The following is a 54,813-nucleotide window of genomic DNA, read 5'->3' as shown; positions in this document are numbered from 1 at the left end:
GATAGCCGACATGGCCCTGGATGCCGGTGACCGTCAGCTTGCCGGTGAGCGAGCCGCGCCGGCCGATCTTGATCATGTCGCTCATCGTTGCCGGATTGGTCGGCTCGCCGAGCAGGCAATGGTCGAAGCGCTCGCCGCGCGCCCGAGCCCATTCCAGCAGCTTGACCGTGCCGTTGACGGCGGGGCCTTCCTCGTCGCCGGTGATCAGGAAGGCGATCGAGCCCGGCGCCTGCGGGTTCTCGCGCCGGAAGCGCAGCACGGCGGCGATCATCGCGGCGAGCCCGCCCTTCATGTCGCAGGCGCCGCGGCCATGGAGCACGCCGTCGACGATCTCGCCTGCGAAAGGATCATGCGTCCAGGCGGCGAGGTCGCCCGGCGGCACGACGTCGATGTGCCCGGCGATCACAAGAACGGGGCCGTCGCTGCCGATGCGGGCGTAGAGGTTCTCGATTTCCGGCATGCCCGGCTCGGAGAACACCGGGCGCTCGACGGAAAAGCCCGCGGCGCTCAGCGCCGCATCGAGCAGGGCGAGCGTCCCGGCCTCGGCCGGCGTCACCGAGGGGCAGCGCACCAGGGCCTGGGTCAGGGCGACGGGATCGGCGGGGTCGAAGGCGAGGGCGGCTGGCGTGTTCTGGCTCATTGCGCCGGTTTATCAGCCGCCTTGTGCTCTGCAAGCGCTGCATCGGGTTCGGCCGCCGGCATCATGCCGAGATCGACCAGCGCGACCAGCCACGCCATCGTCGAGATCGCCTCCAGCGACGGCCGCCATCCGTAGCCGAGGAAGGGGCGCAACTGCGTCGGCAGGACGATGGCGCAGACCAGCAGGATGCCGAAGAGCGACGAACTGCCCCGGTCGGTGGCGCGCTTTGCCGCCAGCGCCGCCCAGGGAAACAGGGCGAAGGCGTTGGCGAAGGCGACGATGACGGCACCCGTGTGGCTGTCCGTAAGGCGTGGCGAAAGCCACTGGATCGCCAGCAGGCAGAGCGCGATCACGACGCTGCCGAACCAGAACTGGCGCAGGCCGATGCGGCCGTCGAAATCGGTGAACAGGCGGATTGGGGACATGCGTCGGGCTCCGATCCGGCATCGTCGCATGCCTCGGCGCCCGGATGAAGGACATGGTGAATAAAAGGTTAATGGCCCCGAACCGGTTGTATCGCTACAGAAAATGCTTGAACGCGGCGGAACGCACCGCTAGCTGCGGCAGGTTCGTCGGTTTTAGGAGGCCATCCGGTAGTCCGGCGGACGCAGGTATCTGAGCGGCGCGCTGCGCCGCTCGAGTGAGGTTTCCAGCATGACCATCCGTTTGCATCGCGGCGATCTGCCGGCCGACTTCCAGCCCGGGCCGGTCCTGGCGATCGACACCGAGACGCTCGGCCTCAACCCGCAGCGCGACCGGCTCTGCGTGGTGCAGCTCTCGCGCGGCGACGGTTCGGCCGATGTCGTCCAGATCCCGAAGGACGCGCCGGCCCCGGCCAATCTCTGTCGCATCCTGGCCGATCCGGCGGTGCTGAAGCTGTTCCATTTCGCCCGCTTCGACATCGCCGCCCTGCAGAAGGCGTTCGGCGTCGTCACGGCGCCGGTCTACTGCACCAAGATCGCCTCCAGGCTGGTGCGGACCTATACCGACCGGCACGGGCTCAAGGACCTGGTCCGGGAGCTGCTCGGCATCGACTTGTCGAAGCAGCAGCAATCCTCGGACTGGGGCGCCGACGCGCTTTCCGAATCCCAGCTCAGCTATGCTGCCGCCGACGTGCTGCATCTCCATGCATTGAAGGCGCGGCTCGACATGATGCTCGCTCGCGAGGAGCGGACTCATCTGGCCGGCGCCTGCTTCGACTTCCTGCCGATCCGGGCGGAACTCGATCTCGCCGGCTGGCCGGAGACGGACATCTTCGCACATACGTAAAGTTGATGTATTCCAGCTAGGTCATTCGTCGAGCGGTCGACATGGCGGTCGCGCGGTCTTGCCGCAGCGCTTCCGCCGACATCAAAAAGCCGCCGGCGGCTGGCAATGGGCGGGGCATGACCTTGGCGATGACATCTCCTGACATGGCGGGCGCGGCAGAAAAGCAGGTGCGGCTGCGGCAGTCCGCGTTCAACGCGGCGCGCCGCCATTCCGGCCTGGTGCGGCTGCTCCGGCGTGCCATCCCGGTCGGCGCCGTGACGGCGGTGCTGGTGCTCGTCGTCGCGCCCTTCCTCAATCCGCTGCGCGATGTCGGCAATTTCTCGCTCGGTTCGGTCGGCCTGTCCGGCGGCAAGGTCGTGATGGAAGCACCGAAGCTCGCCGGCTACCGCAAGGACAACAGCCCCTACGAGGTCACGGCCGATTCCGCGCTGCAGGACATCCGCAACCCGACGCAGATCGAGCTGGTGAAGATGACCGCGCGGATCCAGATGAACTCCGAGGAGGGCTGGGTCACGGTCAATGCCCGCAGCGGTCTCTTCGACCAGCAGAAGGAGCGGCTGAAGCTGGTCGACGATGTCAAGATCCGTACGGAATCGGGCTATGATGCGCGGATGCGGACGGCGGATGTCGATTTCAAGGCTGGCACGGTCGTGTCGCGCGAGCCGGTCACGGTCAATCTCGGCACCACCACGGTCAACGCCGATACACTCGATGTTAAGGACAACGGGGCCCTGATCGTGTTCGAAGGCCGGGTGCGTGTGGTCATCGAGAATGCGCCGGCCAACAGCCTGGCGGGGCCTGAGCGCCAGGGCAGTACGCCCAATCCCGATCTGCTGCGGCCCGCCGCGACGGCTGGCACCCCGGCCCCGCAGCGCTGACGAAACCGGCTCGAAACAGTGAAGCTCAAGCGAACGACAGGTCGGCGATGAAACCCACAACCCTCCTCTTCGCAATCGTGTCCGCAATCTTCTGCCTGCCTGCGGCGGTGGTGCTCGCCCAGCAGCCGCCGGCGAGGTCCGGTGCGGCGCCCGCCCAGCCGGCCAAGCCGGCCGCTGCGCCCGCGAAGGCGCGTGGCGGCGCTCCCGGCTCGCCCTTCGGCGGCATGGGCGGCGACAGCAAGGAGCCGATCAAGATCGACGCCGACAAGCTCGACGTGCTCGACAAGGACAACAAGGCGATCTTCTCCGGCAACGTCGTCGCCGTGCAGGGCGAGACGACCGTGCGCTGCTCGACCATGACCGTCTTCTATGAAGGGCGCGGCCAGAACGGCGCGGCCGGGGCTGCCAGGCGCCCTGCCGCCGCTACGGCGGCTGCGCCCGGCGCGCCTGCTCCGGCGCAATCGAGCGATGGCGCGATCAAGCGCATCGAATGCGCCGGGCCGGTGACCGTCGTCTCGAAGACGCAGGCCGCGACCTCCGACAACGCCGTCTTCGACCGCGCCAACAACAAGGTGATCATGACCGGCAATGTCGCGCTGAACGACGGCCCCAACATCACGCGGGGCGAGCGCCTCGTCTATGACACGCAGACCGGCATCGCCAATATCGACACCAAGCCCGGTGGCCGCGTGCAGGGCTTCTTCGTGCCGGACACGGCCGAGGCCGGCAAGGAGAAGCCGGGTGCCGCGCCCAAGCCCGCCGCGCCGACGAACTGACTTCATCCCGCAGCGGCTCTGGATGACGAAGGCGTTGCCAGGTTGGAGCGCCTCGAATACCAGAACGCACGCCATGCCGAACCCCAGCAGGTTGCGCCCTTTCCCGTGACGATTTCCCAGCCATCGCCAGCCGAAGCCGCCGAAAGGGCGCAGCGCCAGCCGTCTGCGGCCGCGCCAGGGGCGCCCGCCGCCGGGGGCGGGGCGCTGTCGCGCCTGGGCCGGCTCTTCGGCGGCAAGGCCCGGCGGGCGGCGGCGGAGCCGTCGGCGCAGGCGGAGCCGATCGCTGCCTCGGTGGGCGGTTCCGGCATCCTGGCCGTCAGCGGCCTGCGCAAGAGCTATGGCGGCCGCAATGTCGTCAGCGAAGCCTCGCTCTATGTCCGCAATGGCGAGGCGGTCGGTCTGCTCGGCCCCAACGGCGCCGGCAAGACCACGATCTTCTACATGATCACCGGGCTGGTGGCTGCCGATCTCGGCGTCATCACGCTCGAGGGTCATGACATCACCAATCTGCCGATGTACCAGCGCGCCCGGCTCGGCATCGGCTACCTGCCGCAGGAGGCCTCGATCTTCCGCGGCCTCTCGGTCGAGGACAATATCCGGGCGGTGCTCGAGGTCGTCGAGCCGAACCGCAGGACGCGCGAGCGCGAGCTCGACAAGCTGCTCGAGGAATTCAACATCGCGCGGCTGCGCAAGGCGCCTTCGATCGCGCTCTCGGGCGGCGAGCGGCGGCGCTGCGAGATCGCCCGCGCGCTCGCCGGCCGGCCGTCCTTCATCCTGCTCGACGAGCCCTTCGCCGGTATCGATCCGATCGCGGTCGGCGACATTCAGGAGCTCGTCCGGCAATTGACCGATCGCGGCATCGGCGTTCTGATCACCGATCACAATGTCCGCGAGACGCTGGGCCTGGTCGATCGCGCCTATATCATCCATACCGGCCGGGTGCTGACCGAGGGCTCGCCGGCCGAGATCATCGCCAATGCCGACGTCCGGCGCGTCTATCTCGGCGAGGATTTCCGCCTCTGACCCGGCGCGGCGGCCGGTTGCGGCGGCCGATATTGCGGTGCGTCAATTTCTTCCCTCGCGCGCCCGCAAAGAGCTTTGACGCGACCGCGGCCCAAGGCTAGGCTCCGCCCACAGGCAAGAAGCGTGCCGAGGTGGCGCGGAGGAAAGGAGCCGGATCGCGATGGCGATGATGCCGCGCATGGAGCTGCGCCAGGGGCAGTCCCTGGTGATGACGCCGCAACTTCTGCAGGCGATCAAGCTCCTCCAGCTCTCCCATCTCGAACTGCAGGATTTCGTCGAGGGCGAGCTCGAGCGCAACCCGCTGCTGGAACGCACCGACGACGCCGGCGAGCCGGCGCTGCCCAATGGCGGCGGCGAGGCGGCGATGGCGGCCGATCAGGCGAGCTATGAGCGCGCCGAGCGCCTGAATACCCAGGAGGGCATGGAAGGCCGGCTCGGGACCGGGCTGGAGAACGTCTTCCAGAACGAGCAGCCGCAGGTCGCCAGGCTCGACACGCAGGGCGCCGATAGCCTGCCGATCACCGGCGGGGCCTATGGCGGCGCCGGCGGCTCCTTCGAGGAAGGGCCCGAGGGCTTCGAGAGCAGCCTGACCGTCGAGGCCTCGCTGCACGAGCATCTTTCCGCCCAGCTCGACCTCGCCGTCGCCTCGCCCGCCGAGCGGCTGATCGGGCGGCACATCATCGACGGCGTCGACGATGCCGGCTACCTCGCCGAGCCGCTCGCCGACATCGCCGCGCGGCTCGGCGTCGACGAGGCCAGGGTCGAAGCGGTCCTGCGCATCGTCCAGAGCTTCGATCCCAGTGGCGTCGCGGCGCGCGATGTCGGCGAGTGCCTCGCCATCCAGCTCCGCGACCGCGACCGCTGCGACCCGGCCATGCTGGCCCTGCTCGCCAATCTGCCGCTGCTCGCCAAGCGCGACTACGCCGCGCTGAAGCGCATCTGCGGGGTCGATGACGAGGATATCGCCGACATGGTCGCCGAGATCCGGCGCCTCGACCCCAAGCCCGGCCGCGCCTTCGGCGGCTCGGCGGCCGAGACGGTGGTGCCCGATGTCTTCATCCGCGCCGCGCCGGACGGCTCCTGGCTGGTCGACCTCAACCCCGACACCTTGCCGCGCGTGCTGGTCAACCAGACCTATCACGCCCGCGTCTCGCGGGCGGCGCGCAATGACGAGGAGAAGGCCTTCATCGCCGAATGCCTGCAGACGGCGAACTGGCTGACCCGTTCCCTCGAGCAGCGCGCCCGCACCATCCTCAAGGTCGCGAGCGAGATCGTGCGCCAGCAGGACGGCTTCTTCGCCCATGGCGTCGAGCATTTGCGGCCCCTGAACCTGAAGACCGTCGCCGATGCGATCGGCATGCACGAATCGACGGTTTCGCGCGTGACCTCCAACAAATACCTGACCTGCCCGCGCGGCGTCTTCGAGATGAAGTACTTCTTCTCCGCCGCCATCGCGGCGACCGGCTATGGCGAGGCCCATTCCGCCGAGGCGGTGCGCTACAAGATCAAGCAGATGATCGACGATGAGACGCCGGCCGAGGTGCTGTCGGATGATGCGATCGTCACCAGGCTGAAGGCGAGCGGCATCGACATTGCCCGGCGGACCGTGGCGAAATACCGGGAATCGCTGCGCATTCCGTCCTCGATGGAGCGTCGGCGCGAGAAGCTCGCCATGGCCAATGGCGGGCGCTGAGCCCGCCCGCGCCGCCTGGAGCGCTCCCCTGCGGGCAAGGCCGGCGCAAGCGTCGCCGGAAACTGCCCGGCCGATTCGGTTGCCCTTGCGGCATGCGCCCCGTTCGGGGCAACTCCTTCGGAGCAGCGGCTTCCGGGCTCATTGACAAGCCGGTGACCCCGTCCTTACCTCCAGTAGATGGTCGGCTACTGGCCATGGCGACAAGAAGGGGAAGCACTCCATGAGCTTGCGAATCTCCGGCAAGAATCTCGATGTCGGCGAGGCCCTGCGCGGCCAGGCCGAAGCGCGTGTCGCGGCGGCCCTGGGCAAGTATTACGAGGGCGGCTATCAGGGCCATGTCACCGTCGGCAAGGACGGTACCGCCTTCAAGACCGACGGTGTCCTGCACCTGTCCTCCGGCATCACGCTCGAAGCCTCGGCGGTCGCGCATGATCCCTATGCCAGCCTCGACAAGATGGCCGAGCGTATCGAGAAGCGGCTGCGCCGCTACAAGCGCCGGTTGAAGGATCGCTCCGCCGCGATGAACGGACGCGAGGCGGGACTCGAAATCCCCAGCTATGTGATTGCGGCTCCCGACCACGAGATCGAGGAGCATGACGCCGATCAGCCCGGCGAAAACCCGGTCATCGTGGCCGAATCGACCAAATCCCTGCACCGGATGACGGTTGGCGACGCGGTTGCCGAACTCGATATGACCGGCGCGCCTGTCGTCATCTTCCACCACGCTGGCAATGGCCGCATGAACGTCGTATACCGCCGCCGCGACGGCAATATCGGCTGGATCGATCCGCCGGCTTCTCTTTCTTGAAGTTCCGCCGCTGACGAATCTGGGCGCCCTGTCGGACTTGCCGGCTCGGTCCGGATTCCAGGCACGGGACATGCATGGATTGGCCTATGACGCTGACCGATCTTCTCCGGCCCGATGCGGTGATTTCGCCGCTACGCGCCAACAGCAAGAAGCAGGCGCTTCAGGAACTGGCACAGCACGCGGCTCTGCTCACCGGCCTGCCCGAGCGTGAATTGTTCGAGGCGCTGCTGCAGCGCGAGCGCCTCGGCTCGACCGGCATCGGGGACGGCATCGCCATCCCCCATGGCCGCATGGCTGGCATCGACAAGCTCGTCGGCCTGTTCGCGCGGACCGAGAAGGCGCTCGATTTCGAGGCGCTGGACGGGCAGCCGGTGGACATCATCTTCGTGCTGATCGCGCCCGAAGGGGCAGGCGCCGACCATCTCAAGGCGCTCGCCCGCGTCGCCCGCGTGCTGCGCAACCAGGCGGTGCTGGAGCAGGTGCGCCATGCGCATGATCCGGCGGCGATCTATGCCATCCTGGCCGAAACGGCGGCCAAGGCTGCCTGACCGGCAAGGCCGCCTGACTGGCAAGGCGGCTTGGCAAGGCCGCCTGACTGGAAAGCTTTCAGTCTGGGCTTGGAGGCCTCGGGCCGAGGGGCTATGACGCGGCGCAACGCCAAGGCGCCGCGCTCTTTCGCGCAGGGCGCCGCCGAATCGCCGGAGTGCCGCCCGATGGCCTACACCCATGTCGATCTTTTCCCGCTCGGCGAGGACAAGACCCCCTACCGTTCGCTCGGCAAGGAGGGCGTCGCGGTCGAGAAGCTCGGCGATCGCGAGATCCTGACGGTTTCGCGCGAGGCGATCCGCCGGCTCTCGGAGCAGGCCTTCATCGACATCAACCACCTGCTGCGGCCGGGCCATCTCGCCCAGCTTCAGAAGATCCTCGACGATCCCGAGGCGACCTCGAACGACAAGTTCGTCGCCTATGACCTGCTCAAGAACGCCAATATCGCCGCCGGCGGCGTGCTGCCGATGTGCCAGGACACCGGCACCGCGATCATCATGGGCAAGCGCGGCCGCAAGGTCTGGACCGATGGCGACGACGAGGCCGCGCTCGGCGAGGGCGTCGCCGATGCCTATTTCAAGCGCAATCTGCGCTATTCGCAGGTCGCGGCCCTGTCGATGTTCGAGGAGAAGAACACCGCGACCAACCTGCCGGCGCAGATCGACATCTATGCCGAGGGGCAAGGTCCTAACGACTCCGCCTATAAATTCCTGTTCGTCGCCAAGGGCGGCGGCTCGGCCAACAAGACCTTCCTGTTCCAGGCGACGCCCTCGCTGCTGACCAGGGAGCGGATGCTCGCCTTCCTGAAGGAGAAGATCCTGACGCTGGGCACGGCCGCCTGCCCGCCCTACCACCTCGCCATCGTCATCGGCGGCACCTCGGCCGAGCAGAACCTGAAGACCGTCAAGCTCGCCTCGACCAAATATCTCGACGCGCTGCCCACCAGGGGCTCGGCCAGCGGCCACGCCTTCCGCGATCTCGAGATGGAGGAGGAAATCCACAAGCTGACGCAGTCGCTCGGCGTCGGCGCCCAGTTCGGCGGCAAGTATTTCTGCCATGACGTGCGCGTCGTCCGCCTGCCGCGCCATGGCGCCTCGCTGCCGATCGGGCTCGGCGTCTCCTGCTCGGCCGACCGTCAGGCCAAGGGCAAGATCACCAGGGACGGCATCTTCCTCGAGGCGCTGGAGACCGATCCGTCGAAATACCTGCCCGAGGTCGACGAGGGCAAGCTCGGAGGCGATGTCGTCCGGATCGACCTCGACCGGCCGATGAGCGAGATTCTCGCGACATTGAGCAAATACCCGGTCAAGACCCGGCTCTCGCTGACCGGGACGATCATCGTGGCGCGCGATTCGGCCCATGCCAAGATCCGCGAGCGGCTGGAGAACGGCCAGGGCATGCCGGATTATCTGAAGAACCACCCGGTCTACTATGCCGGCCCGGCCAAGACGCCGGATGGCATGGCCTCGGGCTCCTTCGGCCCGACCACCGCCGGACGCATGGATTCCTTCGTCGATCAGTTCCAGTCCTTCGGCGGCTCGATGGTGATGCTGGCCAAGGGCAACCGCTCCTCGGCGGTGCGCGAGGCCTGCGCCCGCCATGGCGGCTTCTATCTCGGCTCGATCGGCGGCCCGGCGGCGCGCCTGGCGCAGGACTGCATCAGGAAGGTCGAGGTGCTGGAATATCCGGAGCTCGGCATGGAGGCGGTCTGGCGGATCGAGGTCGAGGATTTCCCCGCCTTCATCGTCATCGACGACAAGGGCAACGACTTCTTCAAGGAGCTGAACCTCGGATGATCGGCCGTGCCATCCTCACCCTGACGCTCGTGCTCCTGCCGACGCTGGTGCAGGCGCAACCGCGTTCGGCTCCGGCGAGTTGCTCGCGCGACCTCTTCCAGAACGAGGCGGCAATGCGCCAGCGCCAGTACCGCATGCAGCAGGTCGCCAATGCGGACCAAGGCACGCAATGCCAGGCCTGGCGCGAGCATGTCGTATTCATGCAGAAGGCCCGCGCCGTCTTCGCTACCTGTCAGAGCGGGCGCCAGCGCGAGCAGAATGTCGGCCAGATGGACCAGTCCCTCGCCGAATATCGCGTGCTGCTCGCCAATCGCTGCGGCAAACGCTAGAGCATCGGACCGAAAAGTGGAATCCGGTTTTCGGTTGAATCCGATGCTACAACAAAGAGCTAGACCGCCATGTCTGCGTCCGAATGGACGCACGGCGATCTAGCCGCGCCGGTTCGAAACAGATCAGAAAGCTCCGCGCATTTCAGCGAAAGGCCCCCGCATGACCGACCAACCGCAGGCCCCGCTCAGCATCGCCGTGGTGCCGGTGACGCCGTTCCAGCAGAACTGCTCGCTCGTCTGGTGCACGCTGACCAAGGAGGCGGCGATCGTCGATCCGGGCGGCGATGCCGTGCGTATCCAGGAGGCGCTCAAGGAGACGGGGGTCAAGCCGGTGGCGATCTGGCTGACGCATGGCCATATCGACCATGCCGGCGGCGCGGCCGAGCTTGCTGAGGTGCTGGCGCTGCCGATCATAGGCCCGCACGAGGCCGACAAGTTCCTGCTCGACGCCCTTCCCGAGCAGGGTTTGCGCTTTGAGATGCACGGCATCAAGGCGGTGGTGCCGACGCGCTGGCTCAGCGAAGGCGACAGCGTTTCGGTCGGCGAGGTCAGCTTCTCCGTGCAGCATGTGCCGGGCCATACGCCGGGCCACGTCACCTTCTTCCAGAAGGAGCTGCGCCTCCTGCTCGCGGGCGACACGGTCTTCGCCGGCTCGATCGGCCGCACGGACTTTCCCTATGGCAGCCATGCGACGCTGATCGCCGGCATCAAGGGCAAGCTGCTGCCGCTCGGCGACGATGTGCAGTTCCTCCCCGGGCACGGTCCGGCGAGCACGCTCGGCGAGGAGCGCCGCAACAACCCGTTCCTGCAGGGCTGACATGAAAATACCCGCCGCGAAGGGTCGCGACGGGTCTTTGAAATGGCCAACGGCCATGTCCGGAACGGGCGCGCGTACATCCGGCGTCACACGTTCGGCTCATGGCCGTCTTCAACGGCGCTGGAGGACAGTGGAACGCCCTCGACATCGCCGTGAACCCTAGATGGGGATGCAATCGCGGATTGCAAGCCCTCGCGGCTCAGGCGTCGAACACGCCCTTCAGGAAATCCTGCTTGCCGATCGAGAAGCAGTTCTCGCGCAGGATCGCGTAGGCCGTGGTGGCGTGGAAATAGAAGTTCGGCACGGCAAAGCGGGTGAGGTAGTCCGCGCCCTTCATGGTCACGGTCGCCGACTGGCCGCGCGGGAAGGTGACGTCCTTCTCGAGCCCGGCATCGAGCGCGCTCTGGTCGACGGCGGCGAGGAAGTCGAGCGTCCTGGCGATGCGCGCCTTGAGCTCCGCAAAGCTCTTCTCCTCGTCGGGGAAGCGCGGGTTCTCGCCGCCGGCGACGCGCGCCGCCGCGTTCTTGGCGAAGTCCGACATCAGCTGGATCTGCCGGGTGAAGGGCAGCATGTCGGGCGCGAGCCGGCTCGCCAGCAGCACCTCGGGCTGGATCTTGCGGGTTTCCGCCTCGGCCAGCGCCTTGTCGAGGATGGCGTCGAGCGCATTCAGGGTCTGGATGAAGCCGGCGAAGGCGGCGGCATGGGCGGAAAGCGGCATGGTCTGGCTCCAGAAATGGAAACGGGCCCGGAAGGGCCCGCTACCTCAATCTATAGCGCACGACCTGCGGGCAGGTCGCCCGGTCGGATCAATCTTTCGCGCGCTCGACATAGGAGCCGTCGGCGGTCATCACCACGATGCGGGTGCCGACGCCGATATGCGGCGGCACGGCGGAGCGCACGCCATTGGCGAGGATCGCCGGCTTGTAGGAGGAGGAGGCGGTCTGGCCCTTGGTCACCGGCTCGGTCTCGACCACCTCGAGCGTCACGCGCTGCGGCAGTTCGATCGCCACCGCCCTGTCCTCGAACACCGAGAGCGAGACCTTCATGCCTTCCTGGAGATAGGGCGCGAGATCGCCGACCACGTCGCTGTCGACATGGATCTGGTCATAGGTCTCGGGGTTCATGAAGACGTATTGCTCGCCGTCCTGGTAGAGATAGGTGAAGTCGCGATCCTCGACATAGGCGCGCTCGACCTGCTCGGTCGTCTTGTAGCGCTGCGTCATCTTCACGCCGTCGGCGATGCGGCGCATGTCGATCTGGGTGGTCGGGGTGCCCTTGCCCGGGAAGAAGCTCTCGGCCGAAATGACCGTGCAGAGATGCCCGTCGAGCTCGAGGACGTTGCCCTTGCGGACTGAGGAGGCGATGACCTTGACCACGTGAACTTCCTTGCTGGTGCGCGGCGGAGGGGCGCGCTATGCCGGTTTCGTCGCCGCGCAACTACCGCATTTGCGCGCAAAACGGAAGCTGGCTGACGGTTTTGCCAGAGGATCCATGAACGAAAACCACCCGCCCTTCTGGCGGCCGGGCATCCATGCCGACCGGCGCCCCGCGCTCATGGCGCGCGGCCGGGTCAAGGCGGCGCTGCGGCGCTGGTTCGAGGCGCGCGACTTCGTCGAGGTCGAGGCGGCGATCCTGCAGCACTCGCCCGGCAACGAGACGCATCTGCACGGCTTTGCGACGACGCTGATCGACGATGCCGGCGCCGGCCATCCCTATTACCTGCACACCTCGCCGGAATTCGCCGCCAAGAAGCTGCTGGCTGCCGGCGAGCGGCGCATCTTCGATTTCGCCCGCGTCTTCCGCAATCGCGAACGCACGGCGCTGCACCATCCCGAGTTCACCATGCTGGAATGGTATCGAGTGGGCGAGCCCTACGAGGCGCTGATGGCCGATTGCGCCGCCTTGCTCGCGGAAGCGGCCCAGGCGGCCGGCGCGACCAGCCTGCGCTGGCGCGGCGTCGAGGTCGATCCCCTGGCCGAGCCTGAGCGGCTGACGCTGGCCGAGGCCTTCGACCGCCATGCCGGCATCGACCTGCTGGCGACGCTCGCGGCCGATGGCGCGGCCGACCGCGAGGCGTTGGCAGTGCAGGCGACGGAGGCAGGCATCCGCCTGGCCGGCGACGACAGCTGGTCCGACATCTTCAGCCGCGTCCTCGCCGAGAAGATCGAGCCGCATCTCGGCCGCGGCCGCGCCACCATCCTGTGCGAATATCCGATCTCGGAGGCGGCATTGGCGCGGCCGAAGCCGGGCGATCCGCGCGTCGCAGAGCGCTTCGAGCTTTTTGCCTGCGGCGTCGAGCTTGCCAATGCCTTCGGAGAGCTGACCGATCCGGACGAGCAGCGCCGGCGTTTCGAGGCGGACATGGACGAGAAGCAGCGCATCTATGGCGAGCGCTATCCGATCGACGAGGATTTCCTCGCCGCGCTCGGCGCGATGCCGCAAGCTTCCGGCGTCGCGCTCGGCTTCGACCGGCTGGTGATGCTCTGCACGGATGCGCGCCGGATCGAGGATGTGCTCTGGACGCCGGTGGCCCGACCGGGCAGGGGAGAGGCATGACGATCCACCAGCCCCCCGGCGGCCAGCCCTTGCGCAATATCGAGGCGCTGATCGAGCGCGGCCTCGTCGCGCCGGAGCGGCGCGAGGCGCTGCAGGCCGTCGCCGCGCGCTACGCCGTCTCGGTGACGCCGGCGATCGCGGAACTGATCGACCCCACCGACGCTGCCGATCCGATCGCGCGCCAGTTCGTGCCGGACGCTGCCGAGCTTGAGACCTTGCCGGAGGAACTGGCCGACCCGATCGGCGACGCGGCGCATTCGCCGGTCGAGGGCGTGGTCCACCGCTATCCCGACCGCGCCTTGCTCAAGCTCGTCCATGCCTGCCCGGTCTATTGCCGCTTCTGCTTCCGCCGCGAGATGGTCGGCCCTGGCGGCGATGCGCTGACCGGGGCGAAGCTCGACGCGGCGCTCGCCTATCTCGCCGCCCGGCCGGAGATCTGGGAAGTGATCATGACCGGCGGCGACCCGCTGATCCTCTCGGGCCGGCGCCTGCGCGAGGTCGGCAGGCGGCTCGCTGCGATCCCGCATATCAAGGTCGCGCGCTGGCATACGCGCGTGCCGATGGTGCAGCCCGAGCGGGTCACGCAGGACTATGCGAGGGCGCTGCGCGTCCCCGGCAAGGCGAGCTATGTCGCCGTCCACGCCAACCATCCGCGCGAGTTCACCCCGGCGGCGCGCGAGGCGCTCGCCCGCCTCGCCGACGCCGGTCATGTCCTGGTCAGCCAGAGCGTGCTGCTCAAGGGCGTCAATGCCGATCTCGCGACGCTGTCGGCGCTGATGCGCGCCTTCGTCGAGAACCGGGTCAAGCCCTATTACCTGCACCACCCCGATCTTGCGCCGGGCACCAGCCATTTCCGGCTCTCGCTGGCGGAGGGCCAGGCGCTGGTCAAAAGCCTGCGCGGAACACTTTCCGGGCTGTGCCAGCCGACCTATATCCTCGACATCCCCGGCGGGGCCGGCAAGATACCGGTCGGCCCCGCCTTTCTCTCGGGCTGCGAGACGCCCGGCGCGCAGGGCTTCGCGGAGGATCGCCATGGCGACCTCCACGCCTATCCGCCGGCTTGAAAGCCCGCTGCGGCGCGCGCCAAGGAAGAAGCCATGCAAGACAAGCTGCCGATCGCGATCGTCTCCGATCTCGCCTGCCCCTGGTGCTTCATCGGCAAGGCGCGGCTGGAGACGGCGCTGGCCAATCTCGGCCTGACCGAGCGCGTCGCCATCACCTGGCTGCCCTATGAGCTCAATCCGGAGATGCCGGAAGAAGGCATGGATCGCACCGCCTATCTCGACGCCAAGTTCGGCCCCGGCAAGCGCAAGGAGATCGAGCTGCGCCTGTCCGAGGCGGCGCTGGAGAGCGGCGTCACCTTCAACTGGGCCGGGGTGAAGAAGAGCGTCAACACCCGCCTGGCCCATATGCTGGTCGCCGCTGCCGCGACCGTGCAGCGCGGCAGCGAGATGAAGGCGGCGCTGTTCAAGGCCTATTGGCAGGATGGCCGCGACATCGGCGATCTCGACACCCTGGTCGCGATCGCGGGAGAGGAAGGCTTCGACGAGCAGGCCGCCCGCGAGGAACTCGCCAATGACGAATTGCGCGAAACCGTGATCGGCCTGGAAGCGCATGCCCAGAAGGTCGGTGTCACCGGCGTGCCCTTCTTCATCGTCGACGGCAAGCTCGCGGTGTCCGGCGCGCAGACGCCCGATGTCTGGACGAAAGTCTTCGCGCAGGCGCTGAACGGCACGGCGTCCTAGCGGCCAGGCCCGAGCCTTCGCGGTCAGCTGAAGAGCCGCCAGCTGACGCTCGCGGCGTTGAGGCCGATCGTCTCGTATGGAGGCGAGCCGCCGGGGGAAGTGAAGCTGTACCCCGTGATGATCGTCTTCGAGAGCTTGTAGATCAGGTAGGGCGTGGGGCTGCCCTGTTTGCGATATTCGATCGTGACGGTCTCGAACTGGGTCCCGTCGTTTGCGTGCATCATCAGCTTCGCCGACAGGAAATCATGCTCCTTGGTGAAGGTGACATCCTCGGGCTGGGCCTGGGTGGCGATACCGCCGGGGGCGACCGTGGGGCGGGAATGGGCCAGTTGCGCGCTCACTGCTTCGCAACTGTCGCTGATCGGGCTGCTGAACCGGACATGGATCGGCATGACGGCTCCTCGCTACAGGCGCCCCGGGGGCTGATGGCGAAGGCATGGAAGCGGGGCTGATCCACCCCTGCTGCGGTCAAGATAGCGCATCGCATGCCCTTACGGAAGGCAGCTCGACCTTGCGTCCGCCGTCGAATCATGTCCCTTCGCCGCCGGGCAGCGAGGAGGCAGATCATGGCGCAGAAAATCAACGACCTCCGGGACCGCATGATCGTCGCGCTCGACGTGCCGACGATCTGGGACGCCTATCGCATCGTCTCGACGCTGGGCGACGAGGCGAGCTTCTACAAGATCGGCTACCGGCTCGCCTTCGCCGGCGGGCTCGACCTTGCCCGCCAGCTCGTCGGCGAGGGCAAGAAGGTCTTCCTCGACCTCAAGCTGCACGATATCGGCAACACCGTCACCGAGGGCGTCGAATCGCTGACCAAGCTCGGCGTCACCTTCCTCACCGTGCACGCCTATCCGCAGACCATGCGCGGCGCGGTCGAGGGCCGCGGCGAGGCGGCGCTGAAGCTGCTCGCGGTCACGGCGCTGACCTCCTATGACGACGGCGACCTCAAGGATGCCGGCTACGGGCTGGCGGTGCGCGATCTCGTGCGCATGCGCGCCCAGCAGGCCCGCATCGCCGGTGTCGACGGCATCGTCTGCTCGGCCGCCGAGACCGAGATCGTGCGCGGCGTCATCGGCCCCGACATGGTCATCGTCACCCCCGGCATCCGCCCGGCCGGCAGCGCGGCCGGCGACCAGAAGCGCACGCTGACGCCGGGCGAGGCGATCGCCGCTGGTGCCGACCATCTGGTGATCGGGCGTCCGGTCATCCGTGCCGCCGACCCGCGCGCCGCAGCGGCCGCGATCATGGACGAGATCGCCGGCGCCGCCTGAGGCAGCCGCATGCCGGGCCGGTCTGCGATCGGCTGCATATCCGGCTTTTGATTTTGCACGGGTTCTTTGCGCCGGGCCGATACCGCGCCGGCGCAAAGCGCGCTAGTCTTCGGGTTCACTCACGCAGGAACGGAAGCGGCAATGCCCAAGGGATATGTGATCGCGCGCGCCAAGGTCAGCAACGCCACGCAATGGGCGGCCTATGCCGCCAAGGCCTCCGAGGCGATCCGCCAGTATGGCGGCACGCCGATCGTGCGCGGCGGTCAGATGACGGTCGGGGAAGGCGAGGGGCGGGCCCGCAACATCGTCATCGAGTTCGCCGATTTCGCCGCGGCCAGGGCCTATGTGATGTCGCCGGAATATGCCGAGGCGCGCAAGCTGCGCGAGGGCGCCGGCGAGATCGACATCGTCGTGGTCGAGGGGGTCTGACCATGGCGAAAGGCTATTGGGTCGCCCGCGTCGACGTCCAGAACGAGGCGGAATACGCCACCTATCGTTCGCTCAACGCCATCGCCTTCGCCAAATATGGCGGCAAGTTCATTGTCCGCGGCGGCGAGTACAAGCTCGCCCGCGGCGAGGGCCGCAAGCACAATGTCGTCGTCGAGTTCAAGGACGAGGCGACGGCGCGCGCCTGCTATGATTCACCGGAATACCAGGCGGCGGTGCAGCACCTCGCCAAGGTCGGGCCGGTCGATCTCGTCATCATCGGCGGCTATGACGGAGCCCAGCCGGGCGATTGAGGTTCGCTTCGACCATGCGCGGGTTTACGCCGTCTTTCCGGGGCAGCCCGCAGGGCTGAGCCCGGAACCCATGAACACGACGGTTCCCGTCATTGCGAGGAGGCGTCAGCCGACGAAGCAATCCAGGGGTCTTCGAGCGAGCCCTCCTGGATTGCTTCGCTTCGCTCGCAATGACGCTCTTGCCAAATATGTCGTGTTTATGGGTTCCAGGCTCTTCGCTTGCGCGAATCCCCGGAAAGACGGCGCGGCTCTACCGCGTCAGCTCCCGAACAGCTCCTTCAACCGCGGCGGCTGCGAGCGCAGATACTGCTTCGGCGCCCTGACGCTGGCGCCGAGATGCGCCGCCGCATGCCAGGGCCAGCGCGGATCGTAGAGCATGCCGCGCGCCAGCCCGACCATGTCGGCCTCGCCGCCGGCGACGATCGCCTCGGCATGCTCATATTCGGTGATCAGCCCGACCGCGATGGTCGGCAGGTCCGTCGCCGCCTTCACCGCCCGCGCCAGCGGAACCTGATAGCCCGGCCCGAGCGGGATCTTCTGCTCGGTCGAGACACCGCCGCTGGAGACGTGGATGAAGCTCGCACCGCGCGCCTTCAGCGCCTCTGCGAACGCGATGGTCTGCGTGATCTCCCAGCCGCCCTCGACCCAGTCCGTGCCCGAGACGCGCACGCCGACCGGGATTTCGGCCGGCACCGCCTCGCGCACCGCCTCATAGACCTCGAGCGGAAAGCGCAGCCGGTTCTCCAGTGCGCCGCCATAGGCGTCGTCGCGCTGGTTCGACAGCGGCGACAGGAACTGGTGCAGCAGATAGCCATGGGCGCAATGGATCTCGATCGCCTGCAGGCCGAGGCGCACCGCGCGCCGCGCCGTGGCGGCGAAGGCTTCGCGCACGCGTTTCAGCGCCGCCGCATCGAGGGCCTGGGGCGGCCGGTCCTGCGGGTTCATCGGCAGGCCCGAGGGCGCGACAGTCTGCCAGCCGCGATCGTCGAGCGGCCTCTGCCGGCTGCCGTTCCAGGGTGAGTGGACGGAGGCCTTGCGGCCGGCATGGCCGAGCTGGATGCCGATCGGCATGTCGGAATGGCGCCGGACGGCGTCGAGCACGCGTCCCAGCGCCGCTTCGTTCGCGTCGTTCCACAGGCCGAGATCGTCGGGGCTGATCCGACCTTCCGGCTCCACCGCGGTCGCCTCGATGATCAGCAGGCCGGCGCCGGAGAGGGAGAGGTTGCCGAGATGGATCAGGTGCCAGTCGGTGGCCGAGCCCTCGTCGGCGGAATACTGGCACATCGGCGCGATGACGATGCGGTTCGGGAGCTGGAGCCCGCCGAGCGCGAGCGGGCGGAAGAGCTGGCTTGTCATGCGGTGTCTCTGGGGTTGCGGGCCATGGAAGGGCGAAGTGTCGGTCGGGCCGTCGGCTCAGCCCGAGACCAGCCAGATCGCGAACGGGAAGGTCAGCGCCGCGGCGGCGGTGGAGATCACGATGGCTGCCGCCAGCGGCCGGCTGTCGGTGTCGAAGCGCTCCGAGATCACGAAGACGTTGGCAGCGATCGGCAGCGCCGCATAGAGCACGCCCGCCTGCACCCAGAACGGGTCGAGCCTGAGCACGATCGCGAGCACGAACCAGGTCAGCAGCGGATGCAGCACGAGCTTGCCGAAGACGAGCGGCAGCACGCCCCGCAGCGGCAGCCTGCCTTCCCCGCTCCATTGCCAGGCGGCGACCCCGAGCACGAAGATGCCGACCGGTGCCGCCGAGGCGCCGAGGAAGACGAGGAAGCGGTCGATCGGCTCGGGAATGGCGAGCCCGCTGAGCGAAAGCGCGACGCCGCCCATGATCGAGAGCATGAACGGGTTGACGATGGTGCCGCGCACCAGCCTGAAGGCGATGCGCCAAAGCGAGCCCTTGCCGCGCCCGGCCTCGATCAGCCCGATCGCGAGGGGCACCACCAGCGCCGTGTCGCAGATCAGCCCGATTGCGATCGGCGCTGCTGAACTGTCGCCGAGGAAGGCCAGCATCAGCGGAATGCCGAGGAAGGCGAAATTGCCGCCGACCAGGCTCTGCCCGCGCGAAACCGCATTGGGGAAAGGCATGCCGAAGAGGCGGCGCGCCAGCAGGATGCCGCAACCCATCACCACGATGCCGATCAGCGCCAGCGCCGCGAAGAACAGGCTGTTCCAGAGCTCGGCGATCGGCTGGCGCGACATCACCCTGAGCACCATGGCCGGCGTCGCCACCATGAAGGCGTAGGTGTTGAGCACCCTGACCGCCTCGCTGCCGAACAGGCCGCGCCAGGCGGAAAGCGCGCCGAGCCCGATGACGGCGAAGAAGGGCGTGCTGGTGGCGAGGAATTGCAGCATCGGGAGATCCGCCGGCCCGGGAAGCGAGCCGTCGGCGCTGCGCTAGAGCAGGATGCGAAAAAGTGGAAACCGGTTTTTCGCGATCATCCTGCTCTAACTCCTCGATGAGAGACGGATTCAGCTTTCAGACGGAAGCGCTTCGCGATTCCGTCTGAAAGCATCCGGTTCTAGCAGATTTCGGCAGAGCAGGGGCGGGCGCAAACGCCTAGTGGCCCTGCCTTTCCGGAACGCCTGGCGCTTTCGTTCTCCGCCAGGCTTTCAGCAGCGGCTCGACGATGAAATGCATGCCGACCAGGCAGAGCCCGCCGACGATGAGCCCGAACACCGCCGAGGCGCCGGCGGTGGTGAGCCATTCGAGCAGGCTGGAGAGCGTCGGCAGGACCTGCCCGACAGCCACCGCGACGCCGTGAATGGCATGCTCGATGCCGGTCAGGCCGTAGCCGGCGAGGCCGTGGATGATGATGCCGCCGCCGACCCAGAGCATCGCCGCCGTGCCCACCGCGCTCAGGGCCTTGAGGAAATGCGGCATGCCGAGGACGAGGCCGCGGCCGATGGGCGCGATGAAGGGCCGGCCCTTCCGCGCGAGCGCGGCGCCGGCATCGTCGGCCTTCACGATCAGGGCGACGGCGCCATAGACCAGCATGGTCATGCCGAGGCCGACCACGGCGAGCACCAGCGCCTGCATCCAGTAGGAGGAGGTGGTGACGGTCGCGAGCGTGATCGCCATGATCTCGGCCGAGAGGATGAAGTCGGTCTTGATCGCGCCGGAGATCTTCTGCTGCTCGAGCTGCGTGGCATCGAGGATGGCGGTGGTGCCCGTGCCGGCCGGCTCGTCGGTATGGGCATGCGGGACGACGAGCTCGTAGACCTTCTCGAAACCCTCGAAGCAGAGATAGGCGCCGCCCGCCATCAGCAGCGGCGTGATCGCCCAGGGCGCGATGAAGCTCAGCACCAGCGCCGCCGGCAGCAGGAAGAGCAGCTTGTTCTTGAGCGAGCCCAGCGCGATCTTCCAGATGATCGGCAATTCGCGCTCGGCGGCGAAGCCGACGGCGTAGCGCGGTGTCACCGCGGCATCGTCGATGACGATGCCGGCCGCCTTGGCCCCCGCCTTGGTCGCCTGGGTCGCGGCATCGTCGAGCGCGGCGGCTGCGACCTTGGCGAGGCCGGCGATGTCGTCGAGAAGCGCGAACAGTCCTGAGCTCATGGCGGTCCTTGGGGATGGCGGACGGGTGGCGAGGCGTGGCCGTAGCAAGCCGATAGGCGTTTCCTTGATATGACAGAACCGCGGCGTTTGGCGACAGGCCGGCCGTGCAGGCGGCTGCTCATGGCTGGCTTCCTTGCCCCATGGGCAAGGACCATGCCGCATATCCGGGCTTGACTCGGGGGCGGTTTGGGAGTGGTTTTGCATGTGAACAAATAGTGAACACGAAACCCATGACCGATACCTCCTCCCGCACCCTGGCCGGTCTCCGGCAGAGCCTCGCCCTGGCGGGGCTCGCGCGTGAGCTTGCGCCGGTGGAGCGCGTCGCCTTCGGCATGGCGGCGCTGGACGAGCCGCTGGGCGGTGGCATCGCCCGCGCCGCCCTGCACGAGGTTTACGCGCCGGGCGGGGCCGACCTTCCCGCCGCGACCGGCTTTGCCGCAGCCCTGGCGCTGCGGGCGGCAGGGGCGGGGCCGCTGCTCTGGGCCCGGCAGGATTTCCTCGATGCCGAGGCCGGCCGGCTGCATCCGCCTGGCCTCCTCGAGCTCGGACTCGATCCGGCTCGGGTGCTGCTGGTGCGCGCCCGCGACGCCGAGGGCGTGCTGCGGGCCGGCGCCGAGGCGGCGCGCTGCTCCGCCCTCGGCGCGGCGCTGATCGAGCCCTGGGGCGAGCCGCGTCAGCTCGACCTGACCGCCAGCCGGCGCCTCGCGCTGGCGGCCGAGGCCTCCGGCGTCATGACCCTGCTCCTGCGGGTGGCGGCTTCGCCGGCGCCGAGCGCGGCCGCAACGCGCTGGCTGGTGCGGGCGCTGCCGTCGCGGCCGCGCGAGGCCGGGGCGCCGGGCGACCCGGCTTTCAGTCTGAGGCTGCTGCGCCATCGCGGTGGCCTCGGGGAGTGTGAGTGGCGTGTGGAGTGGAGCCGTGAGCGACGATCTTTCCAGGAATGGAGCCGAGAGGATGGAGGCCAAAGGGATGCAGGGAGGAGGGATGCAGCGCCGCTATCTCGCCCTCTGGTTCCCCTTTCTGGCGACCGACCGGCTGCACAGGCTGCAGGCGCTATCGGCTGGCGCCGGGCCGGGTGAGCGGCCGCTCGTCCTGGTCGAGAAGGAGCACGGCGCGCTCCGGCTCGCCGATTGCGACCGGCGCGCCGTGGCGCTCGGCCTGACCCGCGGCCTGACGCTGGCCGACGCCCGTGCCCGCATCCCGGACCTCGCTATCGCCGAGGCCGATCCTGCCGCCGATGCGCGCTTCATCGAGCGTCTCGCCGGGCTCTGCGACCGTTTCACCCCGCTGGTCGCGCTCGATCCGCCGCATGGGCTGGTGCTCGACATCAGCGGCTGCGCCCATCTCTTCGGCGGCGAGGCGGCGCTGCGCCAGGAGATCGGCATCCGGCTGCGCCGGCTCGGCCTCCAGCTTCGCGCCAGCATCGCCGGTACGCCCGAGGCGGCCCGCGCACTGGCCCGCTTCGGCGATTGCGCCATCTCCCCGCTGGGCGGCGATGCGGAGCGGACGCAGCCTCTGCCGGTGGCGGCACTGGAGGTGCAGCCCGAGACGGTGCTCGCTCTGTCGCGAGCCGGGCTGAAGACGCTCGGCGATCTCGCCGCCCGCCCTTCCGGCACGCTGTCGGCGCGTTTCGGCGAAGCCCTCGCCCAGCGGCTCCGGCGCATCCTTGGCTGCGAGGATGCCCGCATCACGCCGTTGCGGCTGCCGCCCGACTGCATGGTCGAGCGGCATTTTCCCGAGCCGCTGCAGGATACCGACGGGCTGGAGGCGATCGTGCTGCGCCTGCTCGACGAGGCCGCCCGCATCCTGGAACAGCGCGGCGAGGGCGGGCGCGCTTTCGAGATCAGTTTCTTCCGCAGCGACGGGGCGGTCCGGCGGCTTTCCCTCGAAACCGGCCGGCCCTCGCGCGATACGGCGGCGATCCTGCGGCTTTATCGCGAGCGCATCGACACCTTGTCGGACCCGCTCGACCCCGGCTTCGGCTTCGACGCGGTCCGGCTCGCCGTGCCGGTCTGCGAGGCGCTCGCGACCCACCAGACCAGCCTCGACGGGCGCGCCGTCGCCGACGAGGCGGTGGCCGATCTGGTCGACCGGCTGGTCGCCCGCTTCGGCCGCGACCGGGTGCTGCGCTTCGTCGCCCGCGATTCCCACCATCCGGAGCGGGAGGCGCATGCGATCCCGGCCGCTGGCGCGCCGGTTGCGGCTCCGCCTTGGCCGAAACCCGAGCCGGGCGAGCCGCCGTCGCGCCCGCTCCAGCTCTTCGAGCCGCCGCAGCCGGTCGAGACGCTGGCAGAGGTGCCGGACGGCCCGCCCTTGCGCTTCCGTTGGCGCCGCGTGCTGCACGAGATCGCCCGGGCCGAGGGGCCGGAGCGGATCGCGCCGGAATGGTGGCGCGATGGGCCCGACGAGCCGACGCGCGACTACTACCGCGTCGAGGACGCACAGGGCCGCCGCTTCTGGCTGTTCCGCGCCGGGCTCTACGAGCGCGAGAGCGCCGAGCCGCGCTGGTTCCTGCATGGATTGTTCGCATGAGCCCTTACGCCGAGCCCGTCGCCGCCACGAATTTCTCCTTCCTGCGCGGCGCCTCGCCCGGGCCCAATCTCGTGATGACCTCGCTGCTGCTCGGCCATTCCGGCCTTGGCATCGCCGACCGCAACACGGTGGCGGGCGTCGTGCGCGCCTGGAGCGCCTTGCGCGATCTGCGCGAGGACGGCCTGCCTCCGGCTGAGAAGCTGCGCGAAGGTGGCAGCCCCGGCGAATATGTCTGGGTCGAGAATCCCGCCTTTGCCGGACTGCCTTTCACCGCCGACCGGCTGCAGGCCATGGCGAAGGCCTTCAGGCTGGTGGTCGGCAGCCGGCTGGTCTTTTCCGAAGGCGCGCCCGACATCGTCGTCTACCCGGTCAACCGCGCCGGCTGGGGCCGGCTCTGCCGCCTGCTGACGACGGGCAATCTGCGGGGGGCGAAGGGGGAATGCATCCTCCATCTCGACGATCTCCTGAACGATGCGCGCGACCTGCTGTTGATCGTCATGCCCGAGAGGGCGCTGGAAGGTCTGCCGGCGCTGCTGTCCCGGCTCGACGCGGCGGCCCCCGGCGCGGTCTGGCTCGCCGCCTCGATGCATCGCAGGGGCGACGATCGCCGCCGGCTCGCCCGGCTGAAGGCGCTTGCCGCTGCGACCCGCACGCCGCTGATCGCGACCAACGACGTGCTCTACGACGCGCCCGAGCAGCGCGACCTGCAGGACGTGCTGACCTGCATTCGCGAGGGCACGAGCATCGACCGGGCCGGGCGCCTGCTCACCGCCAATGCGGAGCGGCATCTCAAGACTTCTCGGGAGATGGCCCGCCTGTTCCGCGAGGCGCCGGAGGTGCTGGAAGAGACGCAGCATCTCCTCGGCCGCATCGCGTTCGATCTCGGCGAGCTCAGCTATGAATATCCCGACGAGCCGGTCCCGCCCGGCTGGGCGCCGCAGGGCTGGCTGGAGGAACTGGTGTGCCGGCGCCTGCCGATGCGCTATCCGCAGGGCATTCCGGACAAGGTCCAGAGGCAGGTCGACGACGAGCTCGCCCTGATCGCGAAGCTCGACTACGCCCGCTATTTCCTGACCATCAGGCAGATCGTCGAGTTCGCCGAGAGCCGCGGCATCCTCTGCCAGGGCCGCGGCTCGGCCGCCAATTCGGCGGTCTGCTATGCGCTCGGCATCACCGCGGTCGACCCGGCCGAGCACCAGCTCCTCTTCGCTCGCTTCATCTCCGAGGAGCGTCGCGAGCCGCCCGATATCGATGTCGATTTCGAGCATGAGCGGCGCGAGGAGGTGATCCAGTGGATCTACAGGCGCTATGGCCGCGAGCGCGCCGGCATCGCCGCGACCGTGATCCGCTACCGCCCGCGCAGCGCCATCCGCGAGGTCGGCAAGGCGCTCGGCCTGACCGAGGACGTCACCGCCCGGCTCGCCTCGACGCAATGGGGCAGCTGGGGCAGCGACATCACCCGCAACCAGATCCGCCAGGCCGGGCTCGACCCCGACAATCCGGTGATCGCCCAGGCTGTCGGCTTCGCCGTGCGCCTGCTCGGTTTTCCGCGCCATCTCTCGCAGCATGTCGGCGGCTTCGTGCTGATGCGCGGCCGGCTCGACGAGACGGTGCCGATCGGCAATGCCGCGATGGCGGAGCGCACTTTCATCGAATGGGACAAGGACGACATCGACGCGCTGCGCCTGATGAAGGTCGATGTGCTGGCGCTCGGCATGCTGACCTGCATCCGCAAGGCCTTCGAGATGCTGAAGCTGCATCACGGCGTCGAGCTGGGTCTCGCCGACGTCCCGCAGGACGACAAGCCGACCTACGACATGCTCTGCCGGGGCGAGTCGCTCGGCGTCTTCCAGGTCGAGAGCCGGGCGCAGATGAACATGCTGCCGAGGCTGAAGCCGAGGGAGTTCTACGATCTCGTCATCCAGGTCGCGATCGTCCGCCCCGGCCCGATCCAGGGCGATATGGTGCATCCCTATCTCAGGCGGCGCTCCGGCATCGAGAAGGTCAGCTATCCCTCGCCCGCCCCGCAGCATCCTCAAGACGAGCTATTTCATGTCCTGAACCGCACGCTGGGGGTGCCGCTCTTCCAGGAGCAGGCGATGACGCTCGCCATGGTGGCGGCGAAGTTTACTGACCCGGAAGCCAATGGCCTGCGCCGCGCCATGGCGACCTTCCGCAATGTCGGCACCATCGGCAATTTCGAGCAGATGATGGTCGGGCGCATGGTGGCGCGCGGTTATGAACCCGCCTTCGCCCAGCGCTGCTTCGAGCAGATCAAGGGCTTCGGCAGCTACGGCTTCCCCGAAAGCCACGCCGCCTCCTTCGCCAAGCTGGTCTATGTCTCCTCCTGGCTGAAATGCCATCACCCCGCGATCTTCGCCGCGGCGCTCTTGAACTCTCAGCCCATGGGCTTCTACGCCCCGGCCCAGATCGTGCGCGAGGCGCAGGAGAACGGCGGCGTCGAGCCGCGCCCGATCGACGTCAATTTCAGCGCCTGGGACAATCTGCTGGAGCCTGTTGCCGATGGTCTCAGCCCTCATCCTGAGGAGCCGCGCAGCGGCGTCTCGAAGGATGTTCCAGAGTGCACTGGAGCCATCCTTCGAGACGCGCCCTTGGCGCTCCTCAAGATGAGGGCTGAAGGAGGCAGGCGAAGCCCGCATGCGCTCCGCCTCGGCTTGCGCCAGCTCGACGGCTTCACGGAAGAATGGGCGATGCGCCTCGTCGCGGCCCGCAGTGAAGGCTATGGCGATGTCGAAAGCCTCGCCCGCCGGGCGCGCCTGCCGGCGCGGGCCATGCGCCTGCTCGCCGATGCCGACGCCTTCCGTTCGCTCGGGCTCGACCGGCGCGAGGCGCTCTGGGCCGTGCGCCGCCTGCCCGATGACGAGGCCCTGCCGCTGTTCGAGGCGGCGCAGGCCCGCGAGCTCGGCGCGGAGCCGGCGGTTGCCCTGCCGGCGATGCCGCTGGCCGAGCACATCGTCGCCGATTACCAGACGGCGCGGCTCTCGCTGAAGGGCCATCCGATGGGTCTGCTGCGCCGGCGCTTCGCCAGCGAGCGCGTCGCGACCTGCGCCGAGATCGCCGCCGGGCGCGACGGCGCCCGGGCGAGCGTCGCCGGCGTCGTGCTGGTGCGCCAGCGCCCCGGCAACGGCAATGCCGTCTTCATCACCCTCGAGGACGAGACCGGCATCGCCAATATCGTGCTCTGGGCCCGCGACTTCGAGCGCTTCCGCCGCGAGGTCATGGCGGCGCGGCTGCTGCTGGTGGAAGGGAAGGTGCAGAAGAGCCCGGAAGGCGTGGTGCACCTGATGGCGCAGCGCGTCGTCGACCGCTCGGCCGAGCTGCTCAGCCTCTCCGATACGCATCGCGCCGAGATCGCACTCACCCGCGCCGACGAGTTCCTGCATCCGCAGCATCCGCGCGCCGGTCATCCGCGCAATGTCCGGATCCTGCCGAAATCGCGGGATTTCCACTGAAAGTCTCGCATGCACAGAAAACGACATGATTGGCAGGCAGATGAATCCGGCCCTGCCGCGCCTCGACCGAGATAGAGACGGATGACCGACGGAAAACAGGCTCTTCGACTGGCTTTCAAGCACCTGGAGCGGGAATTGCCCGCCGGGCTCGCCGCGACGAGCCGCTGGCTCAGGCATCCATCGTCGCGTCTGGTCCGTATTCCGGTGGCGCTGCTGCTGATGCTCGGCGGCGTCTTCTCGATCCTGCCCTTCCTCGGCATCTGGATGCTGCCTTTGGGCCTGATGCTGATCGCCGCCGACATCCCCTTCCTGCGCAAGCCGATGGCACGCTTCGCCATGGAGAGCGTGCGCCTGCTCAATCGTTTTCGTGCCTGGCGCGCCAGGCGGAGAACCGCGCCGTGAGGCTTTTGCCTTCCCGGCCGCGGGCTATCCTTGGGGGTATTAGAGCAGGATCAATGCGAAGGGGCGGGAAGAAGGGCCGGGAGGGAGAAGCTCCATGATCGGCATCCGGCTGCTCGCCAGCCTGTTCCTGGCGAGCGCGGCCACGGTTGCAGGCGCTGCGGAAGTCAGCTTCGTGACCTGCGACAACGGGCTTCGCTGCTTTCGCCCGCCATGCCCGGCGCAGGATGTGGTGCTGCTGCCATCCGGCCGGCGCCTGGCGAGGACCGGGCCCGATCTTGCAGGCCTGACCAGTGCCGAACGCCAGCGATTGGTCGAGAGCGACGGGCTCTACTACGGCACCATGGTGCTCGCCGGAACGGTCGAGCAAGGCCCGGCAACGAAGGTCGTCGCCCGCAGCATCGTCCGCCCGGCGACCCGGGCTGAAGCCGATCTCTGCCGGAGACGGCGATAGTCCGGCCCCCGCGAGCTTCCAGATCAGTAAAACAGGCAGGTGCTGCTGCCGGTCGGCTAGGCACCTGCCTCCGGGACGCTCATGTCCGGAGCGTCATCATCGACATGACCATCGTCCAGCGGACGCTGATCGCGCTCGTTTGGGGCCGAGCCTTGGCCCGGTCCCGGCCCGCCGGGGGATGTCCAGGCGGGCCGGGTCATGCGGCTACCAGCGACGATAGCGGCGATGGCGCCGGCGGTATTGCGGGAATTCCGTCGGTGCGTCGTCGAGCGCGGCCGAGGTTTCGGCCGGAAGCGCAGCGGCCTTTGCGGCGTCGGTGCCCACAGTCGCCGCTGCAGCGGTGGCCGCTATGCCGCCGAACAGGCCGCGAGAAACGAGCGTCGATTCATCTGGTTCTCCTTGAATGGACACTGCCTCAATGAACGGCAGTGCTTGGTTCGGGCACGTCGTGCCCGTCTGCGGCATAGGCCGCAATCCTGTTCCTCAGCGTTCTGATCGAGACGCCGAGGATATGGGCGGCATGCGTGCGGTTGCCGCGGGTTTCGCGCAGTGTGGCGAGGATGAGGTTGCGCTCTACCTCTGCGACGGGCAGGCCGACGAGGTCATCAACGGCCGTCTGTTCCGTCCCGGCATCGCTCATGGCTCGGTCCTTCCTTGGCTGCCCAGCCCCCGGATGGATGCCCCCAGCAGACGGCGATAGGGTTAACAAAGGGTGAAGCCGCCCGGCCCGCTGCGGCGGGCGGCATTGCGCCGAAAAATGGGCGCGCAAAATGGGCGCGAGGGGAGTCCGAACTCGGGGCGCTGCGGCACGCGTCCGGACAGAATCGACGAAGGCGAGCCATGCCGCACGCGGCACAGCGGAGCCAGCCTGCGGCTCTCCGTGAAAGTCTTACAGGTTCATGCGTGCATCGCCCGGCGGCGACCGGCTGACCGAGGGCGCACAGGGTCCACGAGCTTCGCGTCGGCGTCCCACCGACGTCGATAAGAATCAGCGGAGGTCGATGGTTGTCTCGACGACATGCTGAAGCGAGGGCGCATCTTCCGAGGTGAGCGTCATGCGAAGGCGCACGGTGCGCCCTTGAAGCGCGCCTTCCCGGGCAATGCGCTCGATCTCTCGTTGCGAGGTCACGCCGACCTCCTTCAGGAACTTCCGGACAGCCATGTTGAAACGGTCTTCATCCATGATCGATCTCCCAACTCGCTGCTCGGATCACGCGTTCTCTAATGTGCCCAGGCAAGCTCACCGGCAGGAGTTATGGACTGTTTTGTAACGGTGTGACGAGCGGTGAAATGATCCAAGGCACAGCCACGGCGGCTTAAGGGAACCTCCCGATATCGTAGGCTGGACCGCGCCCGGAGGAAAAAGGCGTCATGCGGGAATTTGACCCCGCCACTTTTCCGCCCTACTCGTAATCGCGACGGTTCCCTCACGGGATCAAAAGGGAACGCAGTGCGGATGGTTCGCCATTCTATGCTGCGGCTGCCCCCGCAACTGTAAGCGGCGAGCCTTATCGCCACACGCCACTGGGACCTCGGCCCTGGGAAGGCGGTGACAAGGCAGCGACCCGCGAGCCAGGAGACCTGCCGTCAGTCGTGGTCACACGCGAACACGTTCGGACGGGGTGTTTCGATCGCTGCTCGACTGTCCGCCCCCTGACCGGGGCGAACGGGAGATCGCGTTCGCGGTGACGTGCCACAGACGTCAACGCCCGAGGTCTCATCGTGATCCGCTTCCCCAAGGCCGCCAAATGCGGTCCTTCCTCCGTTTTTCGCTGTTCTCTCGCTGCCGCCGGCATCGTGCTGTCTCAAGCAGCCCATGCCCAGGCGCAGGCTGAGACCGTCGAGCTCGACCGGCTGATCGGCGGGGCTGCGCTCAGCGTCGGCAGCGCGGTCGCGGTCACGGGCGCGATCGGCTTCGTCGGCCTCGTCGTGCCACATCTGCTGCGCCCGCTCGTCGGGCATCGGCCCGGACGTCTGTTGCTGCTCAGCGGCTTCGGCGGCGCCATATTGCTGCTCGCCGCCGACACGGCGCTTCGCCTGCTGCCGATCCGCCCGGAGCTGAAGCTCAGCGTGGTCACGGCTCTCGTCGGCGCGCCCTTTCTCTTCGGGCTGATCCATCGCTTGCGGCGGGGGGCCTGATGCGCATCGAAGCCAAGGACATCGCCGTCGCGCTCGGCGGCAAGCCGGTTCTGCGTGGCGTCGACCTCGTCCTGCAGCCCGGCGAACTCGTCGGGCTGATCGGCCCGAACGGTGCCGGCAAGACCACCCTGCTGCGCATCCTCGCCGACATGCTCCCGCATGAAGGCAGCGTTCTCTATGACGGCGAACCGGCGCGGGTCGTCGGCCAGAAGGGGCTGGCGCGTCGGCTCGCCTTCCTCGCACAGGGCGGGGCCGTGCATTGGCAGATGCGGGCGCAGGCCGTGGTCGCGCTCGGCCGCCTGCCGCATCGCCGGCCCTTCGCCGGGATGACCGCAGCCGACCATGCCGCGACCGCACGGGCCATGGCGGCCGCCGATATCTCGGCCTTCGCCGACCGCACGCTCGACACGCTCTCCGGCGGCGAGCGCATGCGCGTGCTCCTGGCCCGGGCCCTGGCGGTGGCGGCGGAGATCCTGCTTGCCGACGAGCCGCTCGCCGGGCTCGACCCGCGCCACCAGCTCGAGGCGATGCTGCTGCTTCGCCAGGCCGCCGCAGCCGGCACCGGGGTGGTGGTCGTGCTGCACGACCTGACGCTTGCGGGACGCTTCTGCGATCGGCTGGTCCTGCTCGACCAGGGCCGCATCCTTGTCGACGGCCCCCCGGAACGCGTGCTGGGCGACGATCACCTCGCCCAGGCCTTCGGCGTCACCGTCGCGCGCGGCAGCCGCGACGGCGAGGAATTCGTGCTGCCCTGGCATCCGCTCGAACGACAGGAAACCGCCCCATGACCGCACCGGACATCCGCGAGCTCATCCGCACCCAGCTTCTCATCGAGACGACGCAGTGGAATCTCGGTACCTTCGGCGCCATTGCCGAGTTCATGCGCGATCCCGATGAGCCTGCGACCCCGATCGACGAGCCCGGGCGGCTCGCGGCCGTGACGGCGCGCGGCGGGATCGGCTTCGGTGACCTCGCGCAGCTGCGCCCCTTCGCCTCGGAGAGCGTCGTCGGTGCGGGCTGGAGCCATCGCGTCGCGCTCTGCCTGCCGGCCGAATCCTGCGCCATGAACCGGCGGACCGTCCTGACCGAGCTCGGCCGGGACAGGGCTGCGCTGCGCGCCGAGGATCGCGACGGCCTCCTGTTCGACATGGGGCTCGGCACCCTGCAGGTCGATGTCTGCATCCGCACCGCCGATCCAGGCCTGATCGCGACCTTGCGCTCGTTCGTCGGGCGCCCCCTGCTGGAACCGGGCAATCCGGCGATGGGAGCCATCGTCGCCGCGGGGCCGCACCGCGTCTTCATCGCCCGCCCGGGGCGCTGCGAGGTCTACCAGCCGATTCCGCCCGCGGACGGCCGCAGCCCCGAAGGCCCGCATACCCATGTCCTGCCGAAGCTGCTGGCTGCGGGCCGCACCCACGCCGCGACGGAACCGGTGCCGGATGATTTCGTGCCTTGCGCGCATTTCGTGCCCGCTCATCCGGTCAAGGATGCGATGGGAAGGCCAAGGGCGTGGGACGCGAAGGCGCATGCCCATTTTCAGAGCTTGCTGGCGAGCTTTGGCGATCGGTCTCTCGTCGCATTGAAGCAAAGCCTCGTCGCGGCGATAGAGGCTCAGGAGCGTCCCGAGCGCATTCCGGAGCCTGCCAGTCGTTTCGAGCGCCATTCGATGCGCGTGACCCTTCGACAGATGGCTGCCGCCCCCCAGCGCCTCATGAACCTCCCTGCCTGGCTCTCCGCGTTCGACAAGAAGGAGACGTCCAGCGAGGATGACTACGGTCACGCCTGACCTGCGTTGGCGACGGGGGAGTGGCTGAAACAGCGCGAGGCTGGAAGCCCATGACCTTCGCAGTGAAGGTCTCAACCGCGTTGCATGACGGATTCGCGGTCGGCCCAGAGCTGAGCTATGTTACCTTGCGTCATATCTGCGTGGTGGGACGATCATGCGTCGCGCATTGCCCCTGAAGATCTGCATCCGCGCCTTCGCCCCATTGGCGCTGTTTGTGCCATTTGACGCCTTGGCGCAGTCGGATCCCTGGGTTGGCCGCTGGGGAGCGCCGGACTGCGGCCCGGACAAGACGGAAATTGTGCTCAGTCGTTCCGCGCTCGATCTCTCCACCTTCGAGACGGTCTGCAGCGTTCGGCGCGTGCGCCAGCGCGGCGAGGTCTTCGAGCTTGACGCAAGCTGTCAGGGCGAGGGGGGCAAGAGCCGGGTCTCGCTGTCGATCCATGTCGGCGGAAATGTGCTGACCTTTGTCGGCCAGCGGGGAATAGCGTTCGACCCGAAACGGTTCCAGCGATGCGTGGCGCAAGATTCGCGCGGAGCGGGTCCATCCGCAGGCGCCAGTGCTTCTCCGGCTGCGACGGCGCCCGGGCTCCCGCTGCTGCGCGGCTACTACGTTTCTGACGACACGCCCTGCGCTCTCGCCTCGAACGCCACGCTCAACCTTCTGCGGCGCAATGCCATGGGCGCGGCGCGGGAGCTATGTGAATTCGATGCGATCGAAAGGATAGGCTCGGCGCGCTACCGGGTGGTCGAGAACTGCCGCGAAGACGGCAAGCGAACGGTCGTCTACGAAATTCGAAGCCCGCGTAGCTACCGCAGGATCGGCCCAGACGGCTTTCGCTACAGTGCGCGCTATTGCGCCCAAAGCGAGCTGCCTGCCCCCTGGAAAACAAACGCCATCGGCGACCTGATTCGTTAGATCGCCGCGCGTCCTTTCGGACGCGGAGTGGCGATCTATCTCTTTGTCTCAGCATCGGATCTTGCCGAAAAGTGCATTCCACTTTTCGGTCCGATTCTCTAGCTCGGCATCGGGAGGCGGCCGCCCTCGAAACAGGCCAGGGCATTCGCCAGCAAGGGCGCCCCGGTCGACAGGGTGATCCAGCGACCGGCGTCGAAGCGCTCCCGGCCGGTGTGACCACCCCTGCCGGCAAGTTCTCGGCGATTGGCCGCTGCCCGGCTGTCAGCAGGTTGACGCCACCTGCTCCATGAACGCGATCCCGATCTCGACATCCCGGAACCACAGGATCGCGAAGCTGATCCGGCAGACGCTGGGCACGGCTGGGTGCAGTCCGCGGATACCATAAATCAGGATTGTATAAATTTTGGCCACATGTTATCCGCGTCTCCGAGAGGGGATTGCGGATGCAACGCAGCGATGTCGTCATCGTCGGAGGAGGCGCGATCGGCGCGAGCGTCGCCTATTTCCTGCGCAGCCGTCCGAACCCGCCGAGCGTTGCGGTCGTCGAGCCGGACCCGACCTATGCGAAGGCCTCGACCCCGCGGGCGTCGGGCGGAGTCAGGCGCTTGTTCTCGATGCCGGAGAACATCGCGCTCTCGAATTTCAGCATCCCGTTCTTCGAGCGCTTCGCCGACGACATGGCCGTCGACGGGGAGCGGGCCGAGATCGGCTACCATCGCGGCGGCTATCTCTTCATCGTCGGCGAGAGCGGAGCGAACGTCCTCGAAAGCAATGCCAAGGTTCAGGGCCAGCTGGGCGTCCGGCTCGATGTCCTGACCCCGGCGGAGATCAAGGGCCGCTTTCCCTCGATGCGGGTGGACGATCTCGCTTTGGCGGCCCATTCGGTCGAGGATGGCTGGCTCGATCCGAACAGCGTGCTGCAGGGGTTCCGCCGCAAGGCCAGGCAGCTCGGCGCGTCCTTCCTCACCGACCGCGTCGTCGGCCTGCACGGCGACGGCCGCATCCGTTCCGTCGAACTCGCAAGCGGCACGCGGATCGCGGCCGGCTGGGTGGTGAACGCCGCCGGCGCCTGGGCTGGCGAGGTATGCCGGATGATCGGGATGATGGCGCCGATCGCGCCGATGCGGCGCTTCGAGCACTACTTCGAATCCGAGTACAGCTTCGAGCCGCTGCCCTACGTCAAGGATATGAACCGGCTCGCCTTCCGCCCGGAGGGCAAGGGCTTCACCGGCGGCGTCCCCGACGGCGACGAGCCGCGCGGCTTCAACTTCGAGGTCGACCATGGCTATTTCGAGCGCGTGGTCTGGCCTGCTCTCGCCCATCGCTTCCCCGGCTTCGAGCGGACGCGCGAGAAGAACGTGATGCCAGGGCTCTACGACCAGAACGAGCTCGACGGCAACGGCATCGTCGGGCCTTGGGCTGGCGGCTGCGACAACTTCATTCTGGCAGCCGGCTTCTCGGGGCATGGCCTCATGCATGCGCCCGGTGTCGGACGTGCCGTCTGCGAGCTGATCATGGACGGCGCGTATCAGACGATCGACCTGTCGCGACTCGGCTGGGCGCGGGTCGCGAACAACGAACCCTATCGGGAACGGGGAATCCTGTGAGCGTGGCCTGTCGGTTCATGCGTTCAACAAGCCTGAATCGAGGAGCCTGAGGTGGCCAACCTATCGGAACGCTCGGCTGAAGTGGCGGTGGTCGGCGCCGGCATCATCGGCATCGCCTGCGCCTATTACCTCGTGAAGCAGCACGGGATAGGCAACGTCACCCTGATCGACCCTCGCGATCCGATGAGCCTGACCTCGGCCCAATCCGGCGAAAACTACCGCAATTGGTGGCCGCATCCAGTCATGACGGCCTATACGGACCACAGCATCGACCTGCTGGAAGCGATTGCACGCGAGAGCGGCGAGCGCATCAACATGACGCGGCGCGGCTATGCGCTGGTGACCCGCCGGTCGCTCCCCGCCGACCTGATCGACGATCTCCATCGCGGCTATGCGGCAAGCCCCGACCAGCCCATCCGGATTCACGAGAAGGGCTCTGCCGGCGCCTACAGCCCACCGGCTTCGGCCGAGTGGGACGGGGCTCCGCAGGGCGTCGATGTGCTTTGCGACCCGGAGCTGATCCAGGCGGCCTTCCCGGGCTGGGCGAAGGATATCCGCACGGTCCTTCACATCCGCCGCGCCGGATCGATCAGCGGCCAGCAGCTCGGCCAATACATGCTTGAGACGATCCGCGAGGCCGGCGGGCGGCTGATCCGCGGCGAAGTTGCAGCGATTGAAGGAACGGCGCCTTTTGCTCTCGACATCAGAACCGCGGACGGGAGCTTCGTCCTGCGCGCGGGCAAGGTGGTGAACGCGGCCGGACCGTTCTTCGCGGATGTCGCGGCGATGCTAGGCGAGAGCCTGCCGGTCACCTGTGTCTTCCAGCAGAAGATCGCCTTCGAGGATCGCGAACAGGCGATCCCGCGCAACATGCCGTTCACGATCGATCTCGACGGCCAGACAATCGCCTGGTCCGAGGAGGAGCGGGAAATCCTGGCCGGGGAGCCGGAGGCCGCGAAGCTGCTGCAGCCGATGCCCGGTGGGATCCATTGCCGGCCCGACGGGGCCGAGGACGGCAAGTGGATCAAGCTGGGCTGGGCCTATAACGAGCGCCCGACCGATCCGCACGAAGAGGATCCGGCCGACCCTCAGTTCCCGGATTCGGTCATCCGCGCGGCGAGCCGCCTCCATCCGGAGCTCAAGGCCTATATCGGCCGCCTGCCTCGCGGCGCGCACCATTACGGTGGCTACTATGCGATGACCGCCGAGAACTGGCCGCTGATCGGCCCGATGAGGACGTCGGGCGCCTTCATGGCGGGAGCCCTGTCCGGCTTCGGTACCATGGCCGCCTGTTCGACCGGCTCCGTCTGTGCAGCCTGGGTCGCAGGCGGCGAACTTCCCTCCTATGCCCGGCCTCTGAGCCTCGCCCGATACGACGATGCGGCCCTGATGTCCGAGCTCGCCGCGCTGTCGAGCCGTGGCGTCTTGTGAGCTGTCAGATGACGAACCGATTGGGAGGTCAGGGATGACGATGACCGGCTCCGACAAGCTTTCAGCGCCAGAGATGGTCCGGGATGGCCTGCGGCAGGCCATCTTCGACGGGACTTTCGAGGCTGGCGAGCAACTGCGCCAGGACGAGCTGGCAGCGCGCTTCGGCACGAGCCGCATCCCGGTGAGGGAAGCCTTGCGGCAACTGGAAGCTGAAGGGCTCGTGACCCTCGTCGCCAACAAGGGGGCCGTCGTCACACGCCTCTCGCTGGACGAGGTTCAGGAACTCCTCGACATCCGGATCGGGCTGGAATGCCGGGCCCTCAAGCTCGCGATCCCGAATATGGCGATCGAGGATTTCGAGCACCTCGATGAAATCCTGCGTTCCTACGACGGCGCCACCACGCCGGTGACATGGAGCGACCACAACGAGCTTTTCCATTTCGCGCTCTACGACCCCTGCCGGCGTCCGCGCCTGCTTTCGATGATCCGGTCGACCTGGGGACATATCGGGCGCTTCTCCCGAGCCCAGGTCTCGCTCGCCGCCGGCAAGGAACGGCCGATGCAGGAGCATCGCGAACTGGTCGCCCTCTGCCGCACCGGTCAGCTCGACCGGGCCGTCGGCCTGCTCGAGGAGCACATCGGCCAGACCCAGAAATCCCTTGTCGCGGCCGCGAGGCGCGGGAGCCGCCGCCTGGATCGCTGACTACTGCCTGCCCCGACGCATGCTTGAAGGAGAGAGCATCATGAAATGCCTGACAGTCGCCTTGTTCGGAGCCGCATCTCTGACCTTGATCGCCCCGGCCCATGCCGGCTCGACCCTGGACGCCATCAAGTCCCGTGGCGCGCTGAAATGCGCGGTGCAGGGCCCGTCGAACCCCGGCTTCGGCGTGCCCGGCTCCGGCGGCAAATGGGTGGGCTTCAACGTCGATCTCTGCCGCGCGATCGCGACGACGATCTTCGGCGATCCGGAAAAGATCGAGATTTCGGCCCTCACCACCCAGACCCGCTTTCCGGCGCTTCAGTCCGGCGAGGTCGACGTGCTCACCAACAACACGACTTTTGTTCTGACGCGCGACACGCAGCTCAAATTCAACTTCCCGGCCCTCAGCTTCATGGATGGCCAGGGCATCCTCGTGCCCAGGAAGCTCAATGTGAAATCCGGCAAGGAGCTCAACGGCGCGACCGTCTGCGTTCAGCCGGGCACGACGACCGAGCTCGCGCTCACCGACTATTTTCGCAAGCACAACATGAAGTTCACGCCCGTCGTCATCCAGTCGCGGGATGAACTGACCCGCGCCTATGCGGACGGGCGCTGCGATGCGCTGACATCGGACGCGACCACGCTCGCTGCGCAGCGCTCGACGCTGGCCAATCCGGCCGACCACGTCATCCTGCCCGAGCGGCTCTCCAAGGAGCCGCTCGGGATCGCCGTCCGGCATGGCGACGAGGAGTTCCGCGACATCGTTGCCTGGAGCTTCAACACATTGGTCAATGCCGAGGAGCTCGGCATCACCCAGGCCAATGTCGACGAGATGGCGAAGAGCTCGGACCCCGAAATCCGACGGTTCCTCGGTGTCGAGCCCGGTCTCGGCGGTGCCCTCGGCGTGGATGAGAAATACGCCTACAACATCGTCAAGAAGATCGGGAACTATGGCGAACTCTATGAAAAATATCTCGGCGAGAAGACCCCGCTCGCCATCCCGCGCGGGGTAAACCGGCTCTATACGCAAGGTGGTGCCCTCTATACGCCGCCGTCCCGCTGAGCCCGACGGCTGAACCGGGGCCACCGCCATGACACCCGTCGCTCCAGCCAGATCGCGCGATCTCGCCAGTCTGTGGAACGATATCGGCGTCCGGAAAGTGGCCTTTCAGGCGGTGCTGGTGGCCTGCGTCGCCGCGATCGTCTTCATCCTCTGGTGGAACGCGTCGGGCAACATCGCCCGGCGCGGCCTGGAGGTCGGCTTCGCCTTCCTCAGCAAGACGGCCAACTTCGCCATTGGCGAGAGCGTCATTTCCTACTCGCCGGCCGATACCTACGCCCGAGCGCTTCTGGCCGGGCTTTCCAACACGGTCGTGATCGCGATTTCCGGCTGCCTGCTGACGACCGTCTTCGGCGTTCTGTTCGGCATCCTGCGGCTCTCACCCAACCCGTTCCTGTCGCGGCTCGTCGGCGTCTATGTCGAGATCGGCCGGAATGTCCCGCTGCTTCTGCAGCTCTTCTTCTGGTACTCGCTCTGCACCCGCCTCAACGGTCCGCGCCAGGCGACCTCGCCTCTTCCCGGTGTATTCCTCTCGAACCGCGGCCTGAGACTGCCCTCATTCGTTGCCAATGACGGCCTGCTCTTCGCGGCGTTGGGCTTCTTCTTCGCAGGCATCGTCTGGCTCGTGCTGCGCGCATGGGCTCGCCGCCTCCAGGAGCGCACCGGCCAACGACCGCGCATCATGCCATGGGGGCTGGCCGTCCTGGTGCTGGCGCCGCTGGCCGGCGCACATCTGGCGACCAACCCGATCGCCGTCGATATGCCGGAACTGCAGGGCTTCAATTTCGTCGGCGGCCAGGAGTTCAGCCCCGAATTCGTCGCGCTGCTGTTCGGCCTCGTCTTCTACACCACCGCCTTCGTCACCGAGATCGTCCGCGGCGGCATCCAGAGCGTCTCGAAGGGGCAATGGGAGGCAGCACGCTCGCTCGGACTGCCCGCAGGGAGCATCATGCGGCTGGTGATCCTGCCCCAGGCCATGCGCACGATCATTCCTCCGCTCGCCAGCCAATATATCAACCTGACCAAGAACTCGTCGCTCGCGGTCGCGATCGGCTTCCCGGACCTGATCAACATCTCCAACACGGTGATCAATCAGACCGGCCAGGCGCTCGAAGTGATCTTCATCTTCATGGGCAGCTATCTGGCGGTGAACCTGCTGATCTCCGCACTGATGAACCGCCTGAACGCGGCCTTCCTGGCGAAGGAGGGCTGAGATGGAGACCGCGACGCTATCGCGCCCGACTTCGGGCTGGTTGCCCGAAGGGCTGAAGCCTCTCTTCTCGAGCTGGGCGAACATCGCGATCACCGCGGTCTGCACCGCCTTCACCCTCTGGCTGGCGGCGAAGCTCTATGCCTGGGGCTGGGCCGAAGCCGTCTTCCGGGGCGACGCCGCGGCCTGCCGGGCGGCCTCGGGCGCCTGCTGGGCCTTCATCGCCGACAAGCTCGACTTCTTCATCTTCGGCTTCGTGCCCGAGGCCGCGCATTGGCGTGTGGGGCTCGTGCTCTGCCTGATCACCGCGATGATCGGCGCCAGCCTCTACCGCGCCTTCTGGGGACGCAGCCTGCTGCTGGCCTGGGTGGCAGTGCTCGTCTTCACCGCGCTCTTCCTGCAAGGCGGCGCATTCGGCCTGACGCCGGCGCCGCTGCGGACCTGGAGCGGCCTCGTGGTCACGGTCTGGATCGCCGTCGTCGCGCTCGCGACCGCCTATCCGCTCGGGCTGATCCTCGCACTCGGCCGCCTGTCGCAGATGCGGGTCGTCCGCCTGCTCTCGATCGCCTGGATCGAGCTCATCCGCGGCGTGCCGCTGATCTCGATCCTGTTCCTGGCCTCGATCATGGTCCCGCTCTTCCTCCCCGAAGGAGTCGAACTCGAAGTGCTCGTCCGCGCGCAGGTCGGCTTCACGATCTTCGGCTCGGCCTATCTCGCAGAGATCTTTCGCGCGGGCTTGCAGTCCGTGCCCAGGGGGCAGTCGGAGGGCGCTTCGTCGCTTGCTCTGACGCGCTGGCAGGCGTTGCGTCTCGTCATTCTTCCGCAGGCGCTGAAGGCCGTCATTCCGGCTCAGGTCAACACCTTCATCATGATCTTCAAGGACACCAGCCTGGTCCTGGTGATCGGTGTCTTCGACCTGCTGGGGACCTTCAAGGCGAGCCTGTCCGACCCGGCCTGGTTGGGGTTCTCGACGGAAGCTTACGTCGCCGGCGCGCTGTTCTACTTCGCAGTCTGTTTCGCAATGTCGCTCTACAGCCGCCACCTCGAAGCGGCTTTGTCGCGCGGCCATCAGAAATAGAGCGCCCTACGCGCCAATAAAGGACATCGGTCGAGCGTCCAAAAGCGGACATTTGGACCGGCCCATAGATATCAACCCATAGATATCTGTTGGCGACGCGCTTCAGTCGTCTACCAGAGCCTGGTTCGTCGGATTGGTTAAATCGGCACGGCCATAGCGGCCCGAATGCATTACCGCCGGACCGTGATCTCTGAGCGGCTATTCTGCCGCTCTTTTCGGCCGTAGGCGGCAATTTCAGCCGAGGTAAGGGTTGTTGGCCTGGATTAGTCGAGCATTTTGATCCCTGAATGCTTCGACAAACTCGCGGGTGATGCGTGACATCGGGCGCAGGGTGGGTTGGAACATCGCATAGCGATAGTCGAGCCTCGGTTCGAAGGGCCGCGCGACCAGGCCGACCTTGCGGAAGTGAAGACTGGTGATCACGTCGACGATGGTCACGCCGACATTCTCCATGGCGAGGGCGCAAGCCGTGCCGAAGAACTCGACATGGACGGCCATGCGCAGCCGCGCCGACTGCTCGGCGAAGGCGCGCTCGATCGCTTCGTGCAGGAAATGGTCGGCGTAGAGCGAGATGAAGGGAACGTCGTCGAGATGGCGCGGCGTGATGACGGTCTCTGCCGCGAGGGGATGGCTCGCCGGCAGCATGCAGACGCAAGGCACCTCGATCGTGTCGATGACCGAGGCCGGGCTTTCGATCGGCAGTTCCGCAAAGCCGATGTCGAACGCCTCGATGCGGCCAAGGTCGCGAACGGTCGGCGAGGATCGGGTGATGAAGCGTACCGTGCCTTCAGGCCACCGCTCCAGCAACCGCGCGATGATCGGTGGCAGGACATAGGTCGCGAGGCCGGGCTGGCTCGCCAGTGACAAGGTGCCCGAGCGCAGGCTCTTCAGATCGCGCGCCACCTGGCGCGTGCGTTCGAGCACGCCGAGCGTGCGCCGCGCCTCCTCGTAGAACAGCATCGCCTCGGGCGTGACCTGGAGCTTTCCTTTCTTCCGCTCGAACAGCGCGACCCCAAGCTCGTCCTCCAGCCGCGTGATCAGATTGCTGATCGCCGGCTGCGATTTCGCCAGCAGCACCGCCGCCGCGCTCATCGAGCCGGTCTCGATCACCGCGCGGAACGCCTCCAGATGTCGTGTGTCCAAAGCCAGCCTCCCTCGCCAAGGTTATAATGCAAGATTATACCTTTTAGGCCATTTCGTTTTTGACGTGGCCCGCGAAACCGCGACCATTGCGCCAAGCCTGAATAGCGTGGGGAATGGGACCGGATCGGTGAAAGACACTCTCGTCCTCGACAAGGTCGAGAAGCGCTATGGCGATTTCGTCGCGCTCGAACCGACCGATCTGACGATCGGCGCCGGGGAGTTCGTCACGCTGCTGGGCCCTTCCGGCTCCGGCAAGACGACGGTCCTGATGAGCATCGCCGGCTTCGTCAGCCCGAGCCGCGGGCGCATCCTGCTCGACGATCGCGATGTGACCGCGCTGCCGCCGGAGCGGCGGAACTTCGGCGTCGTCTTCCAGGGCTATGCGCTGTTCCCGCATCTCACCGTCTTCGACAACGTCGCCTTCCCGCTGCGGGCGCGCGGCATCACCGGAGAGGCGGCCCGGTCGAAAATTCTGGCGGCGCTCGAGATGGCGAAGCTTCAGACCTTCGCCCATCGCTATCCGCGCCAGCTCTCGGGCGGGCAGCAGCAGCGTGTCGCCCTGGCGCGCTCGCTCGTGTTTTCCCCCGAGCTCCTGCTCCTGGACGAACCTCTGAGCGCGCTCGACCGGGCCCTCCGCAAGGAGTTCCAGACCGAGTTCAAGTCGATCCACCGCGAGGTCGGCACGACCTTCATCTACGTCACGCATGACCAGGAGGAGGCGCTGACGATGTCGGATCGCATCGTCATCCTCGACCGTGGCCGGATCCTCCAGATCGCTCCGCCATCGGAGCTCTATGAGCGGCCGGCCACCGAATTCGTCGCCGGCTTCCTCGGCAAGAGCAACTTCCTGCGCGGCAAGATTGCGTCGGCCGGTCGGGGGCAGGTCGAGCTTCACATGCCGGGCTTCGCCTCGACAGCAGCCGAGAACGGCATCGCCCCGCAATTGGGCGCCTCGGCTGTCGCCGCGCTCAGGCCGGAGAAGATCAGGCTCGCTGCGTCGGCGAACGGTACCGGCGGATCACCCTGCCAGGTCCGGGGCAGGGTCAGCGACGTCACCTATCTCGGCGCCTCCGTCGAGGTCGAGCTCAAGCTCGAGGACGGCCAGCCGCTGCTTGCGACAGTTCCGGCCGGGCAGCGGTCGTTCGTCGAGGGTGAGGAGATGGTCGCATCCTGGGAGCCGGACGCAGCCATCCTCGTGCGCCCGAGCGAGGCATCGCCGTGAGCGCCCCAGCCGCAAGCTCCAGCGGGACCGAGCGGCTTTACTGGCTGATGATGCTCGCCCCTTGCGTGCTCCTGGCGCTGTTCTACCTCGCGCCGGTTCTCAACGTGCTGGTGCTCAGCTTCACCGTGCCGCGGCCCGGCGTCGCGAACTACGCCGAACTCGTCAACAACGGCGCCGTGCAGCGTGTGCTCTGGACGACGGTGCGGATCGGGGCGATCACCACCGTTCTGGCGCTCCTCATCGGATACCTCGTCGCCTATGCCCTGCTGCATTGCGGGCCACGCGAGCGCCAGGTCCTGCTCGGGATCGTGGTGGCGAGCTTCTGGATCAGCGCGCTCATCCGGGCCTTCGCCTGGGTCGCTCTGCTGCAGTCGCGCGGGGTGGTCAACTCGCTCCTGATCTCGGCCGGGGTCATCGACAGCCCGCTGAGCCTCGTGCGCAACGAGTTCGGCGTGATCGTCGGCATGGTCCACTACATGCTGCCCTATGCGATCCTGCCGCTCTATACGAGCCTGCGCGGCATCGACGACCGCTTGGTCCCTGCGGCCCGCGCGCTGGGCGCCACGCCGTCACAGGCGTTCCGCTGGGTGTTCCTGCCCCTCAGCCTGCCGGGCCTGATCGGCGCGGGGGTGATCGTGATGATCTTCTCGCTCGGGTTCTACATCACCCCGGCGATCCTCGGCGGCGGCCGCACGATCATGGTCGCGGAGTTCATCAGCGTGCAGATCTCCGAGACCTTGCGTTGGGGGCTCGCCGCGATGCTGGCGACCGTCCTGCTCGGCACCGTGCTGCTGCTGGTGATGTGGCTCAGCCGGTTCATGGACGTCGAGCAGGCGCTGAGGAAATAGCCATGGCCCCTCCCGCCTCCCCGACGAAAGGACAAGGCCTGTCGCTCAAGCGGATCGTCGCCTGGCTCGCCGCGGCCTTCCTGCTGCTGCCGGTCCTGGTCATCATCCCGATCTCTTTCACGCCGGAACGTTATCTCTCGCTGCCGAAGGGCGCGATCTCGCTGCGCCATTACGAGAGCCTGGTGACCGACGGCCGCTGGTCGAAGAGCATCGTCGACAGCCTCATCGTCGGGCTGGGCGCGACGGTGCTTGCGACCGTGCTCGGCGTCGCCTTCGCGGTCGGTGCCTGGCGCCTCGGCGTGCCGCTCGCCAAGCGGCTGAGGCTGCTGCTGCTCGCGCCGATCATCGTGCCGCCGATCGTCCATGCCGTCGCCTTCTACCGGGCCTGGGCGACGCTCGGACTGCTCGACACCTATCTCGGCCTGATCCTCATCCACGCGATGAAAGGGCTTCCCTTCGTCGTGCTCACGGTCGCCGGCACGCTGGCGAACGTCGATCCGCGGCTCGAGCAGGCAGCGCGCAGTCTCGGGGCCGATGCGCGGCAGGCGATGAGCTGGGTGATCCTGCCGCAGATCCGCGCCGGCATCGTCGCCGGCGCCGCCTTCGCCTTCATCACCTCCTGGGACGAGACGATCGTCGCGCTCTTCGTCACCAGCCGCGCCGTCACCACCCTGCCGCGCCGCATCTGGGAGGGGCTGGCGGATAATATCGACCCGGCGATCGCCGCGCTCGGCACGGTGATGATCGTCCTGACCTTCGTCGTCGTCGCGATCACGACGGCGCGCAGCGCTTCTGCAAAAGCCTAAAAACAGAGGGGACCATGCCATGACGAGAGAACATCAGGAGTTCCGTGAAGACTGCCTGGCAATCCTGCGCGAGCAGACCGAGGGCAAGCGCGTGCATCGCCGGCGCTTCCTGCAGGCGCTCGCCATGCTCGGCGCCATCCCGGCCGGGCTTCGCCTGACGCCGGCGCACGCCGCCGCCGGCGAGATCATGATCGTCAACTGGGGCGGCGATGCCGTGCCGGCCTATGACGCGATCTGGGCACAGCCCTTCAATGCCGCCAATCCAGGGGCGAAGGCGATCATCAACGGCTCGGGTCCGAGCTCGGGCAAGATCAAGGCGATGGTCGAGAGCGGCGCCGTGACCTGGGATGTCTGCGACCGCACGGTGCCGGCGTCGATCGAGCTCGGCCGCCAGAACCTGCTGGAGAAGGTCGACTGGTCGATCGTCGCGCAGGACAAGCTGCGGCCGGCCCACCGCTCGGATTGGGGCGTCGGCGCCTATCTCTACTCCTTCGTGCTCACCTACGACGCCAAGACCCTGCGCGGGCCGGCGCCGAAGAACTGGAAGGACTTCTGGAACGTCAAGGACTTCCCGGGCAAGCGGACCCTGCGCAACAACATCGAGGGGATGCTCGAGGCGGCGCTGCTCGCCGACGGTGTCAGCCGCGACAAGATCTATCCGATCGACGTCGACCGGGCGCTCGCCAAGATCAAGGAAATCAAGCCGCACACCATCTTCTGGGCGACCGGCGCGGAGAGCCAGCAGCTCTTCCGCAACCAGGAAGTCGTGATGGGCAATCTCTGGCACACGCGCTCGATGCTGCTCGCCAAGGAGGTCGGCGACCACATCAAGTTCACCTTCGAGGATGGCATCCTCTTCCCCGGCGCCTGGATCGTGCCGAAGGGCAACCCGGCCAAGGCTGGTGCCTGGCAGTTCGTCGCCTCGACGCAGGATCCCAAGAGCCAGGTGGAGCTGTTCAAGCGCGTCGGCAACGGACCGGTGAACCCGGCCGCCGCGGCGATGGTCCCTGCCGAGATGAAGGCGCTCGACTGCGGCTCGCCCGAGAACTTCGCGCGTCAGGTCGCCGTCGACAACGAGTGGTACGCGCAGCACTACGCCGCGATCCTCGCCCGCTACCTGGACACCATCGCGTCCTGAGCCCGACATCCACGGGCGGCGTGCAGCCGCCCGTTCCTCGCTTCCCGAACCAAACAGGTAGATCAATGACGACCGCCCCGTTTTCGCTCGCCCAGACTTTCATGGGCGTTCCGCATCGCACGGAGATCGGCGACGCCAAGGCGGTGGTACTCGGCCTGCCCTTCGACTGCGGGACCCATCCCCAGCGCGTCGGCTCGCGGCTCGGGCCGTCGTCGATCCGGGAACAGTCGCTGCTGCTGCGCGCCTTCGATTTCGCCAACGGCATCAACCCGCTCGATGCACTCGGCGTCGTCGACGTCGGCGACGCCAGGGTCGGCCCCGGCGACCTCGAAACCTCCTATGCGGCTATCGAGGCGGCTGTCGGGGCGATCGCCGAGACGCGGGCGGTAGCCATCACGCTTGGCGGCGACGGGGCCATCGCGCTGCCGGAGATGCGCGCGCTTCACCGCGTCTACCCCGATCTCGTGACGGTCCACATCGACGCCCACACCGATGCCTACCCAATCGACGGATACAATACCGCTACCGCCTTCGGGCGTGCCGCAGAGGAAGGCCTTGTCGACCCGACGCGCTCCTATCAGGTCGGCATGCGCGGCACGACGATGCTGCCCGGCGTCGGCGAATATGGCCGAAGCCTCGGCTACAACGTGATCCCGATGGGTGAACTGCTCGAACGGGGCATCGAGACCGTCTTCGCGGAGATCCGGGCGCGCATCGGCGACCGGCCCGTCTACCTCTCCTACGACATGGACTTCTTCGACCCCTCGGTCGCGCCGGGCGTCTGCACCCCGACCTGGGGCGGCGCGACCTCGCGCGAGGGCCTCGCGGTCCTGGAAGCCTGTGCCGGCCTCAACCTCGTCGGGGTCAATATCAATACTGTGAGCCCTCCCCATGACGTGGGAGGCATGTCGGCTCTGCTCGCGGCCCAGGTAACCTTGAACGCTCTGAATCTGATCGCGAGGCAACACCAGTCGAAGTCGGCAGCGAACTCGACCATCGGAGCATGAGCGCTGGAGTGGCGCCCCTGTGCGCGAGGTTGCGGTGCTCCACGTCGTGATCAGTCGACATCGGTTGGCGCGAGGCGACGGGCATAGCGCCGCAGGATCGTTTCGAACGCGGCAAGTGCGGGCGATATCGAGCGCCCGCTGGGCCTGATCATCACGATGTCCCGCGCGATCGCCGGATTTGACAACGGCCGGGCGACGAGCCTGCGATGCGGTGCTGCGGCGCGTGCATAGGTCGGGAGCACGGCGACGCCGAGACGAGCCTCGACCAATGCCAGCGCGGTGGTGATCTGCGACACCTCGTAGGCCGGCATGAGCGGGATGCCGACGGTTTCATAGGCGACCTCGACCAGCAGCCGGATGCCGCTGTCGCGCGTCAGCGTGATCAACGGCTCGTTCTGCAACTCCCGCCAGTCCACCGTCGTGCCGGCGAAGCGGCTGCCGGGGCTGCAGAACAGCATCAGATTGTCGCGCGCCATCGGAATGCGCTCGATACCGTCCTCGACGGCAGCGAAGGTCCCCAGGCCGCAGTCGGCGCGATTCGTCCGCACGGCCTCGACGATCGTGTCCGTGCGTGCGTCGAGCACCGCCACCTGCACGCCGGGAAACCGCTCGCGCATCTCGGCGATCGCCTCGGGCAGGATCGCCGCCGCCAGGAGCGGCGGGGCGGCGACGGTGATCCGGCCGCGCCGGCGCTCGGCGAGGTCGTTGGCGTTCTGAATGGCGAGGTCGAGATCGTGGACGATCTTGGCCGATGCGCCCTGGAACTCCCGCCCGCCTTCCGTCAGCTCGACCCGGCGCGTCGTGCGGTCGAAAAGACGGACCCCGAGTGCGTGCTCCAGCTCTCGTACCAATTGCGACAATGCCGGCTGCGCCATGTGCAGCCGCTCAGCCGCCTTGGTGAAGGTGCCCAGCTCGGCAACCGCGAGGAAGGCCTGGATCTGTCGCAGCGTAACCGCCATGGCAGATTTATAATCAGATTATCTGAATTAAGACAAATAAGCTGAATTCCATATGGTCGGAACCATGGCCATCATGCCTCGACATCACGCCGCGTGCCGCTCCGATCGAGGCTTTCATGACCGCCTATCCCGACCTGCAGCTCTATATCGGCGGCGCCTGGCGCAAGACCTCCGACAGCCTGCCGGTGCTCAATCCAGCCGATGAGAATGTGATCGGCGCGGTCCCTGTGGCGACGCGCGCGGATCTCGACGATGCGCTGGCTGCGGCCAAGGAAGGTTTCAGGGTCTGGAGCCGGACGTCGCCGCGCGCCCGCGGCGAGATCATGCTCAAGGCGGCGGCGCTGATGCGGGCCCGTATCGACGAGATCGCCCATGCGATCACGCTCGAGCACGGCAAGCCCTTCGCCCAGGCGCAGCTCGAGGTGATCCGCGGCTGCGAGTTCTTCGAATGGGATGCGGCCGAGGGCCAACGCACCTATGGCCGCGTCATCCCGAGCGAGCCCGGCATCAAATACGTCGTGATGCACCAGCCGATCGGCATGGTCGCGGCGTTCTCGCCCTGGAATTTCCCGATGAGCCAGCCGGCGCGCAAGATCGCCGGGGCGCTCGCGGCGGGCTGCTCGATCATCCTGAAGGCCGCCGAGGAGACCCCGGCCGGGGCGCTCCACATCGCCCGCGCCTTGCATGATGCCGGCCTGCCGCCCGGTGTGTTCAATCTGGTCTTCGGCATCCCGGCCGAGATCTCCCAGTACCTGATCCCGCAGGAGCAGACCCGGCTGATCGCCTTCACCGGCTCGACCGCCGTCGGCAAGCACCTGACCAGGATCGCCGCCGACCATATGAAGCCGGTGCTGATGGAGCTTGGCGGCCATGCCCCGGTGATCGTCTGCGACGATGTCGACCCGGTTGCCGCAGCAACGGCCTCGGCGATCCGCAAGGCCCGCAATACCGGCCAGGTCTGCACCTCGCCGACGCGCTTCTTCGTGCAGAAGCCGATCTACGAGGCCTTCGCCAGGACCTTCGCCGAGAAGGCGCGGTCCGTGGTGGTCGGCAACGGCCTCGACAGCGGGACACAGATGGGTCCGCTCGCCAACCATCGCCGCATCGAGGCGATGGAGGTGCTGGTCGCCGACGCCAGAGCCAAGGGCGCGCGCGTGCTGGCCGGCGGCGAGCGCATCGGCAATCGCGGCTATTTCTTCCCCGTAACGGTCCTAGCCGACGTGCCGGACGAGGCCCGCGCCATGCGCGAGGAACCGTTCGGACCGCTCGCCCTGATCAGCCCGGTCTCCTCGCTCGATGAGGCGATCGAAAAGGCGAATTCACTGCCCTTCGGCCTCGCCGCCTACGCCTTTACCCATTCTGCCAGCAACGCAGACCGCCTGGCCGACGGGATCGAGGCTGGCAACGTTTCGATCAACACGCTCGAGGCCTCGGTGGCCGAGACACCCTTCGGTGGCGTCAAGGATAGCGGCTATGGCCGCGAGGGCGGGGCCGAGGGGCTTTCGCACTACACGATCATCAAGAACGTCTCGCACCGCATGGCGATCTAGCCGGCGAACGAGGAGGAGGCAGTCGCATGAACTACGCCAGGAAGGACGCCAAGGCCTACGCCCGCGCCAACATGAAAGGCATCTGGGCGGCAGCGCTGACGCCTTTCACCCAGTCGCTCGCCATCGACGAGGACGGCTTCCGGCAGAACATCCGGCACTGGACCGACGATCTGAAGATCGACGGCCTGTTCATCGCCGGCAAGCAGGGCGAGTTCTTCTCGATGTCGGTCGAGGAGCGCAAGCGCAGCTTCGAGCTCGCCGTCGAGGCCACGGCCGGCCGCGGCCAGACGATCATGTCCTGCTCCGACCAGAACATGGACGTCGTCATCGATCTGGCGAAGCACGCGCAGAAGGTCGGCGCCGACTATATCGTCGTGCACGCGCCGCTGCTGCACTTCTTCAAGGCGCAGGACGAGACGCTCTACGAGTACTACCGGACGATTGCCGAAAAGGTCGATATCGGCATCGCGCTGTGGAGTCACCCCGACAGCGGCTATCTGATGAGCCCGCAGCTCTGCAATCGTCTGGCCGACATCGAGAACGTCGTCGCGATCAAGTACAGCGTGCCGCGCGCCATGTATGCCGAGCTGACCCGCCTCGCCGGCGACCGCATCCTGGTCAGCACCGCCTCGGAGGAGGAATGGCTCGACAACATCGTCGAGCTCGGCTGGCAGCTCTATCTCTGCTCCTCGCCGCCCTATCTGATCCAGAGTGCGAACGATCTGCGCATGCGCGAATACACCGATCTCGCCTTCGCCGGCGAGGTCGAGAAGGCGCATGCCGTGCGCGACAGCCTGGCGCCGGTGCGCGAGGCGCTGCGCGTGACGCGGCCGGCGGAGAAGCCGCATGCGCATCAGAAATACTGGCAGGAACTGCTCGGCCAGGTCGGCGGGCGCGTGCGCGCGCCCCTGCTTGAGCTGACGGAGACCGAGAAGGCGGCGACGCGCGCGGCCTTCGAGAGCTGTGGGCTGAAGCTCGCTGCGGGCCGGCCCTTGGCGAAAGCGGGCTGAAACTCGGGTAGGACGGACAAACGGGAGAGGTGAGACCATGGCGACCGAAGGACGGCTGAAGGCCTTCAACTTCAAGAAGTGGATCGAGGAGCACGAACATCTGCTCAAGCCGCCGGTCGGCAACAGGAAGGTGTTCGACGATGGCCAGATGACGGTGATGGTGGTCGGCGGGCCGAACCAGCGCGCCGATTTCCATGACGACCCGGTGGAGGAGTTCTTCTACCAGCTCAAGGGCGACATGATGCTGAAGCTCGTCGACGACGGGAAGCACTATGACGTGACGATCCGCGAGGGCGATGTCTTCCTGCTGCCGCCGCATGTGCGCCATTCGCCGCAGCGCCCGCAGGAGGGCTCGATCGGGCTCGTCGTCGAGCCGGCCCGCCATCCGGACCAGGTCGATGGCTTCGAATGGTATTGCTTCGAGTGCAACGGGTTGGTGCACCGCATCGAGCTCAAGGTTGGGGATCTCGTGAAGGACCTTCCGCCGCTCTACGAGGCCTTCTTCGCCGACGAGAAAGCCCGCACCTGCAAGCAGTGCGGCGCCCTCCATCCGGGCAGGAAGCCGCCGGCCGGTTGGGTCGCTCTTTGAAGATGATTGGCGCCGCTGCCCGTCAGCGGCGCCACAAAAATTGAGCGCGGCGGCGCAGAAACGCCGCGTCGAATGATCTCAGAGGCAAAACCAGAACAACGGGAGCTCAAGATGAAACTGCGCGGATTGCTTTTCGGCATCGCGGCCGCCCTTGCCGCGACGACCGCTCTCGCCCAGCAGCCGGTCAAGATCGGCATGGTCACCACACTGTCCGGACCGGGCGGCTATCTCGGCCAGGATATTCGCGACGCGTTCAAGCTCGCGATCGACATGGGCGGCGGCAAGCTCGGCGGCGTGCCGGTCGAGCTCGTCGTCGAGGACGATGCGCTGAAGCCCGGCCAGGGCAAGCAGATCGCCGAGAAGATGCTGAAGACCGACGGCATCAAGATCATGACGGGCATCGTCTTCTCGAACGTCGCCGGCGCGACCGTGCCCGATATCGTCGATGCCGGCGCGCTCTATGTCAGCCCTAATGCCGCGCCGTCGAACTTCGCCGGCAAGGAGTGCAACGAGAACTATTTCGTCGTCTCCTGGCAGAATGACAGCCTGCATGAGAGCGCTGGCCAGCACGCCACCAATCTCGGCTACAAGAAGGCCTTCATCCTCGCGCCGAACTACCAGGCCGGCAAGGATGCGCTCTCCGGCTTCAAGCGCCTGTTCAAGGGCGAGATCGTCGGCGAGGTCTATACCAGGCTCGACCAGACCGATTTCGCGCCGGAGATGGCGCAGATCCGCTCGGCCAATCCGGAGGTGGTCTTCCAGTTCCATCCGGGCGGGCTCGGCATCGCCTTCCTGCGCCAGTACCAGCAGGCGGGCCTCCTCGGCAAAATCCCGATGGTCCTGGCCGAGCCCTCGCTCGACGCGACCACGCTCAAGGCCGTCGGCGACGCCGCGCTCGGGCTCAGCGTGACGGCCCATTGGAACACCGACTTCGACAACGCCTCCAACAAGGCATTCGTCGAGGCCTTCACGAAGGCCTACAACCGCGTGCCGACCTACTATGCCAGCCAGGGCTATGACACCGCGCTCGCCATCGCCTCGGCGCTGAAGGCGACCGGCGGCAAGACCGACGTGCCGGCGCTGCGCAAGGCGCTCGCCAAGGCCGATTTCCAGTCGGTGCGCGGCGCCTTCAAGTTCGGCACCAACCAGCATCCGATCCAGGACTGGTACGCGCTCAAGGTCGAGAAGGGCGCGGATGGCACCCCGGTGCTGAAGACCGCCGGCAAGGTGCTGAGCAATCACGGCGACGCCTATGCGGCGCAGTGCAAGCTCTGACACGATAAGCTCCCGCATCGACGGAATGGGTTGCGACCGGCCCATTCCGTCGCCAGCCGGACGTGACCCGCGATGACGCTCGTTCTCGAACAATTGCTCAACGGCCTGCAGTTCGGCGTGATGCTGTTCCTGCTCGCCGCCGGGCTGACGCTGATCTTCGGCATCATGGGCGTGATCAACCTCGCCCATGGCTCGCTCTACATGGTCGGCGCCTATGCCGCGGCCTTCGCCGCGGCGCAGACCGGCTCTGTCCTGCTCGCCGTGCTGGCAGGCCTCGCGGCAGCCGCCCTGGTCGGCATGGCGATGGAAGTTTTCGTGCTGCGCCGGCTCTATGCCCGCGACCATCTCGATCAGGTGCTGGCGACCTTCGCGCTGATCCTGATCTTCAACCAGAGCGTGACCATCCTGTTCGGGCGTCAGCCGCTCTTCGTCTCCGTGCCGCCCGCGCTCAACGGCTCGGTCGAGCTGTTGCCCGGCCTCGTCTATCCGGTCTATCGGCTCATCATCATCGCCGTCGGCCTTGCCGTCGCGCTGGGGCTCTATCTGCTGATCAACCGCACCCGCATCGGCATGCTGGTGCGGGCCGGCGCGACGCATCGCGAGATGGTCCGGGCGCTCGGCGTCGACATCCGGCTGCTCTACACCGCCGTCTTCGGGTTAGGAGCGCTGCTCGCCGGCCTCGCCGGATTGATGGCCGGGCCGATCCTGGCCGTGCAGGTCGGCATGGGCGAGCAGATCCTGATCATGACCTTCGTCGTGGTGGTGATCGGCGGCGTCGGCTCGATCCGCGGCGCCTTCTTCGGCGCCCTGCTCGTCGGCCTCGTCGACACGTCCTTACGCGCCTTCCTGCCCGGCCTGCTGCGCCAGGTCATGACCGGCTCGGAGGCCGATGCGCTCGGCGCGGGCTTAGCCTCGATGGGCATCTACATGCTGATGGCCGTGGTGCTGCTGGTGCGGCCCAAGGGACTTTTCCCCGCCAATGTCTGAGGACGCCATCACTCACGCAAATCCAGCTGCGCCGAACGCAGGCCGCGCCTTGGCGCTGCTCGCGCTGGCCCTCGGCCTCGTCGCCTTGCCCTTTCTCGTCCAGGCGCTCGGCCAACCGGCGCTGGTGCCGCTGGCGACCCGCGTGTTGATCTACGCGATCGCCGCCGCCAGCCTGAACCTCGCGCTTGGTTTCGGAGGGATGGTTTCCTTCGGCCACGCCGCCTTCTTCGGCGTCGGCGGCTATGTCGTCGGCATCCTCTACCGGACCTATGTCGACGATGGCCTCTTCCTCGGCCTGATCCCGGGCACGAGCCAGCTTCTGATCACGCTGCCGGCCGCGATCCTGGTCGGCGGCCTGCTCGCCCTGATGATCGGCGCACTCTGCCTGCGGACCAGCGGCGTGCAGTTCATCATGATCACGCTCGCTTTCGCGCAGATGCTGTTCTTCCTGTTCGTCTCGCTCAAGGCCTATGGCGGCGACGACGGCATGACGATCCGCCGCCGCAACGAGCTCTTCGGCCTCAACACCCGCGACGACATCACCTTCTATTTCATCTGCCTCGCGGTCGCGGCGCTGGTCTTCCTGGTTCTCTGGCGCATCATCGGCTCGCGCTTCGGCATGGTGCTGGCCGGCATCCGCCAGAATGAGCGGCGCATGGCGGCGATCGGCATCGCGCCCTATCGCTACAAGCTGGCGGCTTTCGTGATCTCCGGCATGGGCACCGGTCTCGCCGGCGCGCTGATGGCGAACTATCTGCGCTTCGTCAGCCCCGACATGCTGCACTGGACCAAGTCGGGCGAGCTGATGATCATGGTCATCCTCGGCGGTGTCGGGACCTTGCTCGGCCCGCTCTTCGGCGCTGCCGCCCTCGTCATCCTCGAAACGGTGCTGACCTCCTCGACCGAGCATTGGCAGCTCGTGCTCGGGCCGATCCTGCTGCTCGTGGTCCTGTTCACGCAGGGCGGGCTCAACGGGCTGTTCAACCGGATCGGCATCGGCAGGAGCGAGCGATGAGTCAGCCGCTCCTCTCGGTTCGCGGGCTGCGCAAGCGCTTCGGCGGCCTCGTTGCCACCGACAGCGTCGACCTCGACGTCGTCGAAGGCGAGATCCATGCGCTGATCGGTCCCAACGGCGCCGGCAAGACCACGCTGCTGACCCAGCTCTTCGGCGAGCTCAGCCATGACGCCGGGCAGATCAGGCTGGATGGCGAAGCGATCGACACGCTGGCGACGCCGCAGCGCGTCCGCCGCGGCCTTGCCCGCACCTTCCAGATCAACCAGCTCCTGCCGGACTTCACCATGCTCGACAATGTCGCGCTCGCGGTCCAGGCGCGGCAGGGGCACAGCTTCCGCTTCTTCGCCGATGCTCGCCGCGACAAGAGCCTGCGCCAGCGTGCCCGCGAGCATCTGAACGCTGCCGGCCTCGCAAACCGGGCCGAGGTCAAGGTCGCCGACCTCTCCCATGGCGAACAGAAGCAGCTGGAATTCGCCATCGCGCTCGCCTGCGAGCCGCGCCTGCTGCTGCTCGACGAGCCGATGGCGGGGCTCGGTCATGCCGAGAGCGAGCAGATGGTCGCGATGCTCCTGGGGCTGAAGGGCCGCATCACCATGCTCCTGGTCGAGCACGATATGGATGCCGTCTTCGCGCTCGCCGACCGGATCTCGGTGCTGGTCTATGGCCGCGTCATCGCGACCGGAACGGCGGAGGAGATCCGCGAGAACCAAGAGGTCCGCATCGCCTATCTCGGCGAGGGAGACGCCTGATGCTGAGCGTGCGCAACCTGCAATCGGCCTATGGCGCGAGCCAGGTGCTGTTCGATGTCGGGCTCGATATCGGCGATGGCGAGGTCGTGACCCTGCTCGGCCGCAACGGCATGGGCAAGACCACGACGGTGCGCTCACTGATGGGGTTGCTCGCGCCGAAGGGCGGCGAGATCCGCTTCGACGGCCGCGCGCTGCAGGGCAGTGCACCCGAGACGATCGCCCGTTGCGGCATCGGCCTGGTGCCGGAAGGCCGGCAGGTCTTCCCGACCCTGAGCGTGCGCGAGAACCTCGTTGCAACCGCCGCGAACCGGCTCGGGCGCGCCTCGCCCTGGACGCTGGACCGGGTCTATGCCCTGTTCCCGCGCCTTCAGGAGCGCGCCGGCCAGTCCGCCCGCACGCTTTCGGGCGGTGAGCAGCAGATGCTCGCGATCGGCCGGGCGCTGATGACCAATCCGAAGCTCCTCATCCTCGACGAGGCGACCGAGGGGCTGGCGCCGGTGATCCGGGCCGAGATCTGGCGCTGCCTCGAAGCGCTCAAGGCGCAGGGGCAATCCATCCTCCTGATCGACAAGAACATCGCCGTGCTCAAGCGGCTCGCCGACCGCCACTACATCATCGAGAAGGGGCGTACGGTCTGGTCCGGTTCCAGCGCCGAACTCGCGGCCCAGGCGGAAATGGTGCATCGCTATGTCGGCGTCTGACATCGGGACCGCGGAGATCGTCGCGCATAGCGCCGAGGCCGATCCCGTCGAAGCGTTGCGCGACGCCTTGAGCAAGGTTCTCGCCGGCCTGATTGCGGCCGGTTGCGGCCCGCATCATCTGACCGGCATGGACTGGCAGGCTGCCGATCCCGCCGCCTTCCACCTCTCGCGCCTTGCCATTGAACTGGCCTATCGCGAGGTCTTCGCCGGTTTCCGGCCGCCGATCCGGCTGCAGCCCGGAACGGAGCCCGGCCTGACGATCCGCGCCCGTTTCGGTCCGCCGCAGCCGCCGCCGGACACCGAGGTCGAAGGCTACACGCTGCGTGAACTCGCACGACAGTACAGCCCGCGCCTCCAGGCCGACATGACGGCGCTGTTCCGGCAATGGAGCCGCGATGGCGCATCCTTCCGCGCCGGCCATGCCGGGCTCGATCTCGCCTATGGTCCGGGCCGCTTCGAGACGCTTGATCTCTACCATCCGGCCGGCGCGCGACGCGCTCCGATCTGGGTCTTCATCCATGGCGGCTATTGGCAGGCGTCCGACAAGATCCAGCATGCGCAGTTCGCGCAAGGTCTGCTCGATGCC

The 54,813-nt window shown here is 67.4% G+C and carries 56 protein-coding genes, 2 pseudogenes and 1 riboswitch (1 of these 59 only partly in view); of the genes and pseudogenes, 45 read left to right on the top strand and 13 right to left on the bottom strand.

From position 1 onward, the window contains the following. Both dapE and V6M56_RS20025 read right to left on the bottom strand, forming a co-directional pair. A protein-coding gene (gene dapE / locus V6M56_RS20030) for a succinyl-diaminopimelate desuccinylase (RefSeq protein ID WP_332686273.1) crosses the window boundary here: on the bottom strand, window positions 1-640 show its 5' portion. It extends 563 nt beyond the left edge of the window; 640 of the gene's 1,203 nt are visible here — the first part of the coding sequence; the start codon lies at window positions 638-640; its stop codon lies off the left edge, out of view. Then, on the bottom strand, window positions 637-1,065 hold the full coding sequence (locus V6M56_RS20025; RefSeq protein WP_332686271.1) for a DUF805 domain-containing protein: 429 nt from the start codon (window positions 1,063-1,065) through the stop codon (window positions 637-639). The genes dapE and V6M56_RS20025 overlap by 4 nt, the downstream gene beginning before the upstream one ends. Window positions 1,066-1,294: 229 nt before the next feature. On the opposite strand from V6M56_RS20025, the gene V6M56_RS20020 reads away from it, so the two are divergent. From V6M56_RS20020 to V6M56_RS19975, 10 genes are all read left to right on the top strand, one after another. Further along, window positions 1,295-1,909: a ribonuclease D gene (locus V6M56_RS20020; protein WP_332686269.1), complete on the top strand. Its 615-nt coding sequence runs from the start codon at window positions 1,295-1,297 to the stop codon at window positions 1,907-1,909. Window positions 1,910-2,037: 128 nt separating this feature from the next. Beyond that, on the top strand, window positions 2,038-2,787 hold the full coding sequence (lptC, locus tag V6M56_RS20015) for an LPS export ABC transporter periplasmic protein LptC (RefSeq protein ID WP_332686267.1): 750 nt from the start codon (window positions 2,038-2,040) through the stop codon (window positions 2,785-2,787). 47 nt (window positions 2,788-2,834) lie between these two features. Then, complete coding sequence (locus V6M56_RS20010; protein ID WP_332686265.1) at window positions 2,835-3,563, top strand: LptA/OstA family protein; 729 nt, start codon at window positions 2,835-2,837, stop codon at window positions 3,561-3,563. A 204-nt stretch (window positions 3,564-3,767) separates the two neighbouring features. Further along, entirely contained in the window at window positions 3,768-4,586 is an 819-nt protein-coding gene (lptB, locus tag V6M56_RS20005) for an LPS export ABC transporter ATP-binding protein (RefSeq protein WP_332686323.1), read from the top strand. 160 nt (window positions 4,587-4,746) lie between these two features. After that, window positions 4,747-6,279 (top strand): RNA polymerase factor sigma-54, encoded by a 1,533-nt coding sequence (gene rpoN, locus V6M56_RS20000; RefSeq protein WP_332686263.1) that lies wholly within the window; start codon window positions 4,747-4,749, stop codon window positions 6,277-6,279. A gap of 220 nt (window positions 6,280-6,499) precedes the next feature. Next, on the top strand, window positions 6,500-7,087 hold the full coding sequence (gene hpf / locus V6M56_RS19995) for a ribosome hibernation-promoting factor, HPF/YfiA family (protein ID WP_332686261.1): 588 nt from the start codon (window positions 6,500-6,502) through the stop codon (window positions 7,085-7,087). An 86-nt stretch (window positions 7,088-7,173) separates the two neighbouring features. Beyond that, window positions 7,174-7,635 carry a PTS IIA-like nitrogen regulatory protein PtsN gene (gene ptsN, locus V6M56_RS19990; RefSeq protein WP_332686259.1) on the top strand — a complete coding sequence of 154 codons (462 nt, stop codon included), beginning with the start codon at window positions 7,174-7,176 and terminating at the stop codon, window positions 7,633-7,635. A 165-nt stretch (window positions 7,636-7,800) separates the two neighbouring features. Then, on the top strand, window positions 7,801-9,429 hold the full coding sequence (locus V6M56_RS19985) for a fumarate hydratase (RefSeq protein ID WP_332686321.1): 1,629 nt from the start codon (window positions 7,801-7,803) through the stop codon (window positions 9,427-9,429). Next, a complete protein-coding gene (locus V6M56_RS19980; protein WP_332686257.1) occupies window positions 9,426-9,758 on the top strand; it encodes a hypothetical protein in 333 nt (110 codons plus the stop codon). The genes V6M56_RS19985 and V6M56_RS19980 overlap by 4 nt, the downstream gene beginning before the upstream one ends. Window positions 9,759-9,918: 160 nt before the next feature. Beyond that, window positions 9,919-10,575, top strand: coding sequence for an MBL fold metallo-hydrolase (locus V6M56_RS19975; protein ID WP_332686255.1), 657 nt, complete (start codon window positions 9,919-9,921; stop codon window positions 10,573-10,575). A 199-nt stretch (window positions 10,576-10,774) separates the two neighbouring features. Here V6M56_RS19975 and V6M56_RS19970 read toward each other — a convergent pair whose 3' ends face one another. Both V6M56_RS19970 and efp read right to left on the bottom strand, forming a co-directional pair. Further along, window positions 10,775-11,293 carry a DUF1993 domain-containing protein gene (locus V6M56_RS19970; protein ID WP_332686253.1) on the bottom strand — a complete coding sequence of 173 codons (519 nt, stop codon included), beginning with the start codon at window positions 11,291-11,293 and terminating at the stop codon, window positions 10,775-10,777. A gap of 88 nt (window positions 11,294-11,381) precedes the next feature. Further along, on the bottom strand, window positions 11,382-11,951 hold the full coding sequence (gene efp / locus V6M56_RS19965; protein ID WP_332686251.1) for an elongation factor P: 570 nt from the start codon (window positions 11,949-11,951) through the stop codon (window positions 11,382-11,384). Window positions 11,952-12,066: 115 nt separating this feature from the next. Here efp and epmA point away from each other — a divergent pair, with 115 nt between their 5' ends. The 3 genes from epmA to V6M56_RS19950 are packed head-to-tail and all read left to right on the top strand — an operon-like array spanning window position 12,067 to window position 14,876. Next, on the top strand, window positions 12,067-13,131 hold the full coding sequence (gene epmA / locus V6M56_RS19960; protein ID WP_332686249.1) for an EF-P lysine aminoacylase EpmA: 1,065 nt from the start codon (window positions 12,067-12,069) through the stop codon (window positions 13,129-13,131). Then, window positions 13,128-14,195: a lysine-2,3-aminomutase-like protein gene (locus V6M56_RS19955; RefSeq protein WP_332686247.1), complete on the top strand. Its 1,068-nt coding sequence runs from the start codon at window positions 13,128-13,130 to the stop codon at window positions 14,193-14,195. The genes epmA and V6M56_RS19955 overlap by 4 nt, the downstream gene beginning before the upstream one ends. A gap of 33 nt (window positions 14,196-14,228) precedes the next feature. Then, window positions 14,229-14,876, top strand: coding sequence for a DsbA family oxidoreductase (locus tag V6M56_RS19950; protein WP_332686244.1), 648 nt, complete (start codon window positions 14,229-14,231; stop codon window positions 14,874-14,876). Window positions 14,877-14,899: 23 nt separating this feature from the next. Here V6M56_RS19950 and V6M56_RS19945 read toward each other — a convergent pair whose 3' ends face one another. Beyond that, the gene (locus V6M56_RS19945) at window positions 14,900-15,268 is read right to left on the bottom strand and encodes a type VI secretion system tube protein Hcp (protein ID WP_332686242.1); all 369 of its coding nucleotides are present in this window, start codon (window positions 15,266-15,268) and stop codon (window positions 14,900-14,902) included. Between the two features lie 174 nt (window positions 15,269-15,442). Between V6M56_RS19945 and pyrF the strand changes: the two genes are divergently transcribed. The 3 genes from pyrF to V6M56_RS19930 all read left to right on the top strand — a co-directional run bounded on the left by pyrF (window position 15,443) and on the right by V6M56_RS19930 (window position 16,890). Beyond that, window positions 15,443-16,150: an orotidine-5'-phosphate decarboxylase gene (gene pyrF / locus V6M56_RS19940; protein WP_332686240.1), complete on the top strand. Its 708-nt coding sequence runs from the start codon at window positions 15,443-15,445 to the stop codon at window positions 16,148-16,150. Window positions 16,151-16,291: 141 nt separating this feature from the next. Next, window positions 16,292-16,579, top strand: a complete 288-nt coding sequence (locus tag V6M56_RS19935) for a DUF1330 domain-containing protein (protein ID WP_332686238.1) — start codon at window positions 16,292-16,294, stop codon at window positions 16,577-16,579. Between the two features lie 2 nt (window positions 16,580-16,581). After that, entirely contained in the window at window positions 16,582-16,890 is a 309-nt protein-coding gene (locus V6M56_RS19930) for a DUF1330 domain-containing protein (RefSeq protein ID WP_332686236.1), read from the top strand. 258 nt (window positions 16,891-17,148) lie between these two features. Here V6M56_RS19930 and V6M56_RS19925 read toward each other — a convergent pair whose 3' ends face one another. From V6M56_RS19925 to V6M56_RS19915, 3 genes are all read right to left on the bottom strand, one after another. Beyond that, window positions 17,149-18,246, bottom strand: coding sequence for an NADH:flavin oxidoreductase/NADH oxidase (locus V6M56_RS19925; RefSeq protein WP_332686234.1), 1,098 nt, complete (start codon window positions 18,244-18,246; stop codon window positions 17,149-17,151). A gap of 57 nt (window positions 18,247-18,303) precedes the next feature. Then, entirely contained in the window at window positions 18,304-19,242 is a 939-nt protein-coding gene (locus tag V6M56_RS19920) for an AEC family transporter (protein WP_332686232.1), read from the bottom strand. Window positions 19,243-19,447: 205 nt separating this feature from the next. Next, window positions 19,448-20,446 (bottom strand): DUF808 domain-containing protein, encoded by a 999-nt coding sequence (locus V6M56_RS19915; RefSeq protein ID WP_332686230.1) that lies wholly within the window; start codon window positions 20,444-20,446, stop codon window positions 19,448-19,450. A gap of 230 nt (window positions 20,447-20,676) precedes the next feature. Between V6M56_RS19915 and V6M56_RS19910 the strand changes: the two genes are divergently transcribed. The 5 genes from V6M56_RS19910 (at window position 20,677) to V6M56_RS19890 (ending at window position 27,301) form a co-directional block, all read left to right on the top strand. After that, complete coding sequence (locus V6M56_RS19910) at window positions 20,677-21,522, top strand: ImuA family protein (protein ID WP_332686228.1); 846 nt, start codon at window positions 20,677-20,679, stop codon at window positions 21,520-21,522. Next, window positions 21,428-22,975: a Y-family DNA polymerase gene (locus tag V6M56_RS19905; RefSeq protein ID WP_332686226.1), complete on the top strand. Its 1,548-nt coding sequence runs from the start codon at window positions 21,428-21,430 to the stop codon at window positions 22,973-22,975. The genes V6M56_RS19910 and V6M56_RS19905 overlap by 95 nt, the downstream gene beginning before the upstream one ends. Beyond that, window positions 22,972-26,448, top strand: a complete 3,477-nt coding sequence (locus V6M56_RS19900) for an error-prone DNA polymerase (protein WP_332686224.1) — start codon at window positions 22,972-22,974, stop codon at window positions 26,446-26,448. The genes V6M56_RS19905 and V6M56_RS19900 overlap by 4 nt, the downstream gene beginning before the upstream one ends. A gap of 81 nt (window positions 26,449-26,529) precedes the next feature. Further along, window positions 26,530-26,850, top strand: a complete 321-nt coding sequence (locus V6M56_RS19895) for a hypothetical protein (RefSeq protein ID WP_332686222.1) — start codon at window positions 26,530-26,532, stop codon at window positions 26,848-26,850. A gap of 94 nt (window positions 26,851-26,944) precedes the next feature. Continuing rightward, entirely contained in the window at window positions 26,945-27,301 is a 357-nt protein-coding gene (locus V6M56_RS19890) for a hypothetical protein (protein WP_332686220.1), read from the top strand. Window positions 27,302-27,505: 204 nt separating this feature from the next. Here V6M56_RS19890 and V6M56_RS19885 read toward each other — a convergent pair whose 3' ends face one another. The 3 genes from V6M56_RS19885 to V6M56_RS19875 all read right to left on the bottom strand — a co-directional run bounded on the left by V6M56_RS19885 (window position 27,506) and on the right by V6M56_RS19875 (window position 28,484). Beyond that, the gene (locus V6M56_RS19885) at window positions 27,506-27,766 is read right to left on the bottom strand and encodes a hypothetical protein (RefSeq protein ID WP_332686219.1); all 261 of its coding nucleotides are present in this window, start codon (window positions 27,764-27,766) and stop codon (window positions 27,506-27,508) included. Then, window positions 27,717-27,941, bottom strand: coding sequence for a helix-turn-helix domain-containing protein (locus tag V6M56_RS19880; RefSeq protein WP_442881197.1), 225 nt, complete (start codon window positions 27,939-27,941; stop codon window positions 27,717-27,719). The genes V6M56_RS19885 and V6M56_RS19880 overlap by 50 nt, the downstream gene beginning before the upstream one ends. Window positions 27,942-28,289: 348 nt before the next feature. Next, a complete protein-coding gene (locus V6M56_RS19875; RefSeq protein ID WP_332686217.1) occupies window positions 28,290-28,484 on the bottom strand; it encodes a DUF6494 family protein in 195 nt (64 codons plus the stop codon). A gap of 219 nt (window positions 28,485-28,703) precedes the next feature. Next, a riboswitch (cobalamin riboswitch) is annotated at window positions 28,704-28,904 on the top strand. A gap of 248 nt (window positions 28,905-29,152) precedes the next feature. Between V6M56_RS19875 and V6M56_RS19870 the strand changes: the two are divergent. The 10 genes and pseudogenes from V6M56_RS19870 to V6M56_RS19825 form a co-directional block, all read left to right on the top strand. After that, window positions 29,153-29,440: pseudogene (locus tag V6M56_RS19870) on the top strand (iron chelate uptake ABC transporter family permease subunit); the annotation flags it as partial. Then, window positions 29,440-30,228, top strand: a complete 789-nt coding sequence (locus tag V6M56_RS19865) for an ABC transporter ATP-binding protein (RefSeq protein WP_332686215.1) — start codon at window positions 29,440-29,442, stop codon at window positions 30,226-30,228. The pseudogene V6M56_RS19870 and the gene V6M56_RS19865, both read left to right, overlap by 1 nt. Then, window positions 30,225-31,226 (top strand): DUF6925 family protein, encoded by a 1,002-nt coding sequence (locus V6M56_RS19860; RefSeq protein WP_332686214.1) that lies wholly within the window; start codon window positions 30,225-30,227, stop codon window positions 31,224-31,226. The genes V6M56_RS19865 and V6M56_RS19860 overlap by 4 nt, the downstream gene beginning before the upstream one ends. A 166-nt stretch (window positions 31,227-31,392) precedes the next feature. Continuing rightward, entirely contained in the window at window positions 31,393-32,142 is a 750-nt protein-coding gene (locus tag V6M56_RS19855; protein WP_332686213.1) for a hypothetical protein, read from the top strand. Window positions 32,143-32,585: 443 nt separating this feature from the next. Beyond that, window positions 32,586-33,749 carry an NAD(P)/FAD-dependent oxidoreductase gene (locus tag V6M56_RS19850; protein WP_332686212.1) on the top strand — a complete coding sequence of 388 codons (1,164 nt, stop codon included), beginning with the start codon at window positions 32,586-32,588 and terminating at the stop codon, window positions 33,747-33,749. A gap of 51 nt (window positions 33,750-33,800) precedes the next feature. Then, the gene (locus V6M56_RS19845) at window positions 33,801-35,180 is read left to right on the top strand and encodes an NAD(P)/FAD-dependent oxidoreductase (protein WP_332686211.1); all 1,380 of its coding nucleotides are present in this window, start codon (window positions 33,801-33,803) and stop codon (window positions 35,178-35,180) included. Next, window positions 35,167-35,883 carry a GntR family transcriptional regulator gene (locus tag V6M56_RS19840; protein WP_332686210.1) on the top strand — a complete coding sequence of 239 codons (717 nt, stop codon included), beginning with the start codon at window positions 35,167-35,169 and terminating at the stop codon, window positions 35,881-35,883. Before V6M56_RS19845 ends, V6M56_RS19840 begins: the two co-directional genes overlap by 14 nt. 40 nt (window positions 35,884-35,923) lie before the next feature. Then, complete coding sequence (locus V6M56_RS19835; RefSeq protein WP_332686209.1) at window positions 35,924-36,943, top strand: amino acid ABC transporter substrate-binding protein; 1,020 nt, start codon at window positions 35,924-35,926, stop codon at window positions 36,941-36,943. Window positions 36,944-36,971: 28 nt separating this feature from the next. Continuing rightward, the gene (locus V6M56_RS19830) at window positions 36,972-38,153 is read left to right on the top strand and encodes an amino acid ABC transporter permease (RefSeq protein ID WP_332686207.1); all 1,182 of its coding nucleotides are present in this window, start codon (window positions 36,972-36,974) and stop codon (window positions 38,151-38,153) included. A 1-nt stretch (window position 38,154) separates the two neighbouring features. After that, a complete protein-coding gene (locus V6M56_RS19825; RefSeq protein ID WP_332686205.1) occupies window positions 38,155-39,228 on the top strand; it encodes an amino acid ABC transporter permease in 1,074 nt (357 codons plus the stop codon). 234 nt (window positions 39,229-39,462) lie between these two features. On the opposite strand, the gene V6M56_RS19820 is transcribed toward V6M56_RS19825, so the two are convergent. Next, window positions 39,463-40,371 (bottom strand): LysR substrate-binding domain-containing protein, encoded by a 909-nt coding sequence (locus V6M56_RS19820; RefSeq protein WP_332686204.1) that lies wholly within the window; start codon window positions 40,369-40,371, stop codon window positions 39,463-39,465. A gap of 127 nt (window positions 40,372-40,498) precedes the next feature. Here V6M56_RS19820 and V6M56_RS19815 point away from each other — a divergent pair, with 127 nt between their 5' ends. The 5 genes from V6M56_RS19815 to V6M56_RS19795 all read left to right on the top strand — a co-directional run bounded on the left by V6M56_RS19815 (window position 40,499) and on the right by V6M56_RS19795 (window position 45,392). Further along, window positions 40,499-41,593, top strand: a complete 1,095-nt coding sequence (locus V6M56_RS19815) for an ABC transporter ATP-binding protein (protein ID WP_332686203.1) — start codon at window positions 40,499-40,501, stop codon at window positions 41,591-41,593. Beyond that, entirely contained in the window at window positions 41,590-42,441 is an 852-nt protein-coding gene (locus V6M56_RS19810; protein ID WP_332686201.1) for an ABC transporter permease, read from the top strand. Before V6M56_RS19815 ends, V6M56_RS19810 begins: the two co-directional genes overlap by 4 nt. 2 nt (window positions 42,442-42,443) lie before the next feature. Then, window positions 42,444-43,247 carry an ABC transporter permease gene (locus V6M56_RS19805; RefSeq protein ID WP_332686199.1) on the top strand — a complete coding sequence of 268 codons (804 nt, stop codon included), beginning with the start codon at window positions 42,444-42,446 and terminating at the stop codon, window positions 43,245-43,247. Between the two features lie 19 nt (window positions 43,248-43,266). Continuing rightward, window positions 43,267-44,385, top strand: a complete 1,119-nt coding sequence (locus V6M56_RS19800; protein ID WP_332686197.1) for an ABC transporter substrate-binding protein — start codon at window positions 43,267-43,269, stop codon at window positions 44,383-44,385. 65 nt (window positions 44,386-44,450) lie between these two features. Next, a complete protein-coding gene (locus V6M56_RS19795) occupies window positions 44,451-45,392 on the top strand; it encodes an arginase family protein (protein ID WP_332686196.1) in 942 nt (313 codons plus the stop codon). Window positions 45,393-45,442: 50 nt separating this feature from the next. Here V6M56_RS19795 and V6M56_RS19790 read toward each other — a convergent pair whose 3' ends face one another. Beyond that, window positions 45,443-46,351, bottom strand: coding sequence for a LysR family transcriptional regulator (locus V6M56_RS19790; RefSeq protein WP_332686195.1), 909 nt, complete (start codon window positions 46,349-46,351; stop codon window positions 45,443-45,445). 116 nt (window positions 46,352-46,467) lie between these two features. Here V6M56_RS19790 and V6M56_RS19785 point away from each other — a divergent pair, with 116 nt between their 5' ends. The 9 genes and pseudogenes from V6M56_RS19785 to V6M56_RS19745 all read left to right on the top strand — a co-directional run. Beyond that, complete coding sequence (locus V6M56_RS19785) at window positions 46,468-47,901, top strand: NAD-dependent succinate-semialdehyde dehydrogenase (RefSeq protein WP_332686194.1); 1,434 nt, start codon at window positions 46,468-46,470, stop codon at window positions 47,899-47,901. 26 nt (window positions 47,902-47,927) lie between these two features. Continuing rightward, entirely contained in the window at window positions 47,928-48,911 is a 984-nt protein-coding gene (locus V6M56_RS19780) for a dihydrodipicolinate synthase family protein (RefSeq protein WP_332686193.1), read from the top strand. 37 nt (window positions 48,912-48,948) lie between these two features. Next, window positions 48,949-49,500, top strand: a complete 552-nt coding sequence (locus V6M56_RS19775) for a 3-hydroxyanthranilate 3,4-dioxygenase (RefSeq protein ID WP_332686192.1) — start codon at window positions 48,949-48,951, stop codon at window positions 49,498-49,500. A 111-nt stretch (window positions 49,501-49,611) separates the two neighbouring features. Beyond that, window positions 49,612-50,775, top strand: coding sequence for an ABC transporter substrate-binding protein (locus V6M56_RS19770; RefSeq protein ID WP_332686190.1), 1,164 nt, complete (start codon window positions 49,612-49,614; stop codon window positions 50,773-50,775). A 72-nt stretch (window positions 50,776-50,847) separates the two neighbouring features. Beyond that, the gene (locus V6M56_RS19765) at window positions 50,848-51,762 is read left to right on the top strand and encodes a branched-chain amino acid ABC transporter permease (RefSeq protein WP_332686188.1); all 915 of its coding nucleotides are present in this window, start codon (window positions 50,848-50,850) and stop codon (window positions 51,760-51,762) included. Then, window positions 51,755-52,777: a branched-chain amino acid ABC transporter permease gene (locus V6M56_RS19760; RefSeq protein ID WP_332686186.1), complete on the top strand. Its 1,023-nt coding sequence runs from the start codon at window positions 51,755-51,757 to the stop codon at window positions 52,775-52,777. Before V6M56_RS19765 ends, V6M56_RS19760 begins: the two co-directional genes overlap by 8 nt. Further along, window positions 52,774-53,526 (top strand): ABC transporter ATP-binding protein, encoded by a 753-nt coding sequence (locus tag V6M56_RS19755; protein WP_332686185.1) that lies wholly within the window; start codon window positions 52,774-52,776, stop codon window positions 53,524-53,526. The genes V6M56_RS19760 and V6M56_RS19755 overlap by 4 nt, the downstream gene beginning before the upstream one ends. Next, complete coding sequence (locus V6M56_RS19750; protein ID WP_332686184.1) at window positions 53,526-54,227, top strand: ABC transporter ATP-binding protein; 702 nt, start codon at window positions 53,526-53,528, stop codon at window positions 54,225-54,227. The genes V6M56_RS19755 and V6M56_RS19750 overlap by 1 nt, the downstream gene beginning before the upstream one ends. Then, window positions 54,214-54,813 (top strand): annotated as a pseudogene (locus tag V6M56_RS19745) (hypothetical protein); the annotation flags it as partial. The gene V6M56_RS19750 and the pseudogene V6M56_RS19745, both read left to right, overlap by 14 nt.

This window comes from Allobosea sp., assembly GCF_036675845.1.
In the GTDB taxonomy this organism is placed as follows: domain Bacteria; phylum Pseudomonadota; class Alphaproteobacteria; order Rhizobiales; family Beijerinckiaceae; genus Allobosea.
Note: the sequence above shows the minus strand (reverse complement) of the source record. Positions and strands in the feature narration are given on the sequence as shown.

Bases quoted from the DNA above. Each gene is read 5' to 3' on its own strand.
- V6M56_RS19850 (WP_332686212.1), top strand. From the start codon at position 32,586: ATGCAACGCAGCGATGTCGTCATCGTCGGAGGAGGCGCGATCGGCGCG.
- V6M56_RS19925 (WP_332686234.1), bottom strand. From the start codon at position 18,246: ATGACAAGCCAGCTCTTCCGCCCGCTCGCGCTCGGCGGGCTCCAGCTC.
- rpoN (WP_332686263.1), top strand. From the start codon at position 4,747: ATGGCGATGATGCCGCGCATGGAGCTGCGCCAGGGGCAGTCCCTGGTG.
- V6M56_RS19880 (WP_442881197.1), bottom strand. From the start codon at position 27,941: ATGAGCGATGCCGGGACGGAACAGACGGCCGTTGATGACCTCGTCGGC.
- V6M56_RS19950 (WP_332686244.1), top strand. From the start codon at position 14,229: ATGCAAGACAAGCTGCCGATCGCGATCGTCTCCGATCTCGCCTGCCCC.
- V6M56_RS19865 (WP_332686215.1), top strand. From the start codon at position 29,440: ATGCGCATCGAAGCCAAGGACATCGCCGTCGCGCTCGGCGGCAAGCCG.
- V6M56_RS19765 (WP_332686188.1), top strand. From the start codon at position 50,848: ATGACGCTCGTTCTCGAACAATTGCTCAACGGCCTGCAGTTCGGCGTG.
- V6M56_RS19785 (WP_332686194.1), top strand. From the start codon at position 46,468: ATGACCGCCTATCCCGACCTGCAGCTCTATATCGGCGGCGCCTGGCGC.
- V6M56_RS19935 (WP_332686238.1), top strand. From the start codon at position 16,292: ATGCCCAAGGGATATGTGATCGCGCGCGCCAAGGTCAGCAACGCCACG.
- V6M56_RS19930 (WP_332686236.1), top strand. From the start codon at position 16,582: ATGGCGAAAGGCTATTGGGTCGCCCGCGTCGACGTCCAGAACGAGGCG.
- V6M56_RS19970 (WP_332686253.1), bottom strand. From the start codon at position 11,293: ATGCCGCTTTCCGCCCATGCCGCCGCCTTCGCCGGCTTCATCCAGACC.
- V6M56_RS19795 (WP_332686196.1), top strand. From the start codon at position 44,451: ATGACGACCGCCCCGTTTTCGCTCGCCCAGACTTTCATGGGCGTTCCG.
- V6M56_RS19910 (WP_332686228.1), top strand. From the start codon at position 20,677: ATGACCGATACCTCCTCCCGCACCCTGGCCGGTCTCCGGCAGAGCCTC.
- V6M56_RS19955 (WP_332686247.1), top strand. From the start codon at position 13,128: ATGACGATCCACCAGCCCCCCGGCGGCCAGCCCTTGCGCAATATCGAG.
- V6M56_RS19920 (WP_332686232.1), bottom strand. From the start codon at position 19,242: ATGCTGCAATTCCTCGCCACCAGCACGCCCTTCTTCGCCGTCATCGGG.
- V6M56_RS19755 (WP_332686185.1), top strand. From the start codon at position 52,774: ATGAGTCAGCCGCTCCTCTCGGTTCGCGGGCTGCGCAAGCGCTTCGGC.
- ptsN (WP_332686259.1), top strand. From the start codon at position 7,174: ATGACGCTGACCGATCTTCTCCGGCCCGATGCGGTGATTTCGCCGCTA.
- V6M56_RS20025 (WP_332686271.1), bottom strand. From the start codon at position 1,065: ATGTCCCCAATCCGCCTGTTCACCGATTTCGACGGCCGCATCGGCCTG.
- V6M56_RS19825 (WP_332686205.1), top strand. From the start codon at position 38,155: ATGGAGACCGCGACGCTATCGCGCCCGACTTCGGGCTGGTTGCCCGAA.
- hpf (WP_332686261.1), top strand. From the start codon at position 6,500: ATGAGCTTGCGAATCTCCGGCAAGAATCTCGATGTCGGCGAGGCCCTG.
- V6M56_RS19770 (WP_332686190.1), top strand. From the start codon at position 49,612: ATGAAACTGCGCGGATTGCTTTTCGGCATCGCGGCCGCCCTTGCCGCG.
- V6M56_RS19780 (WP_332686193.1), top strand. From the start codon at position 47,928: ATGAACTACGCCAGGAAGGACGCCAAGGCCTACGCCCGCGCCAACATG.
- V6M56_RS19885 (WP_332686219.1), bottom strand. From the start codon at position 27,766: ATGCCGCAGACGGGCACGACGTGCCCGAACCAAGCACTGCCGTTCATT.
- V6M56_RS20010 (WP_332686265.1), top strand. From the start codon at position 2,835: ATGAAACCCACAACCCTCCTCTTCGCAATCGTGTCCGCAATCTTCTGC.
- V6M56_RS19860 (WP_332686214.1), top strand. From the start codon at position 30,225: ATGACCGCACCGGACATCCGCGAGCTCATCCGCACCCAGCTTCTCATC.
- V6M56_RS19980 (WP_332686257.1), top strand. From the start codon at position 9,426: ATGATCGGCCGTGCCATCCTCACCCTGACGCTCGTGCTCCTGCCGACG.
- V6M56_RS19975 (WP_332686255.1), top strand. From the start codon at position 9,919: ATGACCGACCAACCGCAGGCCCCGCTCAGCATCGCCGTGGTGCCGGTG.
- V6M56_RS19875 (WP_332686217.1), bottom strand. From the start codon at position 28,484: ATGGATGAAGACCGTTTCAACATGGCTGTCCGGAAGTTCCTGAAGGAG.
- V6M56_RS19830 (WP_332686207.1), top strand. From the start codon at position 36,972: ATGACACCCGTCGCTCCAGCCAGATCGCGCGATCTCGCCAGTCTGTGG.
- V6M56_RS20020 (WP_332686269.1), top strand. From the start codon at position 1,295: ATGACCATCCGTTTGCATCGCGGCGATCTGCCGGCCGACTTCCAGCCC.
- V6M56_RS19900 (WP_332686224.1), top strand. From the start codon at position 22,972: ATGAGCCCTTACGCCGAGCCCGTCGCCGCCACGAATTTCTCCTTCCTG.
- V6M56_RS19985 (WP_332686321.1), top strand. From the start codon at position 7,801: ATGGCCTACACCCATGTCGATCTTTTCCCGCTCGGCGAGGACAAGACC.
- V6M56_RS19805 (WP_332686199.1), top strand. From the start codon at position 42,444: ATGGCCCCTCCCGCCTCCCCGACGAAAGGACAAGGCCTGTCGCTCAAG.
- epmA (WP_332686249.1), top strand. From the start codon at position 12,067: ATGAACGAAAACCACCCGCCCTTCTGGCGGCCGGGCATCCATGCCGAC.
- V6M56_RS19895 (WP_332686222.1), top strand. From the start codon at position 26,530: ATGACCGACGGAAAACAGGCTCTTCGACTGGCTTTCAAGCACCTGGAG.
- pyrF (WP_332686240.1), top strand. From the start codon at position 15,443: ATGGCGCAGAAAATCAACGACCTCCGGGACCGCATGATCGTCGCGCTC.
- V6M56_RS19905 (WP_332686226.1), top strand. From the start codon at position 21,428: ATGCAGCGCCGCTATCTCGCCCTCTGGTTCCCCTTTCTGGCGACCGAC.
- lptC (WP_332686267.1), top strand. From the start codon at position 2,038: ATGACATCTCCTGACATGGCGGGCGCGGCAGAAAAGCAGGTGCGGCTG.
- V6M56_RS19775 (WP_332686192.1), top strand. From the start codon at position 48,949: ATGGCGACCGAAGGACGGCTGAAGGCCTTCAACTTCAAGAAGTGGATC.
- V6M56_RS19790 (WP_332686195.1), bottom strand. From the start codon at position 46,351: ATGGCGGTTACGCTGCGACAGATCCAGGCCTTCCTCGCGGTTGCCGAG.
- V6M56_RS19835 (WP_332686209.1), top strand. From the start codon at position 35,924: ATGAAATGCCTGACAGTCGCCTTGTTCGGAGCCGCATCTCTGACCTTG.
- V6M56_RS19945 (WP_332686242.1), bottom strand. From the start codon at position 15,268: ATGCCGATCCATGTCCGGTTCAGCAGCCCGATCAGCGACAGTTGCGAA.
- V6M56_RS19750 (WP_332686184.1), top strand. From the start codon at position 53,526: ATGCTGAGCGTGCGCAACCTGCAATCGGCCTATGGCGCGAGCCAGGTG.
- V6M56_RS19760 (WP_332686186.1), top strand. From the start codon at position 51,755: ATGTCTGAGGACGCCATCACTCACGCAAATCCAGCTGCGCCGAACGCA.
- V6M56_RS19890 (WP_332686220.1), top strand. From the start codon at position 26,945: ATGATCGGCATCCGGCTGCTCGCCAGCCTGTTCCTGGCGAGCGCGGCC.
- V6M56_RS19915 (WP_332686230.1), bottom strand. From the start codon at position 20,446: ATGAGCTCAGGACTGTTCGCGCTTCTCGACGACATCGCCGGCCTCGCC.
- V6M56_RS19800 (WP_332686197.1), top strand. From the start codon at position 43,267: ATGACGAGAGAACATCAGGAGTTCCGTGAAGACTGCCTGGCAATCCTG.